This window comes from Alkalicoccus saliphilus, assembly GCF_003044065.1.
Classification (GTDB): Bacteria; Bacillota; Bacilli; order Bacillales; family Salisediminibacteriaceae; genus Alkalicoccus; species Alkalicoccus saliphilus.
On sequence record NZ_PZJJ01000010.1, the window covers coordinates 1 to 56,665 of the forward strand.

A 56,665-nucleotide genomic window follows, 5' to 3' on the forward strand; every position below is an offset into this window, starting at 1 on the left:
GCCGTCTTTCATCAACAAACCATGGAAGGTCGTCTTCCCCGGCAAGAACTATGGGTTTGATAACGAAAAAACGAAAAAGACAGACCCATGGAGAATGAGTGAGAACGTGTCCAGAATTAGGGGGCCTAACCGATAATGATTAATGGGTGCCTTAATGACAAAACATCCGGTTATAATGATTAAACGAGTCCCGCTAATGACAATAACCATCCCTATAATGATTAAACCACCAGCTTTACCACTTCCGGAAACGACAAAAAGAAGGCTGCCCGTCGGAAACGGGTCAGCCTTCTTAAAAAATTCTATTCTTTGTTATTCATAATCTTCACGAGCTGGTTTATTTCTTCTTCCGTCAACGTAACGCCTTTTCCCATCTTCTCATGCTCCGGTGCCCATTCTCTCAGATCGTACTTCGGATCTCTTCCATTCCAGCTGACGAGATTGAGCTCTTTTTTCCATCCTTTTGATGATTCAGATAAGACGCCGAGATGCTCTACGATCTCATATTTAATATCTGCCAATGCTTTCACCTCCACGTAAGTTCATTTGCTTAAGGCAGCACGTTCAGTTCACGCTGACCCATCAGCCCCTCTTAACTGCGCAGCAGAAACCGCTGGATCTTTCCGCTTGGTGTTTTCGGCAGGTCCTCGACAAATTCGATTTCACGAGGATATTCGTGGGCGGACAAATTCCCTTTTACAAACCGGCTCAAGTCTTTAGCTAATTCATCACTTTCCTTAAAGCCCGGCAGCAGCACAACAAACGCTTTAACAATTTCTCCACGCTGTTCGTCCGGCACGCCGACTACCCCGGATTCCGCTACTGCTTCATGGCCCATTAAGGCACTTTCGACTTCAAACGGTCCGATCCGGTAGCCTGAGCTGGAAATAATATCGTCCGAGCGCCCGGAAAAATAAACATATTCGTCCTCGTCCCGGCTCGCGGTGTCTCCGGTAAGGTAATAACGTGACTCTTTTACAAACCGCTCCTGCGTTTTTTCCTCATCGCGGTAGTACCCACGGAACCAGAACAACGGGGAATTTTTTGTATCAATCGCCAACTGTCCTTCCTCCCCCGCCGGCAGTTCCGTTCCGTTTTCATCCAGGACTGCGGCACGGAAGCCCGGCATCGCCTGTCCCATCGATCCTGCTTTCACCCGTCGCTCGAGTTTCGGGTGGTGGTGATTGTTAACGACCATCCCCTGCTCCGTCTGTCCGTAATGATCAAAGACCGGGATACCAAAATTCGTTTCTGCCCACGTGCTGACGTCCGGATTTAACGGCTCGCCGGCGCTTGAAAGCACACGTACGTTCAATTCTTCCTTTAATCCTTCGGGTACTCCCGCTGCCCTGAGCGTGCGGTAGACGGTCGGTGCCGCCGCAAAATTAGTGACTCCGTATTCCTTCAAAATCCGATAAGCTTCTTCCACGCTGAACTTGGCATTAAACATAATAAACGACTGACCGAGAATCATAGGTCCGACCATCCCGTAGTACAGGCCGTACGCCCATCCCGGATCGGCTACATTCCAAAAAACATCGTCCGGCCGCAGATCAAGCCCGAACTGCATATACCCTTTGAACGCCGCCAGCGCCCGTACAGGTACTTCCACCCCTTTAGGGTGGCCCGTCGTCCCTGAAGTGTAGATGATAATAAACAGGTCGTCTCCCGCTACTTCCGTGCTTTCTTTCACAGGTTCCGCCTCTTGCAGTGACTCCCAGAAAGGAGTATCAGAAGAAGGCACTTCCTTATCCGCCGAAGAAGGTGCTGTAATCACACGGAAACTGGACGTATCTATCGTGTTCAGTTTCTCCCTGTTTCCTGCATCCGTAATGATCGTATCCGCTCCGCTGTTTCCAACCCTGTATGAAATGGCCTGCGGTCCAAAAGCAGTGAACAGCGGTACGTGGACCGCTCCAAGACGCCAGATCGCCAGTACCGAAACTAAAAGTTCCGGTCCTTTCGGCAGCAGCACAGCGACACACTGTCCTTTTTCGACTCCCTGTGCCTTAAGCACACCGGCAAATTTCTTTGAGAGCTTTTCAAGCTCCCCATATGTATACGTCTTTTTTTCACCTGCTTCATTTTCGTAAAGCAGTGCTTTTTTATTCGAATCATGGCGGTCGCAGAGCAGATGAGCGACGGAAAGACCTTCCCGGTCATACTCTTCGATCCATTGGTTTACCTGCATTTCCGGATTTTCTATCATAGTATCCACCTTCCAAATCATAAATGAAATATTTTCAATGTACTGACAATTACGATTATAACCTGAAAGAAGCAGGATTTAAACTTTTCATCTAAGGTATCTTCTCCTCAACGCGTTCCGGATTGTTTCAACTTCTATTTTATAACTCTTCCAGCACCTATCCGCTTGAAAGCTTCGAACAGCTGTCGGGGGGGGGGGGATCCCCCCTTTCTGAAGCCCTGATTTCGGCAGGACGGCTGTATATGACCGGTCTTTTCAGGACCGCCTCCTGTTTAAATCAGCTGCTTTCCTGCTCTATCTTCCGGCCGCTGCGAATGATCATCGGTCCAGTTTTATCTTCTTCTATATGCTCCAGGTACGTCTGCAGCTCTTTTGTTGTCACCTGACGCGGTACGTATCCGAGGCGCTCACGGAGGAGGTTTTCCAGCACGAAAATTTTGCGTGTCACTGCCTGATAACAGCTGCCGCTGAATTGTTCTTCCTCTATCATTCCACCTTCCGTGTCGGCTGCATTAATCTTCCGGAACGTCTGCAGGAGATCGTACATTTCTCTGCGCTCTTTACGCGCAATTTTTAATAAACCGAGCAGCTCAAAGGTGGATAATTTCATCAACTCCGGTGTTGTCTTGGAAAGATGAACGTCGAGTACCGTCGTTAAACGCCGTACAGGCAGCCGCTGATGGCCGGTCTGCACTTCCTCCGGGCGCAGTGCCATGACACAAAAAGAACATGAATAGTACTTACCCTGTTTATTTAAAAATGTTCCGCAGTAGGGACATGTCTTCTGCTGTTCCATATTGATGCTCCTTTCTGCCCTGCTTACTTTATAAAATTCGCCTGTTTTCATCTACTTTAACTATAACTCTATTTCCGGAAATAAACAAGAACAAACGTTCGATTTTACTATTCATTATAAACTTTATTATTTTCGCTTCATATGAAAACTTTAAACCACAGAAAAAAACCGCTCCAGGAAAATTCCCGAAGCGGTTTCTTCTTAGAAACAGTTTTTTTCCATCGCAGTGCATACGTGCGAAACAGCAGTTAAAACAACGGTTCGTCTTTTTCCGTAAACTCAAGCCAGAATGGATTGATGAGAATTGCTGCTGTGATAAGGACTCCGGCCACAGCCCAAATGAAGGAAAACGGCAGGGGTGCGGTCTGCACGATGACCGCTGTGATAATTCCCGCCACGGGACCAAACCACAGTCCCTGCCGTTTCCGCTGGGCAGTGATATACTGCTGCACGCCGCATTTTGGACATTTCTTTGCCCCCATGATGAAGAGCAGCTCTTTCCACTGAAAAGAATAATGGCATGTAGAACAGTCAGGCAGCTTCATTGTATTCCCCCTTCGCACACCGGAAACATATTTTATCCTCCCGATCAGTGATTTCGGATTAAAAGCCCCCGGAGCCTCCGCCGCCACCGCCGACGCCGCCCCCTCCTCCGACTCCGCCACTGCTGGAGGAACTGAAGGAGCTTGCGGCTTCCGCAGAGGAAGATTGAAACTGCGTGCTGGCAAGAAGCCCCCCTGTCATGAATACGGGTATATCGCTGCCGTATCCACTGGAAGCAGCCGGGGTACTTTTAAATTCTTTTGGTATGCCGCTACTCATTTTCTTTACCGATTTCAAGTTCAGACCGAGCCCGTATATAAAAGCAACTTTCTGCTCTTCCGGCGGAAGTGTCCGCCAGTCATCCGTCTCATACCGGGCTACTTCGTTTTTATAGTCCCACCAGTCCCGCATAAGCTTCCAGCCTTTTTCCGTTCTCGGTTGATACACTGCTGCGTATCCGGAAACAAAAAGAAACAGCGCAAGCAGAAGGACAAACGGCACGACCATTCCGTGCGCTAAATAATCAATGCCAAGTACTAAAGGAAGTAAAGATGCAGCTCCAAGTCCGATCTTGAAGCCGAGTTTATTAATTTTTAAATCGGCTTCTTTCTTTTCCGCGGTGACCGCTTTCTGCCACTCCGCTTTATTCGTTTCAAACGTTTCATAATTCTTTTTGTCTTTCAAGTAGTCGGACATGTCAGACAGACGAAAGACATTTTCTTTTCCCATTTCATCAAAAAGCATCGAAACGAGAATTTTCTCGTGCGCCAGCAGGCTCTCCCGGCTCTCAAGACGAAAGCTGTTTTCTCCCTCCTGCGTCACTTTTTCCTTTCTCACTAAATCCAGTAAAGAAGCGGTCAGCATTTCCGGCGTAACGGCCGGCTGCACGTAATACATCGTCGCAGGCATGCTCAGCTGAAGCTCCGGTGCTCCGGGAGTAAGATCGTTCGAGTAGGCGCTCTGCTTGAAGTGGCTGTATTTTTTCCGGTCTGCATAGATGACGCTTAAAAATAACAGAGCAAGCACCGGCACAGCTATCGGTGCAGCAGTGGATAAAAAGTCTTCACGGGCCGCAGTGGCTGCCGCAGCTTCCTCCCGCTCTGCTTCTTCCTCCTGTATTTGTTCCGCTGCCGAGCCTTCCGCCGTTCTCGTTACCCCGTCAAATAACTCCGCGTCAAAAGCGGCCCGCACATCGCCGTTTTCTCCGCTTTTAACATGGCCCATATCAAACAGCACGTAATCATCCGTAAGCTCTTCCGAATTTTCCGCTTCGTGGTAGCCGATCGCTTCCATTTCTTCCGATGGTGCCGGCGGGTGCACCCGAATCTCCATCGACTCATAGGCTGTTTCGTTCGAGCTGTCGAAAAACGCCCAGTAAAATTCCCCGAGGTCGTCGTAAAGTTCCACCCCGTCTTCGATCGTATACTGAAGATCCACGGTAAAAGTTTCGTCTTCTCCCTGACGGTGAATCCGGTGAACGAATTCGTCTTCCCTCTCGATTTCCAACGCCTCTCCGTCTTCAAAAGCTTCCAGGTTTTCAATGGAAGCATAATCCGGATAATTCAGCGCCCTTACGACGCCATTAAATTCTCCTTCAAATTCATACGTAAATGATTCTTCCACGTGGACATCCCCGTCCTCCTGCAGAAACGCATCAATTTCTGCTTCCGGGATCGTCAGTTCAAACGCGCCCGCACTTATTGGGGAGGCTAGTAAAAATACAGAAGTAAGTATCGTCGTATTGGTTTTAATCCCCATGGAAATCACCTCTCTTTAAGTACGTATACGCGTTTAAAACAGAAAGAGTTTCTTGATGAAGTGAATTTCTTAATACAGTCGGATGCCGGGAACCATGGATTAAAGAAGTTCCGCAAATTGTTAGCACCACTATCCGCAGGCTCTGTTTAGTTAACCGTCCTAAAAACTGCGCATGAAGAACCGGGATAAGAATTAATAAGAAGCAGGAAAACAGGAGCTGATTAAAAAGGGGTAGATAAGCCCCCCCATCAGTATTACTTTAATACAGCTCCCGCTGCTGCATAGTTTCAAATCAGCCGCAAGTGTACATACATTATTCTTTTCAATCACTCTATAAAAAACCTTCTTTTTTGAGCCAGGCCTCCACTGGTTCCTGTACTTCTTCCGGCGCAAGAGGAATATTTGTTTTCGGCTCCCAATGGGAGGTGACCGCCATGCTGTCCACCACTCTTCCCCCTTTCTTTTCTATCCGTTTGGTGATGGAATCGATCACCTGCTGAGGAATTTTTTCATCTCCTTTGGTAAGAAAAAGCCACACGTTCTTATTTTTAAACGAAGCCTTTTTTAAATAGTTATTTACAGCCGGAGCAGTCCTTCCTGCCCACACCTGCGCTCCAAAAAAGACATTTTCATAGTCCTGCAGTTCGAAATCCATCGGCTTTATCCTGCTTTTCAGGCCTATAACCGCTGCCATGGCTGCACCGGCGAATTTTCCAAACCTGCGTTTTGTTGTTTCTTCAATTTTCTGCATATCAAAATTTGTTCGTCTGTGAATTTCCTCCGCCACGGTCTCTGTGCTGCCCACCCAGGAATAATAAACAATCACACTGTTTTTCACGTTCCTCACTCCTTATCTTTTTTAAGGCAGGGGTCAGCTGTGATAACAAGGAAAAAAAAGAAGCCCCCCCATCCCGGTTCTCTAAGAGTTAAGATTACTTAACGGGCAGTTAGGGCTCTGTCGAAAAAGGCCTCGATTTCTTTATCAAAATGCTTCATATGCTCTTTTTCGAACCGGAAGTTCGTGACGTATTTGATTTTATTCTGCTGTTCTTTCGGAAGAAGATTGTTGATCCACAGTTCGGCGACTGCCGCCGGTTTCTCGGGTGTTAATGCGGAAAGCTCAGCTGTTATTTTATCTTTCTGTCCGTCCGCCCCGCTGCATAACGTTATAAACGAATAATTCGCCGGCTTCTCCCGCTGGATGAATGTTCTCATCGGTGCCGCTATTTTTCCTGCCCAAACAGGAGCAAGCAGGAGAACCGGGCTGTAGCTGTTGACTTCCACATCCAGCGGTGCGAGGCGTGACTTACGCTTCACGAGGAAATCCACAAAGATGGAAATGTTTTTCCGTTTCTTTTTTTCTTTAATTTCATACATCTCACAGCCTAGTCTGTCCTGCAGCTCCTGAGCCAGTTTTTGATTGTTTCCTGAATGAGAATAATACATAATGACCGGTTTCATCGTATTTCCTCCCTCTTAGCAATATTGGGAAACAACGCAGATGCCGGGCTCTCCGAATTGATTTCCAGCACCTTTTAGAAGATAAGAACCGTACATGGCAGAAACTGATTTCATTTATGAAGAACAGTCGGCTGATTACCTTGAATGCCGCGGAAAGCGTTACTGCTTCCTTTATTTCTTCTCCCACTTTTCCGCATAAATGTCATACTGTTTATGCGGCTGTCTGATGTCCGTCCCGTGGCAGAGACTGAGAAGTTCCGGCTGTAGAAGTTTCACGATGCTGCCACTCGCAACGGCGAGCGGCATATTTGCAGTAAAGAGCGGTATAGGACGCCTCAGTTTTCCTTTCCGGGAGGAAGTAAATAAATCCCCTCCGAGCAGTACATCATCTTCCTGATGGTAAAACACCAAGTGACCGGGAGTGTGCCCCGGAGTCAAAAAGGGCTTGAGGCTGCCGATACCGCTTAACTCCCCATCTGCTTTCTCAAGAGACTGCACCAGTCCCGGCCGGACGAGTACAGAAGCTTTCTTTTTGTCCGGGTACGGGGCTTCCCCTTCCATATAAGGAATCTCCAGCGGGTGCGCGTAAACCGGAATGTTTCTGTCCGCGCGCAGCCGCTCAATCGCACCTGTGTGATCCGGGTGCCCATGGGTGAGGACAATCCGCTGCAGCGGACCGAGCTTGAGGCGGTCGATTTCTTTTAAAATCCCTTTCCCCATCTGCTTTATTCCCGTATCGACAAGTGTGAGCCCGTCCTCTTCTTTTACTGCCCAGAGGCTGATAGGAAGGCCGATCCAAATAGACAATTTGTAGATATTTGGAGAAATGTGCCTGACCTGCATGGTGCTCTCCTCCTTCGGTTTTTCTTGGGACCTGAGAAAAAAGACGTTATTTCATATACCGGTGCTCCCGCAGGCTGTTTAAATTATCAATTTCCTGGAGCAGCCGTTTGCCGATGTTCGTCTGTTTTACTTTTTTCCGCTCCAGCTCTTCATTGACGAGCCTTTTCACAGATAATACGTCCGTTTCTTTCGTCAATACGTCTTCTTTGGAGTTAAACAGCTGGTGGGCTACGAGCTGCATGCCGTACGAGTTGTACAGAAGCGTGTAGCCGGCGATCCCTGTCGTCGACTGGTACGCCTTGGAAAAGCCGCCGTCGATCACGATCATCTTCCCGTTCGCCTTGATCGGATCTTCCCCGTCGATTTCTTTTACCGGCGTATGGCCGTTGATGATGCGTCCTTCATCGGGGTTCAGATCAAACTCCTCGAGCATCTTCCGGCACATGTCTTCATTTTCCCGCATGAAATAATAAGGGTTTTTTCTTTCTTTATGTGTTTCTTTTTCTGCAATAAAATACCGTTCAAACGTCGTCATTTCCCTTTTTCCGAAAAGAGAGGAATTTTCACCCGTCCATAAGTACCAGATCATGTCGGTCGCAAAGTCGTCGGTTTCCTCCGGGCGGGCAAATGCGTGCCGCACGTACCGTTCGAACACGTCGAGGAGTTCCCGCCCGGCGTACGTCTTATCCTCAATTTCCATCGCTTTCATGCTTCCGTCCTCGTCGAGAGGAATACAGCCGTGGATAAGCAGGTTTCCGTTGTATTTTAAATACAGGCCGCCTTTTTTCATGAGGAAGTTCATATGTCTCGTCAGCTTCTCGGAATGCTGAATCGAGAAAAGCAGTTTGTCGATTACCTGCTTTTCTTCTTCCAAAAGCTCCGCCGGTTTTTCCGGGTCGACGGTGGCAAAACACGTGTCTTTTAAGGCATATGTTTTTCCGTGCAGCGTTACTTCGCTGTTTTCGTAATCAACTTTTTCCAAAAGCAGCCGATTTTCCATGTGTAAACACGGGCGCCTTTTAATGATCGGGCTTTCCAGCTTAAACTGGATAATGGAAATCGCCTGATGAATTTTTGTGATCTGCATCTGTTCCTGCTCGGTTAGTATTTCATCGGAAATGCGCTTCGGGCGGAACGACGGATTGTCCCCGTAGTATTTCTCCGCAAGATTCAGAAGCGGCCGCAGGTTGATTCCGTAAGCATCCTCTATAATATCGAGGTTGTTGTACCGTGCGCAGATCCGGATAATGTTTGCGAGACACACTTTTGAACCGGCGTATGCCCCTAGCCAGAGCACATCGTGGTTTCCCCACTGAATATCGACCGAATGATGGTTGATGAGCGTATCCATGATTTTATGCGGATCCGGCCCCCGGTCGTAAATATCCCCGACGACGTGCAGATGATCGACGACGAGCCGCTGCGTCGTATAGGCGAGGCCTACAATCAGTTTGTCCGCCTGTCCGAGGGAAATGATGCGGTCGAGCATTTTTTCATAGTAGTCTTTTTTGTCTTCAAGCTCGTCTTTTTTATATAATAATTCTTCGATTATATAAGTAAACTGTTCCGGGAGTGCTTTCCGGACTTTTGAGCGCGTGTATTTGGAAGACGCATAGGCAACAAGCTTCAACATCCGTCCGATCGTTTCCAGGTACCACTCCCTGAGCTCCTCTTTGCTCGTGAAATGGCTTTTTACGAGTTTCATTTTTTCTTCCGGGTAGTAAATGAGTGTCGCAAATTCGTTGATCTCCCACTCATTCATTTCTGCCTCAAACAGGTCTTTCACTTTCATTTTCACATTCCCGGATCCGTTCCGCAGTACGTGCTGAAACGCATGATACTCGCCGTGGAGGTCACTGACGAAATGTTCGGTGCCTTTCGGCAGATCGAGTATTGCTTCCAGATTAATGATCTCTGTCGCCACTTTTTCTTCGCTTCCGTACTTCTGCGCCAGTAAATCCAAATATTTAATATCGACCATCAAAAAACCCCCTTCATTTTTTCACCACAGTCCCACTAACCAAAAGCCCTGCTTCATGTACAAGAAGGCGCTTTCTTTATACTTCCAGTTTAAAGCAGATGGGCGCCGGTAGCCAGCATAATAAGAAGATTTTTACAGAAACTAAGCGTCTCTCCTCCTCATATATAATTTTTTATTACAACAATAGTCACTATAAAGAATGATTTCTATTGTAATTATTAGAATATTATGTAATATTCAATATATTGAATATTACATATTTTGGAAAATGAGAGGTTATGAGATGAAGAAATGGTTTGTTGGCATTAGTAGTGTGGCTCTTGTAAGCTTTGGCGGCATGGCTTCCGTGCATGCGGATCACGAGGAAGGCACAGTAAACTGCAGCGCGTTTGAAACGGGAGGAGAAGTCTGGGACTTCTGGACAGAGCATGGTTATCATGCAGATAATGACCCTGAAGGACTGGACGGAGACAGCGACGGCATTCCGTGCGAGTCGTTAACTCTGCCTGATTATGAAGCTGAATTTGTAGACTGGCAAGAGAACGAACGCTGGGAAGAAAATGGGGACCCTGTTGAGGGAGAACCTGAGACTGAACCATCAGAAGAACCTTCTGAAACAGAAGAAACGACAGAAGATCCTGCTGAATCCAGCGAAGAAGAAATTGTAGAGGAAGAAGAGGCTGAAGAAGGAGAGGCGCTTCCAGCAACAGCTAATACGTATCCGACGCTGATGCTGATCGGTGCTTTGGCTGCAGGCGCTGGAGCAGTAATGTTCTCCCGTAAGAAAACAGCAAAAGCTTAAATCAGTCGTGCTACTTTCTATACTGCAGACACTCTCTATTTCAAGGGGAGTGCCTGCAGTTTTTTTCGTTTATATCAGTGTAACAGTTTCTGCTACACCTCTCTTCTTAATAGTAACTTATTACTCTAACGAAGATTGAAGCGTCGTTACGATAATTTCCGGACGATTAAAAACCCGGACAGGAATAACGCTGTTTCCTAACCCCCTGTTCACTACCATCGTTGTATCATCCTGCGTATATTTCCCTGCTGTATACTCCGGAAAAATTCCTTGATCCGGGGCAGCAACCGCCCCGAGAAAAGGCAGTCTTACCTGTCCCCCGTGCGCATGACCAGTGAATACAAGCTGAATTTCATAATCTGTATATATACTGAAAACTTCCGGTCTGTGTGATAAAAGTATACGGAATTCTTCATCGTCAATGTCCTCTGCAGCGAGCTGAATATACTCCTCCAGTACCGCTGTACTGTCGCTGTTAATGGACTGTGCAGGATCATCAATTCCTATCAGCTGCAGCGATTCTTCATTATTCGAAATTTCCACGGATTCGTTTCTCAATACGTGGACTCCACTATCCATCAGCTCTGTTTCGAGCGTTTCGTAGTTTCCGGACCACCATTCATGGTTTCCTGTGACAAAATATGTCGGTGCCTGTTCCGCCAGCTCCCGCATCAGAATAATGCTGTTGGTCATATCTTCTGTATCCTGATCAATTAAATCTCCTGTAAAAACAATCATATTCGGCTCCGCCTGCTCCACTCCTGTAAGAAGCCTATGCTGATTATCACCAAATGATTTGTTATGTAAATCTGTTAAATGAACAATTTGAAAATCATCAAAAGAGGAAGGCAGGTCCGGAGAGCTGTAGGATATTTCGGTTGTTACGAGGGCATTGTTTTGATAATAAATAAAAAATGCCCCTCCTGTGCAGGCAAAAAACAATAGTGATATTACTAAAAGAGTTTTTCTTTTCACGATTTCCTTCCTCCTTCCATTTTAAGTCTGCTTCTTTTACTATACCTCTCATCAGGCTCAAACCTAACATCTTTTATCTACCTTTTATTGCGCACAGATTGAATTACTCACAGCAATTGTCAAGCTGACTTCTGTAAGACTTTAAGAGGTTGCGCCCGCCCGTTTTCTTTCTGATGCAGGCAGCTTCTGCCATGGCTGAAGTATATTCAAAGAAAAACAAACTTCACCATCCGGGGGACGCCGTCCATAAAAAATTCGCTGCACTCCCTTCACGAAAGAATGCAACGAACAAAAAGTAACCTAGCACGGGTCGTCTCTTTTTTTCTGCTGATCGGTGTATAACAGTAAGCAATTGGACGCTTTCAGAAGATGAGCCACTTCTTTTTCACTGGCTGTATTCCTATGCCCCATTAGGCATGTACCTTATGATATGCCTTCCACTGATGAATAGATTTTTTTCTTCACGGCTTCTGCATTCGTAAACACTATATACGTTTCCGCTTTCGTTTTTATAACTATCCTGTCAGCCGTTCCATAAGGAAATCCAATGCGGAGAGCATCTTTTACTTCTCCCCCGTATGTATTGTCTTCAGCCACCTCTGTAATGTCAGATAGAGGGATTTCAATTGTGGACAGCTGCCATTTGATAATCAGCTTACCCTTCGACTTTGTTACATTCACTTCAAACAATGCATCTCCACTGCTTCTTTCTTTTTTAAAATTTCCGGATGATCATCTCATTTCGGATGCTCTATTGATTAGTATGGCTGCTCTTCATACTCGTGTTCCGGCTCCGGTTTCGTTACTTCCCGATATAGGACCGTATACCCTGCCACATAAAATAACGTGACGAACAGCCCGATGAAATTCACGACTAATCCGCCAACAACGCTGTTGCCTAAAAGAGCACCGATTATAAACTGAAACAAGAAAGTCACACCGGCACCAATTAAAAACAGCAGAATGAAAAACCCAAAGACATAGCCTGTTTTTCCCCGTGTAAGCTCCCAGCTTTCGCCGAATCCGAGTCCCTGTCTAGTATCTGCTAATACGATGTGTCCGAGAAACAAGCTGATTTTAGATAAGAAGAGTCCCATAAAACCAAAATAAAAAACAGCGAACACAACTTCAGCCATCCAGCCGGTATAAAGAGGCATGATCAGTAGAAACACTAGAAAAACGAGAAACACCGCTGTGAGGATCACGGTGAAAAGAAATAGAGCCCCTAAAGAAACCCCGTACTTCTGCATGGCCTGCGTTCGTGCTTCTTTTACTTCGAGCTTATTACCATCCCGCCATCCGGAAATAAACAAAATAAGAGAAGCGTAAACAAAAGGATAAACGAGCAGGGATAAGGCTTCGATCACACTTCCCAATACGCCTGCCGGTTCACCGACTAGGTTATCCTCCCCTTGTAACACCACATTCAGCTGCGCAGCCCAGTTTAACTGTGCTGTTTCTTCAACAAACAGACTTCTTCCCTGCATATATGCAGCAGCTGCCTGTAATAACAGAAACGGCCCGAGAACAAACAATAAAATGATAAAAGACTTTTTCACGTTTGCCCGGGAAGCTTGAAATGTTTCTCCGATTAACTGCGGTACCTTCTTTCTCGTGGCGAGTGCCAAAAAATCCACCCTTTCTCTGAACGAATCGTAAAATCTTTTCCTTACTAAAGTACACTTCCGTCTATGGAAAGTTTCATCATCCCATCTATAGAAAATAAAGTATATTAGGAAACTCTAAGAGGGGGGAGCACAAGTGAGAGAATAAGGCTTCACTTCGAATTGTCGATTTCAGTATTAGTTTGCTCTTTCTCTATTTAATCCCATTAAGAAAATCTACTATCTATGTTGAACTTTATAATTAGGTTTCGCTTCTGTAACCAGCCGCTTTCGTTTCCATGATTTCACACCAAAGATGCCCCAGGCTGCCCAGATGCCCGGCTCCCAAACTCTCCCAGATACTATTTACATGATAAGGAAGTTAACGCCACATTAACACATGCATATAGCTTACCGTCCACGCTTTTTATGATTGCGCGGTACATCTAATAGAAAAAACATTTAATCTTTGAGAAACTATCATGTAAACTTGAATAATTAAACTTTTTTCCCATTAAGTCACTAAGAAGGGATTATTTCAGACTATGCTTCGTTCTTATTTAATAATTACTTTAGCCATGCTTTTCTTTTCAGGTAATTTTATAGCTGGTAAAGCTTTTGAAGGTACTATTTCTCCCGTTACATTAGCTTTTTTTCGAGCCTTTATGGGTGCACTTATATTAATCCCTCTCTCCTGGAAAACAATTGTACAAAATATCCCTCTATGGAAACGGGAGTGGCGCCCTCTTTTTGGGTTGGCAGTTACAGGAATTATTCTTTTTAATATATCGTTGTATTGGGCTGTGGCACTTACTAGTACGATAAACGCGGCTATTGTAGATGCGCTGACGCCCGCAGTCGCTGGTGTAATGGGGTTTATTCTTTTAAAGGAACGGCTGCACCCTATACAAAACGCGGGAATCATTCTTTCATTTTCAGGAATATTATGGATTATCTCAGAAGGTTCTATAGAAGTACTCGTGAATCTGGATTTTAATGTTGGAGATATTATTATGTTTGCGGGGATAATCTGCTGGGCACTATATTCAATTATTATTAAACAGCATAGTTATAAGTTTCCACCTGTCGCCGGACTGGCTGTTACTATGATTCTTGGAGCGGTGATCATGTTTCCATTTGCTTTACTTGAGGGCAGTATACTCGGTTTTCCAGCGTTAAATAACTGGGCGGTAATAGGCGGCCTTTTTTACATCGGAATTTTCCCTTCCGCCATTGCACTGCTCCTCTGGTATAGAGGGGTGGGTGAAATCGGTCCCTCTAAAGCTTCCGTGTTTTTTAATTTAGTTCCAGTGTTCACTACAGCTTTGGCAGTTACCTTACTTGGAGAAGAATTTACTTATCATCAGCTGTTCGGAGGAATAGTAGTTCTCCTGGGTGTGTATATTTCCACGAAAAGACCAATAAAAAATCATCCTTCCATGCATAAAGAGGACTTACAATAGTTCATGTAAATGACTGAAACAAAAAAAGCAGGGAGTGTCTCTTTCGCGGCAAAAACGAAGCGGAAACCTGCCCGTCGAAGAAGGAGATTGGAAGATTCTGCAGGACGGAGGTGCCAGCCGGCGATCTCCTCCACGGCAGGTGGAAGCGGAGTTTTCCGCCTGTACCAACACTAGAATGTTTTAACAGAGCTAATTAATTAGTTACAGGGCTGTCCCGTCGATATCACCGACGGGACAGCCCCCTTTTTTCGTTTAGTGCTATTTATCTTCCGCCTCTGTACGTACGGATCAGCACATTACAATGCTGCTATACACTTCCTATGACAAAGCGTTCCACGGCGTTAAACCGACAGTTCAACTACAATGGTCTCTTGATAATACGACGGTTAAAATTAACGTGATTACTGTTCGTATTACGAGAAGAAAATTAAAAATTCTTTGCGAACTGGCAATGAAAAAGCCGCACCCATTTCAGGTACGGCTTTGGCTTAATTAATTTTCTTCTCTTTTTCATTCATCGGACGCGGCTCAATTGACTCGTGATCGAGACCGTTACCGAGTGATCCATAGACAAGTTCGGCCTCGGGATCAATTAACTCTACCCCGTTATAATACACCCGGGGTGTGTTCCATAATGCTTTTAAGGCATTTGACATCGGCATTTCATGATAACGTTCCGGCCAGTTATTTTTAATGTGCTTTTTCACTAAAGGATAATACTTGGAACTCATACTCGGAAAAATATGATGCTCTGTATGATAAGAAAAATTGAAATGGAGGACGTCCACCCATTTCGGCACCGTCACGGATAAACTGTTCGCGAGCGGATCATTGACCGGCACGTGCGGGTTCAGCCGGTGGTTCGTCGAAATATACCCCATTACAATGGCGTTGGCAATTAAAAGTGGAATTAAAAAGAGAAATACCCAGCTCGTAAAGCCGACAAAGAAAAGGAGCCCTGTCCACGCAGCCCATGGAAGTAAAAACTGGACCCAGACACTCAGCTGTTTTTTCGGCTTAAATTCTTTCACATAAACGAAGAACATGCGCGTCGAATGCAGCGTAAACGTGACGCTTAAAGAGAGAAATTCCAGAAACGCCCGCATGGAAAGGGGCAGCCGGTAAATGACCTTCAACGCCGGATTTTTATCCAGCTTTTCTGTCGATAGCCAGGCATCCGGATCCTTTTCTTCGTTTTGCGTATGTACATGGTGTGTCATGTTGTGCCATTTGCGCCACAGCTTCGGCCCGGTAAGAAGAGGAAAAAAGAACACCGCTCCGAGCAGATCCCGCAGCCATGCTTTTCTCACGACTGTTCCGTGCAGGATTTCGTGACCTAAAAATCCCATCGCTGCAAAGCTCGCACCGATCGCAAATGCGATGACGATGTTTGCAAGCAGAGGCAGATCATATAAGCCAATCGCAAACATTCCTGTCAGGGAGACGAGTAAATAAGCGAGTCCTCCCAATAAACGCGCCGGCACCGGTTTAAATGCCTTCTTAGGCAGATGCGGTTTAATTTTGGACGCATACCATCCAAACGAATGAAATTCTTTCTCCATACTTATCCCTCCAATTAATGATCAGAGACTGCGGTTTTTACTAACCGGGTCCAACCATAACAAATGGTCCTTTATATTGTACACTCCTGAAAGTATCCTATCTTCCGAGGGGCAAAGTCAATGGTTCTATTTGGAAATGCACAAACTGAAAGGCGGCCGCTGGCTTAATGCCTCAGCATGATATAGTATGCCCGTATGACAAAGGATAATCATTCTATATGACGGAAGTTAATTTCACTCAAAAAATAAAGTAATAAACAAATAATTTAAGGGCTCTCCCATCAGTCGATATCACCGACGGGACAGCCCCCTTTATTCGTATAGTTCTATTTATCTTCCTTCTCTGTACGCACGATCAGCACATCACAGGCGGCGTGCCGGGTAATATACTGCGATACACTTCCCATGACAAAGCGTTCCACGGCGTTTAATCCAGTAGCCCCGGCGACAATTAAATCAACATTATGCTTTGCCGCCACATCTTCAGCAATTTTCACTCTTGGGGAACCGTAGTCGAGAATCTCCGCGACGTCCTTGACCCCTTCCTTTTCAGCAAGCACTTTATACTCCTTCAACATGCTTTTGGCATACTCCTCAACTTCAGGAAAATCAGTCTGGCTATAGCGTCCCACAGCAGCCGTTTTACGGGTATCGACGATGCGGACCAGAAGCAGCTTTGCCTCGTGGACTTTTGATAACAGAACGGCTTTTTGAAACGCGTGTTTGGCTTCGTTCGATCCGTCTACCGCGACAAGGATTGTGTTATAACGAACGGTCATATCAATCTCCTCCTCGTAAGTGCAGATTACGTTACAGACAGCAGTTTTAGATACTTTATACTACCGATTATCTCATGTTTTTCCATTTGAAACCATATAGATGTCCCCATGAGATTTCCCGTCGAATAAAGAGAAGTAAATACGTTCCATGATAACAAGTAACTTCCTTTACAAAGACGGTACTATTTATGTTTTAAACCTGGATCACAGCTGTTACAAAAAGGAAGAAAACAGCCGCTTTCGTTTCCATAGGGAAGCTTTCGAGGTGGGATTCAGCTGATCTATTACTCCCCGCCGGTCGGGAAAGATCTTCATTTCATCCGTATCTGCCCGGGAGCCTCCCCATGTCCACTGCAGCTGCTTGAAAAGTATTACTTTTATATCCTGCACGGTCTTGTTCTTATTTCCTATTAAAAAATCACAGCGCTTTCCAGCGGCATTCGTTCCAGCTGTGCAGATAAAAAGTTCAATTTATAATCATGAAAAAGCTCTCCCGCCGACAGTATCGACAGGAGAGCTCCCTTTTTCGCTTATGGTTATTTATCTTTCGTTTCTGTACGTACAATCAGCACATCACAGGCGGCATGGCGGGTAATATGCTGTGATACACTTCCTATGAGAAATTGTTCCACAGCGTTTAAACCGGCAGCTCCAGTTACAATTAAATCTACGTGATACTTTTTGGCCACATCTTTTGCAATTTTCACTTTCGGGGAACCGTAGTCGAGAATCTCCTTAACGTCCGTGACGCCTTCCTTTTCAGCCAGCTCTTTATACTCATGCAGCATACCGCGGGCTTTCTCGTCAACTTCGGGAAAAACAGCCTGGCTGCCGGGCCCGGCAGCAGCAGTTGTAAGAGTCTCGATGATGTGAGCTAAGAGCAGCTTTGCACCGTGATCTTTTGCCAAGACGATGGCTTTTCGAAACGCTCGTTTCGATTCGTCCGATCCGTCCACCGCCACAAGGATCGTATTATAACGAACTGTCATACGAATCTCCTCCTCGAAAGTGCAGATTACGTTCCAAACAGTAGTCTAAAATACCTTATACTACCCTTTACCTCATGTTTTACCACTTGAAACCACATAGCCCCCCTAAAAATTTACAACGGGAAAAGGGAGACATATATAACCCGTGATAATAAGCCGCTTTCTTCATGAAGATGGAAATATTTGTGCTTCAGACGAGGAGTACACCTGGTATAAAAGGGGAAGAAAAAACATGGCTTAGTCCAGTTATAAAGCCCATTCAGCAATTTATATCAATTGGAAAATCACTTCTCCACAGGATGATTTCTTCCAACAGCTTAAACAATGAGAAAGTGGTCTCTCTTCTATCCGCAGTAACTCCCAAAAATTTTTTAACCATTATACGATGTATGAAAGCTTCCGAAACTTCCAAAAACGGGTATAGAAAACAATTCCGCCGAAGATGAATCCCCAATAAATACGCAGCGTTAACTCAAAGAAGTTCAAGAAACGAGGTGATAACCGAAGGACTGCCGGATGCTTGTATCTGCTTTTAACCGGGTATAAACGGTATGAGATGGCTTACATTCCCATTCTCCAAGAAGAAAACCTTGCCTTGAAAGCGAAAACCTTACTATTTAAAAGAGTCACTGATTTATAACGTCTTTGTTTAAAATGCCTAAAAGATTACCTTATAAGTAAGAGAAGTCATTTAGAAGATCATCGCTCGGTTTGGTAGACGATTGCAGAGCGGAGGCATCTATTCTACGAATAAATTCAGGGTATTGTTGAAATGCAGAATTGGCTCGAATTATTACATACACAATATCTTGAAAGAAAAGGGGGAATAATTATGCTGCAGGAAGCATATCCATATCTTATCCTGCTTTTTATAGGCTACTTAGTTTATACACTTGATAAGAAAAAAGAAACATTTCCTGCTCCTCCGATGCTTGTACTTATTGGTCTTGCTTTATCCGTGATACCGATTTTTTCTCAGTTGACTATTTCTGAAGAATTTATTTATCATGTGATGCTGCCTGCATTACTATTTGTCAGTGCCTATCAGTTTCCCGTATCTATGCTGAACCGATATAAAAGCATGATCATTTCTCTCAGTACAATTGGCATTATAGTTGCCATACTGCTTACCGGCCTGACTATATACGCCGCTGCAGGTTTTTTTGTTTCTTTAAGTTTTGCGGCGGCATTATTAATCGCAGTTATTCTTACCCCTACGGATCCTGTCTCTGTCGTAAACATTCTTTCTGCTGATTTAAATGATGAACTGGTCACCTCCGTTGTGGAGGGCGAATCTATGATCAACGACGGAACAAGTATTGTTGCTTTTACGCTTATTCTCAGCTGGTATACGCATCAGCAGCCGCCAGGGTTTGTGGAAGCAGGTACGGAACTGCTCTACGTTTCTCTTGGCGGGATAGCCATCGGCCTGGCCGGCGGATGGCTTTTCAGTCAGGCGGTGCATTTCACCCATGAACAAAGCTATCAAATTATGCTGAGTATCATTCTAGCCTATGCTGTTTTCTTTCTTGCTGAAGCTGTGCATGTTTCAGGAGTACTTGCAGTCGTCACGGCAGGCCTTGTCCTCTCCCGCACGTTTTATCAAAGCAAAAAAGAAACACATTTTCGGGAAGCACTTGACGATTTTTGGGAAATACTGGAGTTATCCATATTATCCCTTCTTTTTCTTATGATCGGTATTCTTGCTGCTCCGACTTTACTTCACAGCTATTGGCTCCTCGTCGTCATCTTGTTTCTGTTTATGCTCCTGTTTCGGTGGATAACTGTAGAAGGTGTGCTGCTGCTCACCCCTTCCAGACACCCTTCTTCTCGTAAAGAGCGTTTTTTAATAAGTATTTCCGGCGTGAAAGGAGCCATTTCCGTTTATTTAATATTAAAGGTACAGGAAACAGGCGGATCCGGGAGTGAAATAATTACAGCGATCAGCTTCAGTATCATTATACTTTCTCTATTGCTGCAAAGTTTTGCCATTCATCCACTGGCTAAATATATTGTCAAAAAATGATTATTTTCAGGGTAATAAAGCAGCCCGCTTTTCAGCTGCCTCCGCTTCAAGCTGCAGTCCTGCTGCAGCTTGAAGCACTCCGGTTAACAGATCGGTTTACCACCCTGCTTGAATACATCCCTCTTCAATTTACAGACTATATTAAATTTTCCGTAATATACTAATAAGACCTACCTGGTAAATTGAAGAAGCACCACGCCGGCAAGAATAAGCAGAATAGAAAGGTTCTTTTTCATGTCTGCCCTTTCATTAAAGAGTAAGATTCCTATTATTGTTGTAGCAGCGATCGATACCCCGGCCCACGTGGCATAAGCAACACTAATATCTATATACTGCAGGCTCATCGTAAGAAGATAAAAACAAATCGAAAACAAAGCAAACGCGAGCACGCTGGCGATTTTCTTTTCAAATCCTCTGGACAGCTTGACCGCAACGTTGCCAAGAATGGCAAAAACAAGGCTGACAACTAAATATAACGTACCCATTTATACAGCCTCCTTCCACTTTCTTGTTTCTTTGTGCTTCTTTCTTTTAGGCAGGTTTAATCCAATGACACCAATTACAACGCAGGCGATACCGAAAAATTTTGTCATGGAAAAGGATTCCTGCAGAAACATTATTCCTGACACTGCCACTAATACGGTACCTCCTCCGGACCACAGTGCATTCACTATGCCGAGCTCCGTTCGTTTTGTTAAAATGATATACAGTGCAAGAGAAAGGAAGTAGAGTACGATAAATGTAATACTGGCTCCAGTATTCGAAAAGCCGTCTGACAATTTCATAAAAGAAGCTCCGATTACTTCCAGAATAATAGAGCCGCTTAAGAGCAGATAGTATTTCCACATGAATAAATCTCCTTTTCCAAATTATAGGACGTGATAAAACAATGAATATGCAGATGCTGGAAAATTTTTTAATCGTTGCAAAAGAAAAAAGTTTTTCAAAAGCCGCTGAAACACTTTTCGTGTCGCAGCCGGCACTGAGTAAGCAAATAAAAAAACTTGAAGAAAGCCTGGGCTTTTCTCTGTTTCTTCGTTCCTCCAGTGGAATAAAGCTTACGAAGAAAGGCGAAGATTTCTATCAGGATGTGGAACCAATTTACCGGACGCTGCAATCGATGCTCGTTAAACATACGCAGCACTCCTCCATCCGGCTTGGCAGTGATCCCGTTCTGGCTACTTACTATTACCCTGACTACATTCATCAGACAAGTACAGAAACACTTCAATTAACAACCATCAGGGACGACAGCCTCGATTTACTGCCTCTTTTGGAAACGGGAGAAATAGATGCCGCGGTCGTACAGGATTATCCGGAGCATCCGTGGCTGTTTTCCACCCATTTGTTCACCGATATCTTTTATGCGGCGGTACCCGTAGATCATCCACTCGCACAGTGGACCAGCATTCCTATTACAGAATGTTTCCGTTACACCAACCTGCTTCCACCGGCACATACACCGATGAATAAAAATATTCGTAAACTGATAAAAACACACGGCGTAGCGGCACCGGAATTTATAGAGGTCTCCTACCATGCGCTTGCGGGGTTTATTTCTCAAGGCTACGGCATTTCTTATTTACCTTCGTTAATGGTGGAGAAGATTGACTATAAAGGTGTAGTATTCATTCCTTTGGAAGATACCCCGTTAAAGAGAGAAATGTACTTATATACGCAGCAGGAAAGCGTCCTGCTGAAACTGAAGCGTGTGCTCTCTAAATATTAGTATGAATACAGATTCTCTTAATGGCTAATACACCTTCGTTATGGAGTGATAACTTCAGGTTATACCCAGATTAAAACGGTGTGATAATTCAAATCTAAGTCAACTGCTTCGACTGCCGGCTCCCCTCCCTCCCTCCTGCCTTTCACGCCTTGGGATGTAAGGATTCTTACACCACGGTCTGCTGTGGGCTGGCGTCATTCTCTGGAAGCAGCTTTCTGCAGGGTTTCTTTCAGGATGAATCGACGGAGGACCTGCCACAGCGGGAGAGCTGTGGGAATAGCAATAATGACAAATCCACCGGGGGACAGACTCTCCCTATCAGCTGACGCTTTGCCTCCATCACTTGATATCCGATCAAAAAAAGAGAGCTCTCCGAGGAGAGAACTCTCTTTCACAGCTGCGTTTTACCCCAGCCTCATTTGTGCTTTATAAATTGTTTAGTTACTCCGCTCATCTGTAAATAAATCCGGCTTTTCATGGATAGAAATTTTATTCGGTAAGGTTTTAACCGGTTTACTAACAGCAAGTTTAGGACTGAACGGAGGAAGGGACAAAAAAAAAGGGAAGATATGCTTAAAGCAGATCTCCTCTCCCCTGGCAGGCAGCTTCTTATAACTTTTGGAAAATGCTAAGTAAGAAGTGATAAGTAACACAATCAAAGGGCTGACCCATCAAAAACATCGACGGGCCGGTCCTCTCTTTTCGTCAATTCCTAGTTATCTTTTGTCTCCGTACGTACGATCAGCACATCACAGGCGGCATGGCGGGTAATCTGTTCCGATACACTCCCTATAAGAAAGTGTTCCACGGCGTTTAACCCGGTGGCCCCGGCCACAATTAAATCCACGTGATGCTGTTTGGCCACATCTTTCGCAATTTTTACTTTTGGGGAACCGTGGTCGAGAATCTCCTTGACGTCCTTGACACCTTCTTTTTTAGCCAGCTCTTTATACTCATGCAGCATAGCGATGGCAGACTTCTCGTTATCCTGCAGAATCGTCTGGTTAAAGTGTCCCATAGTAACCGTCGTACGGGTCTCGATAATGTGAACTAAGAGCAGCCTTGCATTGTGATCTTTTGCCAACAAGATGGCTTTTCTGAACGCACGTTTCGATACGTCCGATCCGTCCACCGCAGCAAGAATCGTGTTATAACGAACTGTCATACGAATCTCCTCCTCGTAAGTGCAGATTATGTTCCAAACAGCAGTTACAGATACTTTATACTGTCAATTATCTCATGTTTTACCTTTGAAAACTATATAGATATATTCTAATAATTTACAATTTCAAAAAGAGGAGAATGATTATCCGTGATAACGAACAATTTTCTTTACGAAATCCTGCCGGCACAGTCGCTCGTCTTTATTCGCCTCGGTCCATCTCATGTTCACTGCAGCTGCTTGAGAAGTATTACTTTTTATCCTGCACGGTCTGTATTCTAATTTCCTATTAAAAAACCACAGCACTTTCTAACGGTATTCGTTCCAGCTGGTTGGATAATAAGTTCAATTTGTATTATAAACAAATCATGAAAGGACTCTCCCGCCGTTAATATCGACGGGAGAGCTCTCTTTTCCGTATATTTCTATTTATCTTCCGTCTCTGTACGTACGATCAGCACATCACAGGCCGCGTACCGGGTAATATGCTGTGCTACACTTCCTATGAGAAATTGTTCCACGGCGTTTGCACCGGCAGCTCCAGCTACAATTAAATCCACGTTATGCTTTTTAGCCACATCTTTTGCAATTTTCACTTTCGGGGAACCGTAGTCGAGAATCTCCGTGACTTCCTTGACCCCTTCCTTTTCAGCAAGCTCTTTATACTCATTCAGCATTTCCCTGGCATACGTGTCAGATTCGGGAAAAATCCTCTGGTAACCGTGCCCTGCAGCAATAGTTGTAAGGGACTCGATGATGTGAACTAAAAGCAGCTTTGCACCGTGGTCTTTTGCCAGTACGATGGCTTTTCGCAACGCTCGTTTCGATTCCTCCGATCCGTCCACCGCAGCAAGAATCGTATTATAACGAACTGTCATACTAATCTCCTCCTTGTAAGTGCAGATTGAGTGATAAACAGCAGTTTCAGATACCTTACACTATCGATTATCTCATGTTTTACCTTTGGAAACCATATAAATTAAGCCTAATAATTTACAATTTTAAAAAAAGCAGACAACTTACATCCGTGATAACGAACAATTTTCTGCCAGAAATCCTGCCGGTACTTACGTTTTTATGATCATTTAAGAACGTATGCCCGTAAAAACAGGAGCTTCTTTCTTCCTAATGAAGAACCCGCATCGCTTTTAACGTCCTGCGCGCCAGCTGCTTAGATAATTAGTTCAGTTTATAATCATGAAAGGGCTCTCCCACCGGTAATATCGATGGGAGAGCTTCATTGTTATTTATTCTCTGTCTCCGTACGCACGACCAGCACATCACAGGCGGCATGGCGGGTAATGTGCTCCGATACACTGCCCAGGAGAAAGTGTGCCACGGCGTTTAAACCGGTGGCCCCGGTTACAATTAAATCCACATTATGCTCTTTGGCTACATCTTTTGCAATTTTCACTTTGGGGGAGCCGTACTCGAGAATTTCCTTAACGTCCTTGACACCTTCTTTTTCAGCAAGCTCCTTATACTCGTTCAACATAGTAATAGCAAGATTCTCCACTTCAGGAAAAACAATCTCGCTGTAGTGTCCCCTGGCAGCAGTCGTTCTTGTTTCAATGACGTGAACTAAGAGCAGCTTTGCCTCGTGGTCTTTTGCCAATACGACGGCTTTTCGAAACGCTCGTTTCGATTCGTTCGATCCGTCCACTGCAACAAGAATCGTGCTATAACGAACTGTCATACGAATCTCCTCCTCGGAAGTGCAGATTACGTGTCAAACAGCAGTTTCAGATACGTTGTATCATCAATTATCTCATGTTTCTCGTATTGTAACCATACAAATTTTTCCTATCATAATTTAAAATGGTGGGCCTGCCCTATGAAAAATACAAAGCATAGAAACTGCACCTTTCTGCTCAATTCATGAATCTCACCAATAAAAAAAGAAAGAAGAAACCCGAACTTTCTCTGGCTGCTTCTTTCTAGACATTTCTTATTGGTTTCTCAATGGCTGAAGCGCATTTGTCCAAGCATTAACTTGATCCAGCATCGTATTAACCGCCTTTTCATGGACCTTTGCTGGTTTAAACTCTTTCCCCTTAACAAAATCCGTGAATAATGACATGGAAGGATGTGCCCGTACGGTTGCGACCTGAAGCTCTGCCATGATAATGCGAAGCGATTCCGCTGCGCGAACCCCGCCTGCAGTCCCATAGCTGACAATGCCAGCCGCTTTGTTGTTCCATTCGTAGTATAAATAGTCGATGGCGTTCTTCAGCGCAGACGTCACACCGCGGTTATATTCCGGACAAATGAAGACATAACCATCGAGTTCTGCCACCTTTTCACTCCACGGAATGGCTTCCTTCGTCTGATAATCCTGACCGTAAGCCGCTGAAACAGGTTCTGCGTACAGTGGCAGATTGTAATCTGCCAGATCCACGATTTCATATGCCGCGTCTCCTCGCTGGTCCGCAATGGCTTTTACCCATTGTGCCACCTGCAGACTGTTGCGTCCAGGCCGTGTGCTCCCCGTAATGATACCAATTTTTGTCATGAATATGATGCCTCCTTCTTTGCGAGTTTTTAACAATCTCAGCCTCTCACATCCAGCTGCAGCTTCATAATAAGAGAAGTGCCACTTAACTTTAACCAGGCATAAAGACAGGAATAGAAGGTTAATTCACGAAGAAATGGTGGAAAGATCAGTTTCAAGTTTTACTTTTTCCGCTTTACAAGACGAGTCTCAGCTTTAACTTTTACTTCCTCTGCTTTTATTCGGCCAGTCATCAAACATTCCATCTTGTTCATATTTGGAAAAACAGCGTCAGGAATTCCCCCCTGCTGCCCTGCTCCCTATCGAACCACTTATGTTTTAAATTCCAAAAGTAGAGCCGGAACCATTATCAGAAGAGCTGTAAGAATGGAATTCCACTCATTTTCATTACCATTAACACCCATAATTATCTGCTCTTTTATGTATAGTATATAACATATAGTCCCATTTTGTTACAGTTATTATCATACAGGCGTGATCATTATCCAATATAATACAATTAATATTTTGCTCTTCCTGTATATACTCGAAAAAAGGAGAGCATCCATGAAACAAAAATGCTGAATTTTTAGTAAGAGAAGAGCCACCATTCTTCCTTTCTCCACGGCAGGCGAAAAAATAAAAACTTTAAACCCTTCCTCCCCGCCTCCTGTACGCAAATTATTCACCTGAATGAATCATCAGCAGACGTGTAAAATAACTGTAATTTCTTTTTACCCTGGATAAATTTCACTGGCGCCCCTGCAGATAATTTATTTCAGTCGTTGAAATCTCCCTTGTATTAACAGCACCTGAACGAAAGGAGCAGTTAGTTATGAAAAAAAAGCTGTGGATCGCTGCCGCTGTTTTCGGCATATTATATTTTGGCGTTATTGTCTATCATCAGCTGAAACCTCTTCCGGAAAATGTAAGTTACGTTGGGGAGCCCCGGATGGTAGCAGAAGAAGAAATATCTTTTCTTTATGACCTTACTTATAAAAATGAAGAGGACGAAGAAGTGTATGAACAGGAAATTTTCGAAGAAATATTTGCTTTGATCGACGAAGCGGAGCACTTTTTAATCATAGATATGTTTTTAGTCAATGACTTTTCGACAGAAGATGGGAGTTTTCCGGAGCTGAGCCGGGAATTTACCGACCGCATTGAAGCAAGGCTGGAAGAAAATCCGGAGCTGAAAGTCGTATTTATTACCGACCCGATCAATACGACGTATTTTTCTCACGAATCAGAGCATATTGCTCCGCTGGAAGCAGCAGGAGCAGAAGTCATTTATACAGATTTAACCCGATTAAGAGATTCCAATTATCTTTATACCGGATTCTGGCGGATCGGCCTGCAGTGGTTTGGTCAGAGCGGCAGCGGCTGGCTCCCGAATGTGTTTGGAGAAGATGCCCCTGACGCCACACTTCGCTCTTACTTAAAGCTTGCGAATACAAAAGCAAACCACCGCAAAACCGTAGTGAGTGAAAATGCCGGCATTATTACGTCTGCCAATCCGCATGACGCAAGTGCTTATCATTCCAACATTGGCATCAAGGTGCAGGGAGAAACGCTTCGGGATATAGTGGAATCCGAAAAAGCAGTAGCCGCCTTTTCCGATGGCGATCTCAGCCGTTTTCCGACCGAAGAAGAGCTGGATGAGTGGATCGTAACGGGCGAAGAAGAAGACAGACCGGTGCAGACACAAATGATTACCGAAGGAAAAACGAAGCAGGCACTGCTTAAAGTTATTAATGCTTCAGAAGAAGGCGATACGATCTGGTGCGGCCTGTTTTACTTGTCCGACCGAGATATTATTGAAAACCTGTTACATTCTGCTTCCCGCGGTGTCACGGTGAATATTGTTTTAGACCCCAATCAGGACGCCTTCGGCCAGGACAAAATTGGTATACCCAACCTGCCGGTAGCGAGTGAACTGACAAGGCGCGGAGGAGAAAATATGAACGTCCGCTGGTATGATACGCAGGACGAACAGTATCACTCTAAAATTTTGTATGCAGACCGCGGAGAAGTAAGAAATGTCATTGCAGGCGCTGCAAACTTTACGAAACGGAATCTCGATGATTTTAATCTGGAAAGCAATATCAGCGTTACCGCTCCGGCGGATACGGACATTATGACGGACGTGGATGATTATTTTCACCGCATATGGAATAACGAGGATGCCGTTTTCACAGTCGCCTACGAGGGATATGCCCCCTCCCATCCTGCGTTTAAATACTTTCTTTACACACTGCAGAAAATCACCAGGTTCAGTACGTATTAGAGAGGCTGTGTTTTTATATAGTATAGTGAGGTCAGCTGCTTTAAAACAGGGATTTTCGAACATTGTGTATGATTTCCACTCCAGACGGATGCTTTCCGCAGGGCTCGTCTTCAACTAATTCTTCCAGGGCTGATCCCTGGAAGAATGGATTTTCAGACTTCGCTTTACCCCGCCGGAGTCACCGTCTGTCGTTTCAATCATTTGATTTTATATATGAATAGTTACATTATAAACGGACAACACGTTCGTAAAATAACTTAACAGTATATTATGAAATTGGTTCAAATGATTGATTATCCCGGTCATGAGAGTATACCGGTTTTTATAGATAAAAAAGAGAGAAGACTGATTCCGTCAGCCTTCTCTCTTATTAATGGTTCTGATAAGTTGGATTATGTTAACTCATTCGTTATTAAAATGCCAGAACGGGTATAAATCATATTTTTAATTGACTATTTTATACCGTGAAGGATGACTCAAGGAGTAACCTACTCCTTATTAAATGGACTTTTTCAACCGCCATCTATACAAGTGACAGAGGAGCTGCCAATCAAATCATTTAATTCTATAAGAAGAGAAGGCAGATCATCAGGTTCAATCAATATTTCTAATGGCTTATCACTTAAGGGGATAAGGTTTCTTTTGAAAATAAGTCGTGTCTCTTCCCAAACTTCAACAATGGCCCTTGGTGACATGTTTCCCTGGATGACCATATCCAGAAAACCTCCCTTTTTATTATAAAAATACGATAGCTCTTAAGCAAAGAATTTACCTTGTACATATTCGGTGTTGACATTCTCTTGGTATTTTCCCGTTTGTATCGTTTTTATCTAAGGATGCGATATTACCAAGTAGGCAAAGGATTCAGCGTTGAATATTCGTAATGAGGCGGCTGGTGAAGACCTTCCACCGGCTGAGCACTTCGATTAATCCAAGCCGTGGTAAACCCAAAAGCTTTAGCTCCGCTGATATCCCAGCCATTGCTGGACAAGAAGACAATGTCGCTCCTGGGCTCTTCTATTGTATCTAAAATAAGGTGGTAGGCTGCGGGTGTTGGCTTATATTGTTTCACCGTATCAACACTCAGAATATGATCTATATAATTGGTGATCTGTGCCTTTTTCAGTAACGGATGCAGCATCAGAGGGTCACCGTTACTAAAGATAATTAAAGTATGACCCTTTTCTTTCAAATGGCTCAGGACCTCCAGACTTTCGGGAAATAGTGAAAGCGACTGATAAGCCTCCAATAGCCGGTCTTCTTCTTTAAGCGATAAGGGACGACCATGTAAATCCGCCGCAAAGCGTAGGGCATCTCTTGTCACCTCAGAAAAAGGAGCGTATTTACCCATGGCTTGTCGTAAAAATGTGTATTGAATCTGCTTTTGCCGCCATGTTTCGCTGATAGATTCTCCTTTTCCTGGAAAATACGTTTCACATGCTTTTCCAATAGAATGAACATCAAATAGCGTGCCATACACATCAAAAACAAATGTTTTGTTCGTAGTCATTGACTTCCTCCTTCATAAATATCGCCGGTATCCTCTTTTAAACTTTATTATTAACTTCGTGTGTGTTCGTTTTGAAACGCTTCCTTACAAGCTCCGTATGATCATTATTCGTTTAAAACGAAGTATAGAATTTTAAGGGTAGTCGTGCTATATATTCATTTGGCTATATAAAGTCATAGGAGCCTTCTTTTTATTTGGAATCCATTTCTTCGATCATCATTTTTTTTCGGCGGTATTCCCGTTCTGTAATTTCTCCATTGGCATACCTTTCGTCAAGGATTTGCTTACCGGAACCGGTTATGTTGGTCGTATCCTGTTTATTGCTTCTTTGCGTTTTCTTACCAACCTTTGTTACTACATAAATTGTTAAAATGATTACTCCGACCACAAATACAATCCAAAGAATCATTCCAAGCATCATAGAACCATTCATCATACCACTCATCGCATGCATCCTTCTTTCACCCATCAGACTTTTTATTATTGAACGGCGTACAGCATACAAAACTGGTTGTTCTCATCCTCGCAAATCATGTCGGTTGTGAGTCCTGCTTTTTTTAGTAAGTTAACACCCTGATCCACGGAAAATTTATAAGAATTTTCGGTATGAATCGTTTCGTTCTTTCTAAACGTAAAGGTATCATTATCGAGGGAGACCTGCTGAACCGTGTTACTTACTAAGTGCATTTCGATTCTTCCTGCTTCTTCATTATAGAAGGCTACGTGTTCAAACTTGGAAAGATCGAAATTCATAGCCAATTCCTTGTTCATCCTTCTTAGTACATTCTTATTGAAAGATTCCGTGATCCCTTCGGAATCGTTGTAAGCAGCTTCCAATACCTGCTTGTCTTTCTTCAAATCTATTCCTAATAAAAACCCATCCCCTTCCCTCATATGAGAAGCTGCTTTTTGAAGAAAATCCTCTTGTTCCTTTAGAGAAAAATTCCCTAAAGTAGAACCGAAAAAAGTGAAGACACGCTTGGCGTTCTGAAAGTGATCAAGAAAAGACATGGAAACCCCGTAGTCTGCTCGTACGCCTTTGATGGAAAGATCAGGAAAAGAGATTCTCATTTCTTTTAGTGTCTGCTCCAGGGCTGCCGTAGAAATATCGACTGGTACATAAGCCGTGATGTTTGATAAAGCACCGAAAAGCAGCTGGACTTTTTCTTCATTTCCACAGCCGAAATCAATAATCGTGCAGTGCTCCCCCATTTTTAATGCTAAATCTTGACGATGTCGGCTCAGGATTTGTTTTTCTGCTGTTGTAAGGTAATACTCGGGTAGTTTCGTAATCTCATTAAATAGGTGGCTTCCCTTTTTATCATAGAATAACTTTGGCGGCAGAACCTTTTGCGTCTGAGATAGACCAAAACTCACTTCCTCTTTCATCGATGTAAGGGACGGATGAAAGTCGATGATTTCATACGTTGCTTGTCTCATATTTGACCTCCATTTTTAGCCAGACGAAAGCCTGTGCACTGCCAGCGTTTATCTGCCGGGAAAAAATTCCGATACGTAGGTCGTATATGCCCCGAAGGTGTATAAGCCGAACCTCCCCGCAGAACCATCTGGTTACTCATGAATTTCATGTTATATTCCCCGAGTGCGCCATCGGGACGGGCACTTTGAGGATAGGAAGTATAAGGGCTTGCTGTCCATTCCCAAACATGTCCTGTCGCAAGAGGTAGATTCGTTACTTTACCTTCCAGTGTTTCTTCAAGCGTTGTCCCTTCCTTCATGTCTTTCCCAAGTGCAATTTCCCACTCTGCTTCCGATGGCAGTCTCGCGGAAGCCCACCTGGCGTATGCATCTGCTTCATAAAAGCTTACATGCTGTACTGGTCTGTTCATAGGTATCCTTTTTCTTCCCCCTAACGTATAAAGGGTACCTTCTACCTCATTCCAGTAAAGGGGGGCTTCCCATTGTTGTTCCTGGACGATCTTCCATCCATCGGAAAGCCAGTATTCCGGCTTTTTATACCCGCCATCTTCAATAAATGTTAAGAATTCTTTGTTTGTGACAGGTCTATTGGCTAGTTGAAAGTCGTAGAGATACTGGTAGTGACTGGGCCGTTCATTATCAAAGGAAAAATGATGGTTGTTCGTTCCAATCGATACCAATCCTTCCCCATAAGTGAGCCACTGAAACTTTTCAATTGGCCCCTTCCCATGCTCTATTGCTTCTTTTTTAAAAATCGGTTCCTGAGGATTAATGGATAAATTGTATTTAATATCGGTGAGAAGCAGCTCCTGATGCTGCTGTTCATGCTGGATACCCAGCTCCATTAAATGCTGCAGTTCATCTGTTATTACTGCACTTTCCAGAAGATCTTTCATTCTTTCGTTTATTATTGCGCGGTAGTTATAGATGTCGTCTACGGTCGGCCGGGAAATTAATCCTCTCTGATCACGTGGAAACGGTTTACTTAACGTTTCGTAGTAGGAATTAAATAGTTTCCTGGCATCTTTTAAGTAAAATTCATAATTTGCAATCCATTTCGATAAAATAAACTCTTCGAAAAACCATGTCGTATGCGCAAGATGCCACTTTGCAGGACTCACCTCTTCTACTGCCTGCAACACGTAGTCCTCCCGTTCGAGCGGAGCTGTGATTTTTTCAGAAAGTTCCCTCATCACTGCAAATCTTTCCTGAAGATCCCCGGAAGCTAAAAGTTTCATATTTCCTCCTTTATAAACTTTTTAATTTCTGCTGCAAACTCTTCCGGCGCCTCCTGAGGTAACCAGTGAGAAGCGTGATCTATTCTTACGAGTTGTCCCTTCGGCAGATCTTTTTCCAGCTCTTCTCCCGTTTCTACAGGCTGCCAAGGATCTTTGGTTCCCCATAATAGAAGAACATCATGCTGAATATTCGGAAGTTTATGCGTAAAAGAAGTAGTTTCATTTGTATTCAATGCAGAAGCATTTCGAACGAGACTCACTTTGCCTTCTTCATGTAAGTAAGGCTCCATAATCCCCTTTAAAAAGGTGCTCGTCAGCTGCTCCTGATGCGAAAACATGTCTTTATATCCGTTTGAAAGAAAGTCTTCTATTTCCTGAGAAGTTTTATTTTTACCCGATGGATGCCCCATCATCAGCATGTCTTCAATCGGCCAGGAGTCGTAAGCCACGGTATTGGAGAGAACGAGTTTATTTATTCGTTCCTGCTCATTGAGTGCAAGGAGTAACCCGACTCCGCCTCCGATGTCATGAGCAACAAGATGTATCTGCTCCAATTCAAGTTTTTCCATCAATCTCACGACCAATTTTGCCTGGACATGCAGGGAGCGGTCGAAGCGGTCACGCTGATCGGAAAAGCCGTAGCCAAGCAGATCCGGTGAAATCACCCGGTATTCTTTCTCTAACTCTGGAATAACCGCTTGATATAAATAGGACCATGTAGGAATTCCGTGCAGCAGCATGATAACAGGACCCGATCCCACATCTGTATAATTCACTTTTACCGGTTCATCTACAATTCCATCCAATGTTACTGATTGCTGGCGCTGCTTGAATTCTTCCGCTGTCATTGTCTTATTAGTCATTTTGTTTCCTCCTCTTAAGATAATCTTCTTTATTTCTACCGTTATAGAAAAAGGAGAAGCAGTTACTCAAGAGAGCGCTTCCCCTTTTTTAATGATTAAAGCTTATGGAACATTAACCCATTAGGAAAATACCGTAATTCTTCCTGCCATAATGCAGGTAGCTACCCTTCTAAAGAACACATAAATGAACTCGTGTTCTTTTAGGAATTGTTAACTATTTATGCGTTTAGGAAGAAGCAATTTTTTCTATCGCTTCTTCTGTAGTCCACATAGCATTCGCAATCATTCGAAAATTAATCATTGCCGCTGCATACGCATCCATGTCCGGCAGTTTGGCTGCTGCCGTAGCATCGGTGACTACAGCTACTTCAAAGCCCTGCTCTAAAAATTCTCTCATATGTGATTCCAGACAGAGATTTGCTGACATACCTGCAAGAATGACCCGCTGAATGCCGTGTTTTCTAAGCTGTAATATTAAATCGTTGTTCTCTGGTCCGTAAATCTTATGAGGACTTGCGATCACCGTTTCTCCATCTTCTATATAAGGTTTCAGCACATTTAAAAAATCTGCACCCGATTCCCGAAACTCCTCCATTGTCAGAGGACCTTTCCGGTCGTACATTCCGCCGCTGTGCATCATTTCTTCCAACGGTGCAGCAAATTTCCAATCGTGATCATAAGGATAATAATAATGGGGGGAAATAAAGCACTTCATTTTTTGCGCTTTTGCAGCTTTTAACAGTTTCTCCAAATTTTCAATCGTATTATTTTCTTTCACACTTTCTTCTACAAGCTTCCAGGCAACCCCGTCTTCCCGTAAGAAGTCATTTTGTGGATCTGTAAGCACCACAGCGGTGTTTGAAAGGTTGACATCCATTTTGCCTTCTGGTAGAGCCATGATAAAACCTCCTTTTTCTATTATCTTTCACTTTACCCTTTTTATTCCTTATATAACTGTAAGTCAGCTTACATTCCCATGATTGCGGTATTATTATCTTTTCCAAAGAATCAATCCCGTTTCCACCGATATGGTAACGAATAGATCTTTTCCTGGCTGGACGTTTCTGCCGCATGTAACATCTCCAGTACTATTTTTTGCTGTAAATCCTTTCTGCCCGGTTCACCGAAAGTACTCCCCAGCGGAAATTTAATATGCAGCGCTCTTGGGGCATGGACAAGGGTGGTCAGATCCGGGAAATGTGTCATGGAGACCGTGACGATTCCAGACTTTTCTACTTCTTTTTGTATCAATCCGACCGATTGATGACAGATATATCAGCCGGGGGAAAGTAATAATACATCTACTTCCTCTTCTTTCAGCTGCTTTAAAATAATCGGAACACTTTCTTTTAATAATTTTCTCGTGCGGGGGATATATCCCATCATGCCGATAAACGTAGGCGCCAGTGTCCCAATTGCGCCTTTTCTTGAAAGCTCCTGCAGTGCTTCAATAGGAAATACGGTATTTACATCTTCTTGCGCATTTTTCGTATTATAGTGAGTATGAGAAACAGTCAAATCGGCATGTTGGGACGAAGAAGGGATGAATCGTACGCTCCAGTCGCCTGCTTTCACGTTGAATTTTTTTTCTTCTTTTAAATGTATGCCTGCGGTAGTTAAAAAGGCTACTTTCCATTCAGAACGGGGTTTTTGAATGGCAGCCAGCGGAGAAACGATTTCTGTTCCGTGTTTTTCGATGGCTTTTTTAGCAAAATATTGCGAAAGTCGATCTTTGATTTTAGTAATCATTTTCATTCTCTCCCTTTAGTTATTTGATGTATTTAACCAAATATATACGGATTGGTAATCCAAAGAACCGTAGGCAGACTTTTTGGCAATTCGTGCATCCATTGATGAACAGCTCTTCCTGTATGGATCGGATCGAGTCTGATAGATGTTGCTTGATAAAAAGAGTTTATTGTCTTTTCTACTTCCTCCCCTGATCCAGCGGGATGCAGAATTTCCACGTTACTTGTTTTTTTCCACTTCCACTCCATACGATGCTTTCCCAGCGGATCTCCTGTATAGACGGCAGTAAATTGATGTTCTCCAGAGACAGTATTCGCCCCCTCGACCAGACCTTGCAGCATTTCCCCTGAAGCCACTGGTAAAAGGTGATGAACCAGCCCGGACGTTTTCCTGCTGATCTGACGTTCACACTCATGGAAGGCTTCTATGAAAGGATTCGGGTCCTCATTCGTGGATCCGCCTATTCCAAGAAAATAGGTGGTTAAGTCGTTTCGCCTCCGGTATTTCTCCCGTTTTATAAGCTGAAACAAAAAAGCATCTGTTTTAACAAAAATTCCTTCTTTATTCATATAGTGACGCCTGTTCTTCTCTTGATACTTCGTCACAGGGGCCCTTCGCTCCAGAAATATCCATTCTTTTATATGGGGATAACTACTCTGCATTTTCGAAAGAACCAGAAAGGTATGAGAACCTGGATCAGAAAGCGCAACGATTCTTTCAGCATCGGGTCTTCTATCGAGAAAAGCTCGAAACCTCCGTACTTTATTACCTCCTGCTGGTTTTTGAAGATCTTCTCGCATAGCATAAATGGTGGAGTGCGTCCCCAAATCAAGAGAGACTAACGGACTGCTCTTCATAATACTTTTCCCAGTCTGTGGGTGACGTGGCGTGCCCCCATTAGAAATCGCTGGGCAGGTCCGTAGGAAGGTTCCACAATTCCGCCTACAAAATAGAGGCCCGGAAGACTCGATTCAAAGTTGTAATTAATCGCAGGTATACCGTCGTTTGTATCGACATTTTTCCTGATTTCTTCTCCTAAAAAAGAAAGGTTCTCCAGATCATAACGATACCCTGTGGCTGCGAGTATCAAATCAAACTTTGTCTGCAGGGTCCGGGAGTATGCCTGTGTTGATTCGCTCGAAAGATCTAATGCTTCTGCTTCACTGCATAAAAGGGTTACGTTGTCTTTAGAAAGCACCTTCATCATATCCGGCGTAATGGTTGTTTCAACAAACTTTCTGCCCAGACTTTTTTTGAACACTTTAGGTAAGAAATAAAAATAAGGAGATAACAATAAAGCAGCTTTAAAAAGCGGTTTCGGTAAATTGATTGGCTCCGAGTAGAAAATAGGAGATTTCCTCATCACCCATGTTACCCGGTTTGTTTTTGAAAAATGTTCGGCTGCTTCGGCTGCTGATTGGCCGCCTCCAATGAGCAGTATATCTTTGGCTTCCACTGATAAGTGGTCTCCAACATCCCAACTGTGAATAACAGGTACATTATTTTTTAAATTGTCCGGTACTACTTTATGATTTTCAATACCTGTTGCCACGATGACGGAATGGCTCTCTAACAATTCACCCGACTCTGTCCGGCAGACGAACGAACGAGTGGTTTTTTGCACATCGACCACTTTTTCTTTCTTAATTGGAAAGGGGAGTTTTTCCAGCACATCCCGCAGGTAATCTCTATACAATTCAGAGGGCAGACGATCTTTTAAAATTTTCTTTGCCTGCTTTGGTTCATGCCTGTAAATAAATTTTGTTAAATCAAATGCTTTGTCTTTAGAATATATCTCGCTGCTGTGCCTGTCTGAGCGTATAGCCATCTTCGGCATCGTATGTTTCATCCATAAATCGAAAGGCTGGCCGATTATTTCAAATGAAATATCTTTTCGCCACAATTCATAGGCGAGACTTATTCCGTAAGGGCCTGCTCCGATAATAATCACTTTTTTCTTCAACTGTGTTCGCCTCCCTATTTGTAAACGGCAACGTTCCTAATTTCTTTCCATGAATTCCATAACTTATAAAAACAACGATCCCAATACTGCCTATTACAACTGCCATTCCTATGTTTTGAAAATAATACGAGAAAAAAGAAGGGATAAAAGTGTTCTCGCGGGGAGATAGAGCATAAAAATTAGCATCGATATAAGGCCCTGCAATTCCTAATATCCCCCCGCAAACGATGGCTATTAAAGCAAAACGATACGTGATCCAGTTACGCGCATGGTGAATATAAATGTCATAGCGGAAATATTCAAATACTATACGGGACATTCCGTGATAAATGAAAAAGAAAACCACGAGGACCCCATGAGGGAGACCGGTCGTCGAAAGTAAAACAACGATCGTTAAAGCTGCGACCGCATTCATGCCCGCTTTGTATAATTGAGCCGGGTGTACCGGCTTTCCTTTCAGATGCGGATGAATTCTGAGTATTTTGGAATCTTGATTCTGGTAGTCGAACCCTATAGGAAGATGTGTTTCTTTTCCAAAACAGCATCCGTAGTTGAAACAACCGATACGTCCAAAGACTTGTCCGGCTAACGTACCTAAAGCAAGTCCATCCCATATGATGCTGGTTGGTATACTGGTGATAAGGGCAAATATGATCGACCATAGAAACGCACCTGCAATGCCTCCCTGAAGATAAAAACACGTTTCCTTAAGGTATTTTAAAGGGTTTTCCCAGAACTTTCTTCCTAAAGAAATCAAGTGCATGGCCCGGGCGCCCAGCCACACAAAAACTAGAGAAAGGGGCAGAAGCCATAGTTCTAGCAAGCCTGGTGGATACCCATTCCAATGTATGTAGAATAGGAAAACAGATAGAATGGTCATCGCATTTAACGAGGCAAATACGCCAAAACCTACAACATGAAAATGTTGACCTTTATAAAGAACAGGATGATTTTGGAGCCAACTAAGAGGCTTTTGGAGCAAAGACATTCTTCTTCCCCTCCCTTTTACTTACAATCTATATTAAGTAAGATGCTCTCTTTATTATGTAAGCTGGGTTACATTATGTTGACTGCATCACGATATATATTATAAAAAGGGGTATATCGTTTTATTCATTTCTTTAAAAAGGTAATGCTTTATGAAATAAATAGGTATCTGGACCTCCGCTTCCTTTATGAACACAAAATGAAGGTAGATGAAATTTGTAGAGAACGGTTACTTAAATTAATAACTTTAAAAATTGATTTAATTATTATTTGATTCAAAGGAAAATTTAAATGACCACCAAGCAAAATTGCACCTGTTTTTACTATCAATATAGATTGGAAACAAAGTACATGGTATATTTCAGCGTGCGTAATGGAAAGGAGAATAAAATAAGTAATGAGGAGGGAAACATATGATGAAAGACTACGACTTGATTGTGATCGGCAGTGGAACTGCAGGTTCTGTAACAGCGATGAAATGTAACAAAGCAGGGTGGAAAGTAGCGATGGTTGACGAGCTTCCTTTTGGCGGTACTTGTGCATTAAGAGGCTGTGATCCCAAGAAAGTGCTGGTCGGAATCACAGAGTATATAGATGGTGTCCAACGCCTACAGAACGCTGGAGTAAAAGGAGCCGTTCAAATACACTGGAATGAGTTAATGCAGTTTAAAAAAACATTTACTGACAATGTTCCCGATAGGAGAAATAAAAATTTACAGAAGCAAGGGATCGATACGTATCATGGTCACGCTTCCTTTATTGAGCAGAACAAGCTTCAAGTAAATCAGGAAACGTTAAAAGGAACGTATATTTTAATCGCTGTCGGAGCAAGTCCGGTAAAGCTGCCTATTAAAGGAAGCGAGTATTTTACTTACAGTGACGAATTCTTGGAATTGGAAGAGTTACCAAAGAACCTCCTTTTTATCGGAGGCGGATACATTTCTTTTGAGTTTGCTCATCTTGCCAGAAGATCCGGTGCAAATGTCCAAATCCTTCATCGAGGGGCACGTCCTTTAAAAGAATTTGATAAAGATTTAGTGAACAAATTAGTTGACTATTCAAGAGGAATTGGGATCGATTTACATCTTCAAACAGAAGTGAAAGAAATTCAAAAAACAACGACAGGATACAGGGTGATCGGAAACCAAGGAAAGGAAACTAAAGAATTTAAAGCCGACCTTATTATTCATGGCGCTGGCAGGAAGCCAAATACCGATGGGTTAAACCTAGAAAACGCGGGGATCAAAGCAGGGATAGATGGAATAGAAGTCAATGAGTATCTACAAAGCATCAGCAACCCTCATGTTTATGCCGCTGGTGATGTGACAGCTACCAAAGGGAAACCTCTTACTCCTGTGGCAGGAATGGAATCCCACATCGTTGCGTCTAATCTCTTGAAAGGAAATTCCCGCCCCATTACGGAACAGGTAATGCCCACTACCGTGTTCACGCTTCCTAAATTAGCATCTGTCGGGCTATCAGAAGAAGAAGCCTCTCTCCAAAATATTGACTACAAACTCAACCACATTGATGTGACTAACTGGTTTACGTATAAGCGAACCAATCAACCTGTCGCTTTCGCAAAAATTTTGGTAGATCAAACAAATGACATTGTGATTGGAGCGCATTTGCTCAGTCACGAAGCTGATGAGTTAATTAATCATTTTGCGACAGCCATTCAATTTCGTTTGCCAGCCAAAGAGGTCAAAAAGATGCTGTACGCGTACCCAACCACTGCCTCAGATATCACCTATCTCTTATAGGATCCATAATCTATGTATTGAAAGCCACCTCTTATTTGTTCCTTTAATCTAAAAACCACCGGAGAACAACTTATCCTCCAGTGGTTTTTTCTATTGAAATCTGCTATTCTTCTGTTTTGTTATTGATGCTACGGAGTTCCTTACTTAGCTTCCAGGAAGAAAGCAGCCATCCGGCCCGCAGACCAGTCCCTGGCTTCTATGAAGATCTTCCTGCTTTTTTTCTTTTTGAAGCTGCTCCTGCTGCCAGTCAAAATCAATTTCAGAAACGAATTTTTCCGGGAAACGGATCTGCCAGCGCTGTTTCCGTATCGTAAAATTATCCGGGTCCAATAGAATAGCATCGTCCAGCTCTTTCAACGCTTCCGTGTCTCTCTTTTGTCTGGCGTACTCCATCCCTAGTTTGTATTTTGTCTGGGCCAGCTGAAGTTCAAGACCTGTTTCCTGGCTGCCATTATGACTTTTATCAAAAGTCACCGTTTCTACTTCCCCGCTGATCAACTGTTCCACCGCTTTGACATCCGCAGGGTCTGCCACATCGAATCCTTCTTTGAGCAGTCGAATCGTACCTTCTTCATCCATAAATATTCCATTAGGGATTTTTTTGAACTGAAACAAATTTACTAGTTGATTGTTTTCATCTATTACCGTAGGAAAAGTCGTTTCTTTTACGAAAGGCTTTACGGTCCCGGGACCCTGGCCATCGACCGCTACGGATAAAATTTCGAAATTCTCCCCTTTTTTTCTATCATATAGCTGCTGCCACCCTGGCAGCTGTCCTCTGCATCGTCACCAGGAAGCCCACATAAAAATTAACGTCTTTTTACCGCGAAAATCATGCAGAGAGACGGTATTTCCTTCTAAATCAGTTAAGGTGATATTTTCAATTTTGTCGAGCAACATTCGTATTCCTCCTCGTATATTATATTTATAAATTCTAAAGAGCTCATCAATTTCACGTTCCTTCAGGCATTTTGCCAGTGCGTTTTTAAAGAAAGAGACGTTTTAAGGTTTTCCCTGCATTTCCCGCATTTATCTTCTTTACTCTCCTGTATTCCCTTCTGCAGGAATCGGGTTTTCTTTCAGCATACGGGCAAAGTGAACGAGGTTGTGGGCCATCATTTTGGTATTTTTGATCGTGAAGGCGTTGTCCTGCCCGGTTTCCAGGTAAGACGGCCCCGGCCCTGCTTCTCCTACCCAGTAGGCGTCCACATTCGGCGGAACGGTGAAGCCGATATGGGAAAGCCCGTACAGAATCGATTTTGCTGATTCTTTCGCTCCGTCTTCATTCCCCGTTACGACGGCCCCTCCCACCTTATTGTAATAAATCGCCTGTCCCTCGCTGTTCTTTTCTCCGCTGGAGGCATATAACCGTTCCATCGCAAGCGTTGAGACACTGCTTTTTTCTCCGATCCAAATGGGCGTGGCGACGATTAAAATATCAGCCGCCAGCACCTTTTTCATGATTTGCGGCCACTCATCCCCCTCCCCCATGTCCGGTGCCATACCGGGAAGGATACGGTAGTCCGCTAAACGAATTTCTTCTGTTTCCACCCCCAGGTGAGTAAACCATTCCGTTGCTTTGTGAAGCAGGCCCGATGTGTGGGAAGGCTCGCTGCTGTTCTTTAGGGATCCGTTCAAATACAGCGCTTTTACCATGTCCTTCATCTCGCTTTCTGTATTATTTTTTATATGACTCCATTTTATAATAGAAGGTTATTCTGTAAAAAACAAACAACGACCATGACATCCGTGTCAGACAGACTCCTTATCCTTCAGGAGCCGCCGTCTTTCCCAGCGGTCCTCTTTGTATACGAACCTTTATATTATTATTTGCAGAAGGTTTATTAAGATACGTTGCAACATAGAGATTCATATAAGTAGACAAAGCTCCCACAGAACTTTTTTCTGTGAGAGCTGGTTTTTTATTACGCACGGGTCCACGTTGCCGTAATAGGAATATTAGCGGCTTCAAATGTCGTATAGACCGGACATCTCGCGTCCGTTTTCTGTTTTAGCTCCTGGATTCGTTCCTCTGATTCTGACGTGCTCACACTTGCTTGAATCTGCACATCATAAAAGTACGGCGTGACGCCTTCCTGCCCCATCAGACCGCGAGGGTCCAGTTCGCCGGACACTTCGAAATCGATGCCCTGGAGATCAAATTCCATTTCCTTTGCGACCATATTGGCGATCACATTTTCACAGCCAGCAAGCGAAGCAAGCATATTGGAAAGCGGATCCTGACCTTTATCCGCGCCTCCCATTTCTGCCGGCTCGTCAATAATTATCGTGTGGTTTTTAGCCTGCAGTTCAGCAGTCATATTTTTTGCTTTTCCTGATACTTCAAATCTCATTTTTTCGCTCATGATTTGGCCTCCTATATAGTAGATTACTTCTTTATTATAAGTGTTTACCGACATTTGTTATGTAACATGGCTTACATTAAAAACAGCTCAGTTCAAGCAAAATGAACAAAGTCAGTGGGATAAGGTCTCTCCTAGAGAATCAGATAGGTTGAATAGGAGAAAACAGGCGATTATACTAGGCTAGGCGTTAACTTAAGTTCTTCTGTTAAACGTGTACAGCACGATAGAATCATTGTATAACTGCAGATAATAGATTTTCCTGCACAAAAGAAAGAAATAACATTGCTCCTATGTTTCCAAAAGGATGTAACCTTCTTCAAATTTCGACCACTTTTCGAAAAGGATGATGAGACATGAATCAAAAAGTATTATTTACACCTTCCCAAATTAAAAATAAAACATTGGCTAACCGATTCGTCGTTGCACCAATGACACGAATCAGTGCTGAAAGGGATGGCCAGGCCAACGAAACGATGCAGCACTATTACGAACGCTACGCCAAATGCGGCTACAGCGCGGTCATTTCTGAAGGAATTTATTTGGATGAAAGCTACAGCCAAGGATATAATAATCAGCCGGGACTTGCGAATGATGCCCATACTGAAGCTTGGAAACCTGTTGTAAGAGCCGTTCAAGACAACGGATCCCTGATGATTGCTCAATTGATGCACGCGGGCGGCCAGAGTCAGGGAAACATTTATACCGGGGAAACAATCGCCCCATCCTCTGCCGCTCCTAAAGGAGAACAGCTCAGTTTTTACGGAGGTTCAGGCCCTTTCCAAACTCCTAAAGCTGCTGAGATGGAAGATTTACAGCAGATAAAAGCAGCCTTCGTTCAAAGCGCGCTTCGGGCAAAAGAAGCAGGTTTTGACGGCGTTGAACTTCACGGAGCCAATGGCTACCTGCTGGATCAATTTTTGACCGATTATTTGAATGACAGAAAAGATGCTTATGGTGGTTCCATCGAAAACCGGCTGCGCCTCATACTCGAAATCATTGAAGAGGTACGAGAAGTCGTAGGGGAAAGCTATATCATCGGCATTCGAATGTCCCAAATAAAGGTGACAGATTCAGAGCACAAATGGGCGGGTGGAGAGAAAGACGCGAAAATTATTTTTTCTGCGCTTGGTAATACTTCACTTAATTATGTTCACGTTACGGACGGGGACGGTTCTGCTCCAGCATTTGGAGAGAACAGCCGCACGCTTGCCGATGCAGCAAAAACTTATGGAAAACTGCAGGTAATTGCAAACGGCGGGCTTGGTACTCCGGAAAAAGCTGCAGCAGTCATTGAAAATAACGAGGCAGACTTTGTCTCCCTCGGCACCAGTGCTCTTGCCAATCCGGACCTTCCTAACAGAGTTGAAAAAGAAAAACACCTACAGGAATTTGATTTTGAAAACACTCTTCTTCCTCAAGCGGAAATCAAGGAACATGAACTGAATCAGACGATAGTAAAATAACAAAAGAAAAGGCTGTTCATATTTCCAAGAGCAGCCTTTTCTTATGACATTCAAGCTTTTATAAAAAGCTTTCTTTCAAGTAATGAATACTTACTTTTACCCTTTTTCAAGCTCTGATGTAAGACATATCCTGCTCACGATGAATCCATCGGAATTCCCTCTCCCCCTGCCTGATTATTGCTACTATTTCCATACCGCCAGGACCCATTCATGTAATATTATACCTTATATCAAAATCACCTATTATTTCTGCAATCACATGAAACTTTGTCTTGGATTGGCAGCAGAATAGTGTAAGCGACCTTACAGAAACATATTAGTATTTCCTCTATACTAGAGATACTAATAAGCAAAGGAGCGTGAGGAAAGTGAAACTCCCAGGAGCAAAGGCCATTTCTTATGGAATTTTTGGTGGAATTATTGGCGGTATTCTTTTTGGTATGATGATGCAGATGCAGGGAATGATCGGCATGGTCGCTGCAATGATCGGTAGTGAAAGTGTCGTTGTCGGATGGTTCGTTCATATGGTCATCAGCGTTGTATTCGGTATCTCGTTCGTTTTTCTGACTTCTTTCATTCGTAACCTGTGGGCCGCCGCTGTTGTTTTCGGAATCGGGATTTGGATTGTCGGACCCTTGCTGATTATGCCTTTGATGCTCGGAATGGGCACCATGCTAGGACAGGCCTTTGCTCCCGCCCAGTTGATGAGTCTTGTCACTCACCTGCTTTTCGCTTTTATCGTCGCTATCGTTGTTAACATTTTGCAAAGAAGAGAGAGTGTTAACGAGGAGAAAACTTTCAGTTTAAAAACAAGTTGACAGTTTTTATACAGGAGAAGTTATATCTCGAGATTGATGGAACAGGTACAAATTTTGTAGAGAGTGTTATCTGCCGAAAATACGAAATAGCTGCATCAGACAGATGAATGCTTGGCCCCCTTTTTTAAATAAGGAGGCAAAAAAAAACGGGGCTGTCTCAAAAGCCCTTTCTGAAACAAAAAAAAGCGGTGCCGGATGTGTCAGGTACCGCTTTTTTTGGAATAAAAAGAGAAAAAGACAAAAAAACAGCGGAAAGCCGAGCGGCCTCCGGCCACTTTCAGGAGGTTGTGGGCTGCGGCAAGCAGCCCGACCTCCAGGGTGACCTTCTCGAGGCCGCGGAGGTGAAAGCGGCGGAACGACCGATTGCCCTTGATCTGCCCGAACACGCTTTCGACCTCGACTTTTCGTTTCGCGTAGGTCGCTGCGCCTTCAGGAGACCAAAGGAAGGCTCTGGCTTTGGCTTTTTCTTCTTCGTAGGTCGGGTTCCAGAACACCTGCCGGTTTCCTTCCGCTTTCGTACAGAAGGCTTTGATCGGACAATCCGAACAGTCCTCGCTTTCGTAGCGTTTAAAATCCCGGCGGTAGCCGGCGGCATCGGTCCGGCTGGTGTAGCCCCGGAACGTGACCCGCCGGTTGTTCGGACAAAGGAACCAGTCGTTCGTTTCGTCGTAGTCCCAGTTCTGGATCTTGTCGATCCGTTTCGTAAACGAGGGTTTCGTTTCGGCAGCCAGGGTGTTGTAAGGAATCAAAAACGGGTGCTCTGCCTGGAGGGGCGCCTCTTCCAGGAGATACGTATAGTTTGGTTCACTGCCATAGCCGGCATCCGCCGCGAGCTGCTTGGGAAACGGCAGGGACCGGGAGCGGAGAAGCTCCAGGTGCGGGATCAGGCAGCGGGTATCGGTTGGGCGCTGATGCACCGAATAGCCGAGCACAAACTGGTTTTCCGTACCCATCTGCACGTTGTAGCCCGGTTTCAGCTGGCCGTTTTCCATATGATCTTCCTTCAGGCGCATAAACGTGGCATCGGGATCGGTTTTGGAAAAACTGTTCCGGTGGCCGAAGGTGGCGAGCTGGCTTTCATACCGTTCCAGCCGCGGCAGGTAGTCGCGGCTGAGGGTCCGGTGGATTTTTCGTACGTGCTGAAAGACCGCCCGCTTTTCTTTTCGGACCAGCCGGTCCGGTTCCACTTTCCACTCTGCTTCCGCCTGGTGCATCTCGTGTTCCACGGCCTCGGCGGCTTCCCGGACTTTCTGCGGGGACACGCGCTCCGGGGTTTCCCCGGCCTCGGAGGCATCGGCTTCGATGGTGGCTTCAATGTGGGCAAGGAGGCCGGTCAGCTTCTCCTGGAGCCGGGCTTCGTGCTTTTCGACTGATTTACGCCAGACGAACGTATACCGGTTGGCGTTCGCTTCGATTTTGGTCCCGTCGAGAAAATAGGTGTCCATCGAGATATACTGTTCGTCCAGCAGCAGTTCGACGAGGCGGGTGAACAGCGGCGTAAGGATGTCCTGCATCCGTTCCGAACGGAACCGGTTGATCGTGCGGAAATCCGGTTCCTGCCGGGCGGCCAGCCACATCATCGGGAGATTCTCCCGGAGAGAGCGGGCGATCTGCCGGCAGGAATACCATTTCTGTGTGTAGGCGTAGAGGACGATTTTCGTCATCATTTTCGGTTGGTAGGCCGGGCGTCCGCCGCCTTCGTACGGGGCGAAGAAGAGGTCGTTGTCCACCGCCTCCACAAAGGTGTGGATCACCCGGGCCACGTGATCGTCCGGGATCAAATCGCTGAAATCCATAGGCAGGACCAGCTGTCCCATGGTATACTCTTGGAAAGTAGCCGTTTGGCTGCTCATAAAAAATCGCCTCCTGGTGGTGTTGGTTTTGTCGCTTACACACACAGGTTCGGCGATTTTTTTCTTTTTCCTTCTATAAATTTCTTCTATACATAAAAAAGGGCTGTCCCGTCGATAATATATCGACTTATGGGACAGCCCCGTCTTTTCGTGCGGTTTTTCGTTTTTATTATACCTTGACTGGAGGAGGTGTTGATACCATTAAACTTCCTGCTTCATATAATTCAAGATATCCAACTCTCTGTAGATTCCTTTCTCACTTTTCAACACCGGTGCATAAACTTCTCCGATCAATTCTTTTAACTCTTTCTGTGCTTCAGGCGTATGCAGAATATTTCGTTCCTTAAATGAAATTGTCTGCTGGGTTAAATGTTGTCTGGCCTGTTCACAGACCGAACAGCCGTCTATTGTATATAAAGTAATCATTTTCTGCTCCTTTATGTTATTATTAGCTTGATAAAATCAGGGGGGATGATCCCATGGATAAATTGACAATGCTTTCACACATCAGCCTGTTTGATGAACTTTCCAAAGAGGAACTGATGACGATCGATAAGATGAGTGAAATGAGACCCGTGAAAAAAGGGACCGTCATCGTCTCTCCGGACCATCCTATGGAAGCCCTCTTTTTATTGAAGCAGGGCCAGGTCCGCTTGTACCAGATGAACGAAGAGGGAAAGCAGTTCACAATGGATATTCTAGTTGACGGGAATATTTTCGGTGAAACGGGCTCCGTCACCTTAACGGATGATCAAATTTATGCGGAAGCCATGACCGATACGTACTTATGCCTCCTCAGCCATAACGATTTTGAAAACTTTATAGAGGCGAACCCAAAAATCGCTCTCAAATTAATCGACATTCTTTCTTCCCGATTGAAGGATTTTTACAGTTTCAGCGAAAAAATTGCCTTAAGGGACGTAAAGCACCGCCTCCTTTATTTATTGTTGATGCTGAGTGAAAAAACCGGGCACCGAAAAAACAACTGGCAGTCGATTGAAATGAAACTCACGCACCAGGATATCGCTCATATGATTGGAGCGACCCGGGAAACGACAAGTACCGTCCTCAGTCAGCTGAAAAAAGAAGGCTTCCTGAAAAAAGTCCGATACTTTTCCGTCGATGCTGATAAGACAAAAGAGTATCTCGGACTCCCTTGATACAAGGAAGCCGTTTTTAAAGAGATATTTTACAACAGCTAGCAAAAACAAAGCGATTAAAATTTTTCCAAAGCACATTTTATTCTTTTTGCAACTTTATCAAGCCTTCATTTTATACTACACTTTTTCAACTCAAGAGCCTGTAATGTTCCTTACAATACGATTGATTCCAGCGATTAATTTTATCTACTAATAAAAAACGTAAAAGGGGGCGGTCACGAAAGCCCTTTTTTCTTTTCACCTAAAAAAGCGATGTCGGAAACATCCGGCATCGCTTTTCTCATTACACAGAAGGGCTTTTCAAACAGTTGAGTGTAAGCTGGTTTATTTTAAATGTTGCTCGATATATTTTGTTGTTTTCCGGAGGGCCTTCGCATCCGGTCTACCAAACGGTCCCGACTGCTTCTGCATAAAAAGGATTCTTCCTTTCTCATCGAGCAGAAAGACTGCAGGTTCCACATGCTTTCCTTCATCTTCATTGGGGCTTCTTTCATCGTCATGATAATACACGCCATAATCTTCCAGAATCTTGTACTCTTCATCGGCAAGCATTGGAAGAGGAAACTGGTTTTCCTTCTGCCAAGCTTTAAAATTTTCCAAACTGTCCGAAGAGACAGTGGTAAAATAAATATTATTTTTCGTGAAATAGCTTTCGTTCTCTTTAATATCCTCCATATCTTTTTTGCACAATGGTCACCAGGAACCTCGGAAATAAATGATGTACCTCCATCCGCCGCGTTCCTGCATATCTTCCTGAAGACGATAGGTTTTCCCACTGACGGAGGGGAGGGTACAGTCGGGCGCCTGTTCTCTCAATCTGAATTCCTTCATCTTTTCTCATCTCATTTTCAAATATTGTAGGTTAACTAGCAACTTGCCGGAATTATTCCCTCTCTGAAATTTCTAAAACGAAAAGAATCTGTTATTTTTCAGTTACGAGAGCTCTTTTTCACTACGGATAGGAAGAATAGGTAAGCAGTTTTTTGCTCACCAGCCGAAGATCAAGAACTATGGAATGGAGGTATTGTATCCCTTCTTTTGGTTCTAGATTTAATTTCTTTTATCTTAAATATATAAGTTGAATATATGAATCCGATTTATAGGCGCACACAAAGACGATCGATGATCTCTTCCTGCCTGTGGCTGATATCGCGGATGAATTCTCGTACTTTTAACGTAATCTTTTGGACATTCGGAAAGAAGACGTTATGAATCACCGATTCTTTTAACCATTTCCATAAACCTTCCATGAGATTTAGCTGGGGGCTGTAGGCTGGCAGGAAGACGAGTTCCAGGCGACTCCGATTCGCCTGGAGAAACGGATGCAGGAGTTTGGCATGATGAATGCGGGCATTATCCAGGATCATCACGATCTTCCCGGCAGGGTAATACGCCAGTACTTTGTGCAGAAATGCCAGAAACACGCCGGCATCATATCGTTCTTCCTCGGTGCAGAGGATATCTCCCGTTTCGTAATTCAATATACCAAGCAATTTGACGCCTTTGTGTTTGCCGAACGTCGGAATGATTCGCTGCCTGCCTTTTAGGAACCAGGTCCGTTGGATGGCTTGATAATCGCGGATCATCGATTCATCTTCAAAAAGCAGGTGAGCTATTTCTTCATTCAATAATTTTTTTTTAGCTTCGGGAAGGTGTCTTCTCGGAACGTTCGCTGTTTTTCCGGATCTGCTTTTTCCAGGGTGTAGGTCGGCCGGGTATAACTCAACCCCAAGTGATGAAGCACCGTAGACATGCCGCGCAGCGAATACGAAATGCCCCATTCGTTCTGTACAAAGGCGACGGCCAGCGCGAGCGTCCAGTTATACCGGGCCGGAAACCCAACATCTGCGGGAACCTTGGTAGAAATCGTTTCGACCAGCACCGCTTTTTGGGTCGGCGACAATTTCGGTGGTTTTCCGGAGGAATGCCCGATAGCGAGCCCAGAGAGCCCGTTCTTTTGATAGGTCGCAATGTAAATGCCCACCGTTTCTGCATGGCGATCGAGAATCTGTGCAATCTCATACCGTTTATAGCCGCTTAAAAACAAATAAACGGCCTGGTACCGTTCAAACATCCGGCGGTCTTTCGCCTGTCGCATCGCTTCCTGGACTTCCTCGAGTTCACGTTGCCTATCCATGATGCCTCCACCTTCCACGGGTTTTTTCTTTCCTATTCCCGTTTTGGAAGTTTCGGAAGCTTTTGCTCAACTTATATAGCTTCTAATAATATTGGATTATGTTAATAATAATCAATTTAAACATAAAAAATATAGAAGTTTATCCAATAAGGAATAAGGAAACAGAATCTATGTAACAACATATAAAGGAGGCGTTTTGAATGGCTCATGAAAATCATACCGATCTTTTACATGCTCTGCACGACTGTATGACTGAATGTAACCATTGTTTTGATGCATGCTTACAAGAAGACGACGTTAAAATGATGGCTGAGTGTATTCGTTTAGATAGAGAGTGCGCGGATATTTGCGGCTATCTCGAACAAGCTATTTCTAGAAATAGTCCCTTTATAAAAGAATTAGCAGCCGTTTGTGCGACCATTTGTGAAGCTTGTGGAAATGAGTGTAAAAAACATGATCACGATCATTGTCAAAAGTGTGCCGAGGCATGTTTCAAATGTGCAGAAGCTTGTAAAGATGTAGCTTAGTTTAAGAAATAAAGAACGTAATTCATGAGTGGTACTTGTCAAATAGGTGTTTGTAATTTTTGCTGATAATAACGAGGAGTTAACTCCTATATAATTGATCATTCAAACTTTTGAAAGATAAAATGTTACGATGTAAATAGGAAGAACCCATTCTGTAGAGAGTAATTATACTCATGAAGAATGGGTTTTTAATGTTTGATAAACTACTATCAGAAGCATTTCTAGCTTTTATGTGTTACGACTCTCTTAAATAAAGAAGAGTATGTAAAAATGATTCGACAATATTCGACCGATTCTAATTGGAAATGTTATATTTCTTGTTTTTGGCAACATTCTCATACGATCATTTGGCCGCTACTTTATTTTCCTGAGTCTAGAGCATCGCCTATGGTAAATCCTACGAAAGTATCTCTTTCTCTTTCTTCGATTAGCTTTGAAAAGATGACTAAAAATAAAGATTCTCGTAGCCATTTTGAACGCGAATCAATTTATTTAACATATTTTTTCAGCCATTGTAGGCCTCTTGGATAACAGGTCGAAATAGTCTTCAAGTTGTTCCGTCACGGACGAATGCCCGATATAAGATACAATAGCAGTAAATGATCAAGCACCCGTCCATCGACAATATAACATTGAAATGGAAGGAAGGTATGCATTCTTTTGGTTCTCTATTTAATTTTTCATATCTTAAATAACTTCTACTAAGTTGGATTATGTTAAGTAAGCAATGAAAAGTAACAAATAATTACAGTTGAGTCTTTGACCGAAGACTTTTAATGAAGCAGGTATAACTTCAATTTTTTAAAGGGAAAAATTAGAATTAGCACCATGGCGCCAGACATGCCCGGCACACTAGTCTGTAGAATTCTTCTTTAGAACCTCCTCGTTTGATCAGAAAGAAACCCGAAACTAAAATATCATAAGGTTAATGATCATAAATCCTCCTACTCCAACCAAAAGCACGGAGATAAATAATTTCATAAGATCTGGTTGAATTTTTTGTTGCAACAGGGGACCCACTTGACCTCCGATCAACACACCTGGAGCTGTAAATATCACAATTTGACTAATCAACTCTAAGGATTCAAAATCTGTAGATTGGACGTAGAAAAGAACACGAACAATCGATGCTGTTAATGCCGTTATTGCTACTAGAAAAATAGCTGTTGCTACCGCAACCCGTGTAGGTAGCCTGCACTTGACAATCAATTGATACTCTTGCAATTCTGCAAGTCCCACAGAGATCATTCCATAAAACATACCACCAATGAGAGAAAAAAATCGAGCTAGTTTTGGCGCGCATATCGTATAAAGGTATATATTTCCTTGGCGGTCGGTTAGCTTTGATTCAAAGTCTTCTGCGATTATTTTGTTGCCAAATAGAACTCTTTTTTTATCTTTGCGATATGATAAATAAATTTGCCAGCCTACAAATAGAATTCCTATAGCAAAAGTTATTTCCAACCATAAATCTGGGACGAACCCAGAAATAAGAGCACCCAGGATCCCAGCCGGAATTGCAAAATATAATAGGTTTTTCGCAAGTGCATAATCAACCAGTCGTGCTCTAATATATCCGTACATCCCTGACCCAAAGCCAAATACTTCCGTTATTATTGCCGCTCCTATAGCTGTAAAAGGGTGTATCCCTAGTATAATTATAAATATGGGAGAAAAAAAGACAGAGCCTCCGATACCACTAGCAGTTGCAATCGCCGCTATGAGGATCGATACAGGAAACATAAACCAATACTCAAAAAATTCCACAATGTATTTCACACCCTTTCCTATCTAACATAAAACTTAATCACCTACTTTTGAACTACGAAAGTAGGTGGTTATGTCAAGATCATTCAAGTACTGTCTATCAAATGAAAGTTGAACAAGTTCTAAGAGACCCAAGGCGGGAATTAAAGTAGCGCCTTTTATTTTCAACTTTATTCAATATCGGAGCCTTGATCATCAATTACTTCTTTTTCGTTGGTTTAATTCCACCTTGTTTTATCGTATAAAATAGTTAATAAATCTTCATTGCAATTGCATCAGATGATCCCCCATCAATCTTTATTAAATTCCACTGGTGTTTATACTAATATAGCTTCATTTTTTACGCATGTTCTGCTGGGAGATGATGTTTTTCGTGATTCCAGCTAATACACCGAAGACAATAATCGCACTGAACAGCCAGAAAATAAACATATAGGAATTCGTCGAATGCGCCCCGATGTAAGAAAAGAGAAACGTACCGGGCGTCTGTCCTATTGCTGTGCCGACCATATAAGGAAAAATTTTAATTTTCGTAAGTCCTGCTGCATAGCTCGCTGCGCCGTAAGAAACTACCGGCACCACTCTGCTGAGAATCACGGCATACATTCCGTACTTTTGAAAAAACGTATCTGCCCAGTCAAGAGGTCTCCGCGGCACCAGCTTTACTACCAACGGCCTTCCGAAATAGTGCGCCAGATAGTAACAGACAGCTGCCCCTATTAAAGCACTCCCCCAGGAAAGAAGACCCCCAAGTAATACACCGTAAGAAAGCCCGTTTGTAAAAGTGATAATAAACGTAGGAATTGGAGCTACAATGACTGCGAGTATCATTAAAAATGTAGAAATCAAAGGACCAAATACGCCGTAGGACTGAATAAACAGCTGCAGCTGTTCCGTTTCGCCTTCTGAAATAATAGAGACCGCACGTTGAACAAATCCTCGAAAAGGCGGAAAAAAGAAATATAAAATGACGATCAAAATAATGCCAGCTAACATCATCCATCTTTTTTGCTGCTTACTCATACTGATCATACTCCCGCTCTCTGCTCCAATCGCAGACTATTTTTCATTCTTGCTCATACGTTGTTTCCACAAATGGTTATTTATATCTATTTTTGTTTTCTTTTTAAAGAGAAAGTAGAGAATCGCCGCTATTATGACGGGCACTGCCGTCAGGTAGAAGAGAACAAGAGTTTCCCAGCCAGTTCGCAAACATGGTTAAACAGGACAGCCCAATAACGACCAAAGCTGCTGCAATGATCCATTCTATCTTTTTCATCCTTCTTCCCCTGATCCCTTTCCCGGCCCTTCTAATACAGGCAATCTCACTTTAAAGCAGGTTCCGTTTTCTGCTTTACTGTAAACTTCGATCGTTCTCCCATAGAGCTCTGCTAATTGTTTCACGATAGCAAGACCCAATCCAGTGCCTCCGTGTTCCTGCGATCTCGATTTTTCTACGCGATAGAAGCATTCAAATATATAGGGAAGCTCTTCTTCAGATATTCCTGGTCCCGTGTTATTTACTGTAATAATAATTTCTTTTTGTTCTCTGCTGTTTATACGCATATAAATAGTTCCCTGCGTTGTATAACAAATCGCATTGTCTAAGAGATTGCTCATAATCTGTTCCAGCCTCAGACCATCCCCATAAAACAATGGAAGATTTTCTTCAATTACCAATTGAAAATCCAAACCTTTTTTTCGCTTTTAACTCTATCTGCGGGTGAATATTCTCCACGACTTCCTGCAGGTCTATCCATTTCTTATGCAGACTGAACTTTCCTTCTTCCATTTTCTAGAGCTCAAACAAATCATGAATGAGAAGGGTGAGACGTCCTGACTCCTGTTGAATAATCTTTAAGTACTGCTGCTTCTCTTCCTCACTTTGAAATAATTTCTCTCCTAAAATTTTTGCGTATCCTTCTAAATACGTGATCGGCGTTCTTAATTCGTGGGAGACATTTGCGAAAAACTCGCTTCTCGAATCCCAGTACATTTTTAAATTTACAGTCAGATCATTAATGGCCTGCGCCAGGGAGCCAGCTTCATCGCCTGTGATCACCGGCACCCGCGCTTCTAAATTTCCCCGTGCAATGTTGTGTGTCGCTTGTTCCATCTGCACCAGCGGCTTGGAGAGCTTCCGCGACAAAATTAAAGTACAACCCAGCGCCAGGCAGAAAGTCCCCACGCTGGACAATATTAACATCTGCCGAACCTGCTGTAAGGACTCGTACATGTGATCCACTGAGGATAACACATATACCCCGCCATAAAACGCTTCCTCTCTGTAAATCGGCTGCCCTGAGATGAGAAAACGATTTTCTGGTGCCGGCACACTCAATCGCATCGCCCCTAGATAAAGCATCTCTTTCCTCTTCCGAAATAAAGGAACCCACTGGGAATTCGGACACCCCTGAATTACTAATAACAGCACCTTCCGTATCCACAATATAAAGTTTTTCTCCGGAAAATTCCGTAATTGTTTCAGTGATCTCTTCCAGTATATCTGTTTCAGCATCGGCGAATGCGCCAGCGTATCTGGAAGATTGCTGATGAATATCTTCTTGTTCTGCACTTATAGTTTGGCTGGAACGCAGTCAATTCTTGGTTGATGATAATGGTGGGATGAAAGTAGCGATTTCACTTTCTTATTAAGTTTCATAGAAAATACACATCTCTATGCGAGAATAAAGGAAGCACAGTTGCAAGAACTTCTTGGAAAGGGAATACTGTTTTAAGACTTGAAGACTCGAAAGTTATTATTCTTCAGTCTCCACAAAATAATTGATGGAAGGAAGCGACAAACAATGAAAAAGGTTCTGTTAGGCTCATTCGCTCTCAGCTTCATCTTAATTGGCTGCAGCGACAATGAAAATACCGGAGGCTCCCCGATGGATAATGGCAACATGGGCCGCATGGGCGGCGACAACCAAGAAGACGGCAATAATGAGAGAGGTATGGGCGGTATGGGCGGTATGGGCGGCATGATGAACCACGGAAATATCCCCCTCCTCGCAGCCTCTGAAGGAATCAATGAGCTGTCGATTCCTCCTGTATTAGAAAGGCAGCAAGGCCAGGATTTTGATTATGAAGTTACCGCCCAGCAAGGATCGACTGAATTTTTCAAGGGCATTTCGACCGACACCTATGGCTATAACGGCGATTTACTTGGCCCTACACTTAAGCTTGAAAAAGGCGAAAGTGTGGATGTCAAAATCACAAATGATTTGGATGAACCGACCACCTTTCATTGGCACGGCCTGGAAGTTCCCGGTGAAATCGACGGAGGTCCACACGGTGAAATCCAGCCCGGCGACAGCCAGATCATTACATTGGAAGTTGATCAGCCAGCCGCCACGCTTTGGTATCATCCACATGTCCACGGCTCGACCGCTGAACAAGTTTTCGAAGGACTGTCCGGGATGTTGCTCATTGGAGAGGAGTCCGGCTCTGATTCGGAACTTCCCGATGAATATGGCGTTGATGACATCCCGCTCATTTTCCAGGATCGCCTGTTTGATGAAAACAAACAATTGAATTACGACAGACTGATGAACCAGGACGGAACATTAGGCGATATTTCTATCGTCAACGGCACTATAAACCCAAAATTGACCGTCACCAAATCCGTCATGCGCTTTCGTTTGTTGAATGGAGCCAATGCGCGAAATTACACGTTCCAGTTGAGCAATGGCGCGAACTTCACGCAAATCGCTTCTGATGGCGGATTGCTGGATGAACCAGTTGAAACCGACACCCTGACTTTAGCCGCTTCGGAGCGTGCAGAAATTCTCATCGATTTTTCAACGATGACTGAAGAAGAATCTCTTGCCATCATCAATGACGAAGGGACTGCATTGCTCCCGTTTGATCTGGCTCTTGAAGATTCTCCGGCGGACACCGCCAACATGTGGACATCCGACGAGCCCTTCCTGACCGAACAGGAAACTGCAATGCCAGTATCGAAGGAAATTGAGTTGTTTGGCATGGCGGATATGGTGACGATCAATGGAAAGAAATTCGACATGGAACGCATCGACTTCCGCCAGGAACAAGGCGTTACGGAAGTGTGGGAAGTTTACAACAGACCCGATATGATGGGCGGCATGATTCATCCCTTCCATATTCACGGCACCCAATTCAAAATCATTTCCCGTGATGGTGAAGAAGTGGAACCGAATGAACAGGGCTTAAAAGACAGCGTATTGGTTGAACCCGGCGAACGGGTAAAACTCCTTGTCACTTTCCCGGAAAAAGGGGTATTCGTTTTCCACTGCCACATTTTGGAACATGAAGATAATGGCATGATGGGGCAAATTGAAGTTTATTAACGTCTTAACAGGCAGATAGTGCCATTTCGCTATCTGCCTGTTTCTATGTAATGTATATTTTCTCATCATTCTTTTTAAAAGATTCAAATCGTATTACTTCACTTAACGTTTATTTAATGAATTTAGCTAAATGTTCAGCCAAAAGAATCAGATCTGACCCAAATCCATTTTCGTTGTTGTACCAAGAAACAATTTTCACGAGCTGTTTATCCCCATTTCCAACGATATCCGTTAAGGTCGCATCATAAATACCTCCTGTTGAAGTGCCAATAACATCTGAGGAAACCAGCAGTTTTCCGAGTATTCAAATGAGGAAGTTGCAGCTTTTTTCATGGTTGCATCCCCTTCTTCAATTGTTACTTTCCTTGCTAAATTGGCGTAAAACTCTAGAATTGCCTCACTTGCATGGGTATTCGCAACGATGTTCCATCAACAACGCCTTTTAATTCTGGTAAAATTTTTCCGACGGCTTCCGCTGTCCCCGTAGAAGTATGAATTGCATTTCTCGTTGCTGCCCATCCACGTCTCATATCCACCTTCGGACTATCATGTAATAAAGAGTTTCTGCAAGGATACTTTACAATTGAAAAAGGAGAGTCGATGCGATCAAATCGCACCAACACTCCTTTTCTATTTATGCAGCTTCCGATAACATTAGATTATGTTAACCTTTATGATAGGTTTGTTTTTAAAACTGAATAGAAAACTTTTTGATAATTACTTTAGTAATTTAGAATCTATTAAACTAGCTACGTTTTGTAGAGTTTAAATATGATTCTAATTAAAATATTGGCTAGGTAACGAGAATATGATACTTTGAAGGTGAGATAGAAAATTTTTCTAATTAAGGAATTAATACATTTACAAATTTAGTTAGGAAGGAGTTAACATTTATGCCATTAAAGCCTTTAACTTTCATAGCGATGCCTTTCGGCAAGAAAAAGGATAATCGCGTTACTATCGATTTTAATGATATTTACAACAATGCTATAGTTCCAGCAATTAAGAATAATCCTAGAGAACTTGATTACATTAGAGCTGACGAAGAAACCAGAGGTGGATTCATACATGGCCCTATGTATGAACGACTATTATTATCCGATATTGTAATTGCGGATTTAACTTTAGCGAATCCAAACGTTTTTTACGAATTAGGCATTAGACATACTGCACGTCCAAAATCTACTATCCTAATTTTTTCAAAAGAAACTTCTCTCCCCTTTGATATAAGTCCATTGAGAGCTATACCATATACTCTAAAAAAAGGGCA

At 43.5% G+C, this 56,665-nt stretch carries 62 protein-coding genes (1 of these 62 cut by a window edge); 15 read left to right on the forward strand and 47 right to left on the reverse strand.

Translation table 11 applies throughout. The annotated features are described in order from the left end of the window. Positions 1-302 precede the first annotated feature (302 nt). The 9 genes from C6Y45_RS07595 to C6Y45_RS07635 all read right to left on the reverse strand — a co-directional run bounded on the left by C6Y45_RS07595 (position 303) and on the right by C6Y45_RS07635 (position 9,591). Positions 303-521, reverse strand: coding sequence for a YdbC family protein (locus C6Y45_RS07595; protein ID WP_107584638.1), 219 nt, complete (start codon positions 519-521; stop codon positions 303-305). Positions 522-592: 71 nt separating this feature from the next. Then, on the reverse strand, positions 593-2,209 hold the full coding sequence (locus C6Y45_RS07600) for an AMP-binding protein (RefSeq protein ID WP_218017800.1): 1,617 nt from the start codon (positions 2,207-2,209) through the stop codon (positions 593-595). A 277-nt stretch (positions 2,210-2,486) separates the two neighbouring features. Next, positions 2,487-3,005 carry a hypothetical protein gene (locus C6Y45_RS07605; RefSeq protein ID WP_107584639.1) on the reverse strand — a complete coding sequence of 173 codons (519 nt, stop codon included), beginning with the start codon at positions 3,003-3,005 and terminating at the stop codon, positions 2,487-2,489. A gap of 248 nt (positions 3,006-3,253) precedes the next feature. After that, positions 3,254-3,550, reverse strand: a complete 297-nt coding sequence (locus C6Y45_RS07610; protein WP_107584640.1) for a TIGR04104 family putative zinc finger protein — start codon at positions 3,548-3,550, stop codon at positions 3,254-3,256. A 58-nt stretch (positions 3,551-3,608) separates the two neighbouring features. Beyond that, complete coding sequence (locus C6Y45_RS17445) at positions 3,609-5,306, reverse strand: DUF2207 domain-containing protein (RefSeq protein ID WP_160058207.1); 1,698 nt, start codon at positions 5,304-5,306, stop codon at positions 3,609-3,611. A 331-nt stretch (positions 5,307-5,637) separates the two neighbouring features. Further along, positions 5,638-6,144, reverse strand: a complete 507-nt coding sequence (locus tag C6Y45_RS07620; RefSeq protein ID WP_160058209.1) for a flavodoxin family protein — start codon at positions 6,142-6,144, stop codon at positions 5,638-5,640. 98 nt (positions 6,145-6,242) lie between these two features. Continuing rightward, complete coding sequence (locus C6Y45_RS07625; protein WP_107584642.1) at positions 6,243-6,767, reverse strand: flavodoxin family protein; 525 nt, start codon at positions 6,765-6,767, stop codon at positions 6,243-6,245. A 171-nt stretch (positions 6,768-6,938) separates the two neighbouring features. Then, positions 6,939-7,610: an MBL fold metallo-hydrolase gene (locus tag C6Y45_RS07630; protein WP_107584643.1), complete on the reverse strand. Its 672-nt coding sequence runs from the start codon at positions 7,608-7,610 to the stop codon at positions 6,939-6,941. A 46-nt stretch (positions 7,611-7,656) separates the two neighbouring features. Next, on the reverse strand, positions 7,657-9,591 hold the full coding sequence (locus C6Y45_RS07635; protein ID WP_107584644.1) for a fructose-1,6-bisphosphatase: 1,935 nt from the start codon (positions 9,589-9,591) through the stop codon (positions 7,657-7,659). 283 nt (positions 9,592-9,874) lie between these two features. Here C6Y45_RS07635 and C6Y45_RS07640 point away from each other — a divergent pair, with 283 nt between their 5' ends. Next, the gene (locus C6Y45_RS07640; RefSeq protein WP_107584645.1) at positions 9,875-10,393 is read left to right on the forward strand and encodes an excalibur calcium-binding domain-containing protein; all 519 of its coding nucleotides are present in this window, start codon (positions 9,875-9,877) and stop codon (positions 10,391-10,393) included. 120 nt (positions 10,394-10,513) lie between these two features. Here C6Y45_RS07640 and C6Y45_RS07645 read toward each other — a convergent pair whose 3' ends face one another. After that, on the reverse strand, positions 10,514-11,368 hold the full coding sequence (locus tag C6Y45_RS07645; RefSeq protein ID WP_425427862.1) for a metallophosphoesterase: 855 nt from the start codon (positions 11,366-11,368) through the stop codon (positions 10,514-10,516). Positions 11,369-11,541: 173 nt separating this feature from the next. Here C6Y45_RS07645 and C6Y45_RS18085 point away from each other — a divergent pair, with 173 nt between their 5' ends. Continuing rightward, positions 11,542-11,667 (forward strand): hypothetical protein, encoded by a 126-nt coding sequence (locus tag C6Y45_RS18085; protein ID WP_281260598.1) that lies wholly within the window; start codon positions 11,542-11,544, stop codon positions 11,665-11,667. Positions 11,668-11,791: 124 nt separating this feature from the next. Here the strand turns inward: C6Y45_RS18085 and C6Y45_RS07650 are convergent, their stop codons facing one another. Continuing rightward, positions 11,792-12,058 (reverse strand): SunI/YnzG family protein, encoded by a 267-nt coding sequence (locus C6Y45_RS07650; protein WP_107584646.1) that lies wholly within the window; start codon positions 12,056-12,058, stop codon positions 11,792-11,794. A 68-nt stretch (positions 12,059-12,126) separates the two neighbouring features. Further along, positions 12,127-12,996: a hypothetical protein gene (locus C6Y45_RS07655; RefSeq protein ID WP_107584647.1), complete on the reverse strand. Its 870-nt coding sequence runs from the start codon at positions 12,994-12,996 to the stop codon at positions 12,127-12,129. A gap of 521 nt (positions 12,997-13,517) precedes the next feature. Here C6Y45_RS07655 and C6Y45_RS07660 point away from each other — a divergent pair. Then, the gene (locus C6Y45_RS07660) at positions 13,518-14,435 is read left to right on the forward strand and encodes a DMT family transporter (protein WP_107584648.1); all 918 of its coding nucleotides are present in this window, start codon (positions 13,518-13,520) and stop codon (positions 14,433-14,435) included. Between the two features lie 301 nt (positions 14,436-14,736). Beyond that, entirely contained in the window at positions 14,737-14,931 is a 195-nt protein-coding gene (locus C6Y45_RS17450; protein WP_160058211.1) for a hypothetical protein, read from the forward strand. On the opposite strand, the gene desB is transcribed toward C6Y45_RS17450, so the two are convergent. The 4 genes from desB to C6Y45_RS07675 all read right to left on the reverse strand — a co-directional run bounded on the left by desB (position 14,924) and on the right by C6Y45_RS07675 (position 17,765). Next, positions 14,924-15,997, reverse strand: coding sequence for a Delta(10) desaturase DesB (gene desB / locus C6Y45_RS07665; RefSeq protein WP_107584649.1), 1,074 nt, complete (start codon positions 15,995-15,997; stop codon positions 14,924-14,926). The genes C6Y45_RS17450 and desB overlap by 8 nt on opposite strands. A gap of 326 nt (positions 15,998-16,323) precedes the next feature. Continuing rightward, positions 16,324-16,776, reverse strand: coding sequence for a universal stress protein (locus C6Y45_RS07670; protein WP_107584650.1), 453 nt, complete (start codon positions 16,774-16,776; stop codon positions 16,324-16,326). 213 nt (positions 16,777-16,989) lie between these two features. After that, positions 16,990-17,166: a hypothetical protein gene (locus C6Y45_RS17455; RefSeq protein WP_160058213.1), complete on the reverse strand. Its 177-nt coding sequence runs from the start codon at positions 17,164-17,166 to the stop codon at positions 16,990-16,992. Between the two features lie 146 nt (positions 17,167-17,312). Beyond that, complete coding sequence (locus C6Y45_RS07675; RefSeq protein WP_107584651.1) at positions 17,313-17,765, reverse strand: universal stress protein; 453 nt, start codon at positions 17,763-17,765, stop codon at positions 17,313-17,315. 167 nt (positions 17,766-17,932) lie between these two features. Here C6Y45_RS07675 and C6Y45_RS17460 point away from each other — a divergent pair, with 167 nt between their 5' ends. Further along, the gene (locus tag C6Y45_RS17460; protein ID WP_160058215.1) at positions 17,933-18,211 is read left to right on the forward strand and encodes a hypothetical protein; all 279 of its coding nucleotides are present in this window, start codon (positions 17,933-17,935) and stop codon (positions 18,209-18,211) included. A 386-nt stretch (positions 18,212-18,597) separates the two neighbouring features. Further along, the gene (locus tag C6Y45_RS07680) at positions 18,598-19,791 is read left to right on the forward strand and encodes a cation:proton antiporter (protein WP_160058217.1); all 1,194 of its coding nucleotides are present in this window, start codon (positions 18,598-18,600) and stop codon (positions 19,789-19,791) included. Between the two features lie 170 nt (positions 19,792-19,961). On the opposite strand, the gene C6Y45_RS07685 is transcribed toward C6Y45_RS07680, so the two are convergent. Together C6Y45_RS07685 and C6Y45_RS07690 are read right to left on the reverse strand one after the other, a co-directional pair. After that, entirely contained in the window at positions 19,962-20,276 is a 315-nt protein-coding gene (locus C6Y45_RS07685; RefSeq protein ID WP_107584653.1) for a DMT family transporter, read from the reverse strand. Further along, positions 20,277-20,639, reverse strand: a complete 363-nt coding sequence (locus C6Y45_RS07690; protein WP_107584654.1) for a DMT family transporter — start codon at positions 20,637-20,639, stop codon at positions 20,277-20,279. Positions 20,640-20,680: 41 nt separating this feature from the next. On the opposite strand from C6Y45_RS07690, the gene C6Y45_RS07695 reads away from it, so the two are divergent. Beyond that, complete coding sequence (locus tag C6Y45_RS07695) at positions 20,681-21,520, forward strand: LysR family transcriptional regulator (protein ID WP_107584655.1); 840 nt, start codon at positions 20,681-20,683, stop codon at positions 21,518-21,520. 712 nt (positions 21,521-22,232) lie between these two features. On the opposite strand, the gene C6Y45_RS07705 is transcribed toward C6Y45_RS07695, so the two are convergent. The 4 genes from C6Y45_RS07705 to C6Y45_RS07720 all read right to left on the reverse strand — a co-directional run bounded on the left by C6Y45_RS07705 (position 22,233) and on the right by C6Y45_RS07720 (position 25,194). Beyond that, positions 22,233-22,685 (reverse strand): universal stress protein, encoded by a 453-nt coding sequence (locus C6Y45_RS07705; protein WP_107584657.1) that lies wholly within the window; start codon positions 22,683-22,685, stop codon positions 22,233-22,235. 422 nt (positions 22,686-23,107) lie between these two features. Then, positions 23,108-23,560 (reverse strand): universal stress protein, encoded by a 453-nt coding sequence (locus C6Y45_RS07710; RefSeq protein ID WP_107584658.1) that lies wholly within the window; start codon positions 23,558-23,560, stop codon positions 23,108-23,110. Between the two features lie 365 nt (positions 23,561-23,925). Beyond that, complete coding sequence (locus tag C6Y45_RS07715) at positions 23,926-24,378, reverse strand: universal stress protein (RefSeq protein WP_107584659.1); 453 nt, start codon at positions 24,376-24,378, stop codon at positions 23,926-23,928. Between the two features lie 252 nt (positions 24,379-24,630). Next, a complete protein-coding gene (locus tag C6Y45_RS07720; RefSeq protein WP_107584660.1) occupies positions 24,631-25,194 on the reverse strand; it encodes an NADPH-dependent FMN reductase in 564 nt (187 codons plus the stop codon). 814 nt (positions 25,195-26,008) lie between these two features. On the opposite strand from C6Y45_RS07720, the gene C6Y45_RS07730 reads away from it, so the two are divergent. Then, positions 26,009-27,460 (forward strand): phospholipase D family protein, encoded by a 1,452-nt coding sequence (locus C6Y45_RS07730; protein WP_107584662.1) that lies wholly within the window; start codon positions 26,009-26,011, stop codon positions 27,458-27,460. 512 nt (positions 27,461-27,972) lie between these two features. Here C6Y45_RS07730 and C6Y45_RS07735 read toward each other — a convergent pair. From C6Y45_RS07735 to C6Y45_RS07790, 11 genes are all read right to left on the reverse strand, one after another. Beyond that, the gene (locus C6Y45_RS07735) at positions 27,973-28,173 is read right to left on the reverse strand and encodes a hypothetical protein (RefSeq protein ID WP_107584663.1); all 201 of its coding nucleotides are present in this window, start codon (positions 28,171-28,173) and stop codon (positions 27,973-27,975) included. Positions 28,174-28,304: 131 nt separating this feature from the next. Next, on the reverse strand, positions 28,305-28,970 hold the full coding sequence (locus C6Y45_RS07740) for a haloacid dehalogenase type II (RefSeq protein WP_107584664.1): 666 nt from the start codon (positions 28,968-28,970) through the stop codon (positions 28,305-28,307). 190 nt (positions 28,971-29,160) lie between these two features. Then, positions 29,161-29,415: an SHOCT domain-containing protein gene (locus C6Y45_RS07745; RefSeq protein ID WP_160058219.1), complete on the reverse strand. Its 255-nt coding sequence runs from the start codon at positions 29,413-29,415 to the stop codon at positions 29,161-29,163. 35 nt (positions 29,416-29,450) lie between these two features. Continuing rightward, on the reverse strand, positions 29,451-30,359 hold the full coding sequence (egtD, locus tag C6Y45_RS07750; protein ID WP_160058221.1) for an L-histidine N(alpha)-methyltransferase: 909 nt from the start codon (positions 30,357-30,359) through the stop codon (positions 29,451-29,453). Positions 30,360-30,406: 47 nt separating this feature from the next. Beyond that, complete coding sequence (gene egtB / locus C6Y45_RS07755) at positions 30,407-31,648, reverse strand: ergothioneine biosynthesis protein EgtB (protein ID WP_107584667.1); 1,242 nt, start codon at positions 31,646-31,648, stop codon at positions 30,407-30,409. Further along, positions 31,645-32,511, reverse strand: coding sequence for an alpha/beta fold hydrolase (locus tag C6Y45_RS07760; protein WP_107584668.1), 867 nt, complete (start codon positions 32,509-32,511; stop codon positions 31,645-31,647). Before C6Y45_RS07760 ends, egtB begins: the two co-directional genes overlap by 4 nt. Positions 32,512-32,737: 226 nt before the next feature. After that, on the reverse strand, positions 32,738-33,409 hold the full coding sequence (locus C6Y45_RS07765) for an isochorismatase family protein (protein WP_107584669.1): 672 nt from the start codon (positions 33,407-33,409) through the stop codon (positions 32,738-32,740). 377 nt (positions 33,410-33,786) lie between these two features. Beyond that, positions 33,787-34,260, reverse strand: a complete 474-nt coding sequence (locus tag C6Y45_RS07775; RefSeq protein ID WP_160058225.1) for a glycine/sarcosine/betaine reductase selenoprotein B family protein — start codon at positions 34,258-34,260, stop codon at positions 33,787-33,789. 32 nt (positions 34,261-34,292) lie between these two features. Further along, on the reverse strand, positions 34,293-34,829 hold the full coding sequence (locus tag C6Y45_RS07780; RefSeq protein WP_107584672.1) for a hypothetical protein: 537 nt from the start codon (positions 34,827-34,829) through the stop codon (positions 34,293-34,295). Positions 34,830-35,113: 284 nt separating this feature from the next. Continuing rightward, positions 35,114-36,223 carry an NAD(P)-binding domain-containing protein gene (locus C6Y45_RS07785; protein ID WP_160058227.1) on the reverse strand — a complete coding sequence of 370 codons (1,110 nt, stop codon included), beginning with the start codon at positions 36,221-36,223 and terminating at the stop codon, positions 35,114-35,116. After that, positions 36,165-37,211, reverse strand: coding sequence for a prolipoprotein diacylglyceryl transferase (locus tag C6Y45_RS07790; protein WP_107584674.1), 1,047 nt, complete (start codon positions 37,209-37,211; stop codon positions 36,165-36,167). Before C6Y45_RS07790 ends, C6Y45_RS07785 begins: the two co-directional genes overlap by 59 nt. A gap of 412 nt (positions 37,212-37,623) precedes the next feature. Between C6Y45_RS07790 and C6Y45_RS07795 the strand changes: the two genes are divergently transcribed. Further along, positions 37,624-38,973, forward strand: a complete 1,350-nt coding sequence (locus C6Y45_RS07795; RefSeq protein ID WP_107584675.1) for a dihydrolipoyl dehydrogenase family protein — start codon at positions 37,624-37,626, stop codon at positions 38,971-38,973. 144 nt (positions 38,974-39,117) lie between these two features. Here the strand turns inward: C6Y45_RS07795 and C6Y45_RS07800 are convergent, their stop codons facing one another. The 4 genes from C6Y45_RS07800 to C6Y45_RS07815 form a co-directional block, all read right to left on the reverse strand. Then, positions 39,118-39,588 (reverse strand): tetratricopeptide repeat protein, encoded by a 471-nt coding sequence (locus tag C6Y45_RS07800; RefSeq protein WP_245922611.1) that lies wholly within the window; start codon positions 39,586-39,588, stop codon positions 39,118-39,120. A 171-nt stretch (positions 39,589-39,759) separates the two neighbouring features. Then, positions 39,760-39,873, reverse strand: a complete 114-nt coding sequence (locus C6Y45_RS18185) for a peroxiredoxin family protein (protein WP_107584677.1) — start codon at positions 39,871-39,873, stop codon at positions 39,760-39,762. A gap of 138 nt (positions 39,874-40,011) precedes the next feature. Beyond that, on the reverse strand, positions 40,012-40,629 hold the full coding sequence (locus C6Y45_RS07810) for a flavodoxin family protein (RefSeq protein ID WP_245922612.1): 618 nt from the start codon (positions 40,627-40,629) through the stop codon (positions 40,012-40,014). 269 nt (positions 40,630-40,898) lie between these two features. After that, positions 40,899-41,339 carry an OsmC family protein gene (locus C6Y45_RS07815; protein ID WP_107584679.1) on the reverse strand — a complete coding sequence of 147 codons (441 nt, stop codon included), beginning with the start codon at positions 41,337-41,339 and terminating at the stop codon, positions 40,899-40,901. Positions 41,340-41,692: 353 nt separating this feature from the next. On the opposite strand from C6Y45_RS07815, the gene C6Y45_RS07820 reads away from it, so the two are divergent. Together C6Y45_RS07820 and C6Y45_RS07825 are read left to right on the forward strand one after the other, a co-directional pair. Then, the gene (locus tag C6Y45_RS07820; RefSeq protein WP_107584680.1) at positions 41,693-42,802 is read left to right on the forward strand and encodes an NADH:flavin oxidoreductase; all 1,110 of its coding nucleotides are present in this window, start codon (positions 41,693-41,695) and stop codon (positions 42,800-42,802) included. A 368-nt stretch (positions 42,803-43,170) separates the two neighbouring features. Continuing rightward, positions 43,171-43,620, forward strand: coding sequence for a hypothetical protein (locus C6Y45_RS07825; protein ID WP_174703875.1), 450 nt, complete (start codon positions 43,171-43,173; stop codon positions 43,618-43,620). A gap of 200 nt (positions 43,621-43,820) precedes the next feature. Here the strand turns inward: C6Y45_RS07825 and C6Y45_RS07830 are convergent, their stop codons facing one another. After that, positions 43,821-45,473: an IS1182 family transposase gene (locus C6Y45_RS07830; protein WP_245922613.1), complete on the reverse strand. Its 1,653-nt coding sequence runs from the start codon at positions 45,471-45,473 to the stop codon at positions 43,821-43,823. Positions 45,474-45,674: 201 nt separating this feature from the next. After that, the gene (locus C6Y45_RS07835; RefSeq protein WP_107584681.1) at positions 45,675-45,899 is read right to left on the reverse strand and encodes a glutaredoxin family protein; all 225 of its coding nucleotides are present in this window, start codon (positions 45,897-45,899) and stop codon (positions 45,675-45,677) included. 53 nt (positions 45,900-45,952) lie between these two features. On the opposite strand from C6Y45_RS07835, the gene C6Y45_RS07840 reads away from it, so the two are divergent. Further along, a complete protein-coding gene (locus tag C6Y45_RS07840; protein ID WP_107584682.1) occupies positions 45,953-46,633 on the forward strand; it encodes a Crp/Fnr family transcriptional regulator in 681 nt (226 codons plus the stop codon). Positions 46,634-46,957: 324 nt separating this feature from the next. Here C6Y45_RS07840 and C6Y45_RS07845 read toward each other — a convergent pair whose 3' ends face one another. Then, a complete protein-coding gene (locus C6Y45_RS07845; RefSeq protein ID WP_107584683.1) occupies positions 46,958-47,323 on the reverse strand; it encodes a redoxin domain-containing protein in 366 nt (121 codons plus the stop codon). Between the two features lie 407 nt (positions 47,324-47,730). Further along, a protein-coding gene (locus C6Y45_RS07850; protein WP_281260599.1) for an IS630 family transposase occupies positions 47,731-48,770 on the reverse strand; the annotation gives its coding sequence in 2 pieces (ribosomal slippage) (positions 47,731-48,270 and positions 48,273-48,770; 1,038 coding nt in all). A 200-nt stretch (positions 48,771-48,970) separates the two neighbouring features. On the opposite strand from C6Y45_RS07850, the gene C6Y45_RS07855 reads away from it, so the two are divergent. Then, on the forward strand, positions 48,971-49,297 hold the full coding sequence (locus C6Y45_RS07855) for a four-helix bundle copper-binding protein (RefSeq protein WP_107584684.1): 327 nt from the start codon (positions 48,971-48,973) through the stop codon (positions 49,295-49,297). Between the two features lie 909 nt (positions 49,298-50,206). Here C6Y45_RS07855 and C6Y45_RS07860 read toward each other — a convergent pair. From C6Y45_RS07860 to C6Y45_RS07875, 5 genes are all read right to left on the reverse strand, one after another. Then, positions 50,207-51,076, reverse strand: coding sequence for a sulfite exporter TauE/SafE family protein (locus C6Y45_RS07860; RefSeq protein WP_107584685.1), 870 nt, complete (start codon positions 51,074-51,076; stop codon positions 50,207-50,209). A 321-nt stretch (positions 51,077-51,397) separates the two neighbouring features. Beyond that, on the reverse strand, positions 51,398-52,087 hold the full coding sequence (locus C6Y45_RS07865; RefSeq protein ID WP_160058231.1) for a TVP38/TMEM64 family protein: 690 nt from the start codon (positions 52,085-52,087) through the stop codon (positions 51,398-51,400). A 252-nt stretch (positions 52,088-52,339) separates the two neighbouring features. Next, a complete protein-coding gene (locus C6Y45_RS07870) occupies positions 52,340-52,744 on the reverse strand; it encodes a sensor histidine kinase (RefSeq protein WP_107584687.1) in 405 nt (134 codons plus the stop codon). Continuing rightward, positions 52,734-52,856 (reverse strand): hypothetical protein, encoded by a 123-nt coding sequence (locus C6Y45_RS18095; RefSeq protein WP_281260600.1) that lies wholly within the window; start codon positions 52,854-52,856, stop codon positions 52,734-52,736. Before C6Y45_RS18095 ends, C6Y45_RS07870 begins: the two co-directional genes overlap by 11 nt. Positions 52,857-52,859: 3 nt before the next feature. Further along, positions 52,860-53,399, reverse strand: coding sequence for a histidine kinase dimerization/phospho-acceptor domain-containing protein (locus tag C6Y45_RS07875; RefSeq protein ID WP_245922616.1), 540 nt, complete (start codon positions 53,397-53,399; stop codon positions 52,860-52,862). A gap of 472 nt (positions 53,400-53,871) precedes the next feature. On the opposite strand from C6Y45_RS07875, the gene C6Y45_RS07880 reads away from it, so the two are divergent. After that, complete coding sequence (locus tag C6Y45_RS07880) at positions 53,872-55,395, forward strand: multicopper oxidase family protein (RefSeq protein ID WP_107584689.1); 1,524 nt, start codon at positions 53,872-53,874, stop codon at positions 55,393-55,395. Between the two features lie 386 nt (positions 55,396-55,781). On the opposite strand, the gene C6Y45_RS18190 is transcribed toward C6Y45_RS07880, so the two are convergent. Next, positions 55,782-56,018 (reverse strand): hypothetical protein, encoded by a 237-nt coding sequence (locus C6Y45_RS18190; protein ID WP_425427863.1) that lies wholly within the window; start codon positions 56,016-56,018, stop codon positions 55,782-55,784. Positions 56,019-56,288: 270 nt separating this feature from the next. On the opposite strand from C6Y45_RS18190, the gene C6Y45_RS07890 reads away from it, so the two are divergent. Next, positions 56,289-56,665: the 5' end (the start) of a TRAFs-binding domain-containing protein gene (locus tag C6Y45_RS07890; RefSeq protein ID WP_107584691.1), read on the forward strand. It continues 985 nt past the right edge of the window; the window shows 377 of its 1,362 coding nt (coding positions 1-377); its start codon is at positions 56,289-56,291; its stop codon lies beyond the right edge, outside the window.

Bases quoted from the DNA above. Each gene is read 5' to 3' on its own strand.
- C6Y45_RS07600 (WP_218017800.1), bottom strand. From the start codon at position 2,209: ATGATAGAAAATCCGGAAATGCAGGTAAACCAATGGATCGAAGAGTAT.
- C6Y45_RS07605 (WP_107584639.1), bottom strand. From the start codon at position 3,005: ATGGAACAGCAGAAGACATGTCCCTACTGCGGAACATTTTTAAATAAA.
- C6Y45_RS07610 (WP_107584640.1), bottom strand. From the start codon at position 3,550: ATGAAGCTGCCTGACTGTTCTACATGCCATTATTCTTTTCAGTGGAAA.
- C6Y45_RS17445 (WP_160058207.1), bottom strand. From the start codon at position 5,306: ATGGGGATTAAAACCAATACGACGATACTTACTTCTGTATTTTTACTA.
- C6Y45_RS07625 (WP_107584642.1), bottom strand. From the start codon at position 6,767: ATGAAACCGGTCATTATGTATTATTCTCATTCAGGAAACAATCAAAAA.
- C6Y45_RS07630 (WP_107584643.1), bottom strand. From the start codon at position 7,610: ATGCAGGTCAGGCACATTTCTCCAAATATCTACAAATTGTCTATTTGG.
- C6Y45_RS07635 (WP_107584644.1), bottom strand. From the start codon at position 9,591: ATGGTCGATATTAAATATTTGGATTTACTGGCGCAGAAGTACGGAAGC.
- C6Y45_RS07640 (WP_107584645.1), top strand. From the start codon at position 9,875: ATGAAGAAATGGTTTGTTGGCATTAGTAGTGTGGCTCTTGTAAGCTTT.
- C6Y45_RS18085 (WP_281260598.1), top strand. From the start codon at position 11,542: ATGCAGGCAGCTTCTGCCATGGCTGAAGTATATTCAAAGAAAAACAAA.
- C6Y45_RS07660 (WP_107584648.1), top strand. From the start codon at position 13,518: ATGCTTCGTTCTTATTTAATAATTACTTTAGCCATGCTTTTCTTTTCA.
- C6Y45_RS17450 (WP_160058211.1), top strand. From the start codon at position 14,737: ATGCTGCTATACACTTCCTATGACAAAGCGTTCCACGGCGTTAAACCG.
- desB (WP_107584649.1), bottom strand. From the start codon at position 15,997: ATGGAGAAAGAATTTCATTCGTTTGGATGGTATGCGTCCAAAATTAAA.
- C6Y45_RS07670 (WP_107584650.1), bottom strand. From the start codon at position 16,776: ATGACCGTTCGTTATAACACAATCCTTGTCGCGGTAGACGGATCGAAC.
- C6Y45_RS07675 (WP_107584651.1), bottom strand. From the start codon at position 17,765: ATGACAGTTCGTTATAATACGATCCTTGTGGCGGTGGACGGATCGGAC.
- C6Y45_RS17460 (WP_160058215.1), top strand. From the start codon at position 17,933: ATGAAGATGGAAATATTTGTGCTTCAGACGAGGAGTACACCTGGTATA.
- C6Y45_RS07680 (WP_160058217.1), top strand. From the start codon at position 18,598: ATGCTGCAGGAAGCATATCCATATCTTATCCTGCTTTTTATAGGCTAC.
- C6Y45_RS07685 (WP_107584653.1), bottom strand. From the start codon at position 20,276: ATGGGTACGTTATATTTAGTTGTCAGCCTTGTTTTTGCCATTCTTGGC.
- C6Y45_RS07690 (WP_107584654.1), bottom strand. From the start codon at position 20,639: ATGTGGAAATACTATCTGCTCTTAAGCGGCTCTATTATTCTGGAAGTA.
- C6Y45_RS07695 (WP_107584655.1), top strand. From the start codon at position 20,681: ATGAATATGCAGATGCTGGAAAATTTTTTAATCGTTGCAAAAGAAAAA.
- C6Y45_RS07705 (WP_107584657.1), bottom strand. From the start codon at position 22,685: ATGACAGTTCGTTATAACACGATTCTTGCTGCGGTGGACGGATCGGAC.
- C6Y45_RS07710 (WP_107584658.1), bottom strand. From the start codon at position 23,560: ATGACAGTTCGTTATAATACGATTCTTGCTGCGGTGGACGGATCGGAG.
- C6Y45_RS07715 (WP_107584659.1), bottom strand. From the start codon at position 24,378: ATGACAGTTCGTTATAGCACGATTCTTGTTGCAGTGGACGGATCGAAC.
- C6Y45_RS07720 (WP_107584660.1), bottom strand. From the start codon at position 25,194: ATGACAAAAATTGGTATCATTACGGGGAGCACACGGCCTGGACGCAAC.
- C6Y45_RS07730 (WP_107584662.1), top strand. From the start codon at position 26,009: ATGAAAAAAAAGCTGTGGATCGCTGCCGCTGTTTTCGGCATATTATAT.
- C6Y45_RS07735 (WP_107584663.1), bottom strand. From the start codon at position 28,173: ATGGTCATCCAGGGAAACATGTCACCAAGGGCCATTGTTGAAGTTTGG.
- C6Y45_RS07740 (WP_107584664.1), bottom strand. From the start codon at position 28,970: ATGACTACGAACAAAACATTTGTTTTTGATGTGTATGGCACGCTATTT.
- C6Y45_RS07745 (WP_160058219.1), bottom strand. From the start codon at position 29,415: ATGAGTGGTATGATGAATGGTTCTATGATGCTTGGAATGATTCTTTGG.
- egtD (WP_160058221.1), bottom strand. From the start codon at position 30,359: ATGAAAGAGGAAGTGAGTTTTGGTCTATCTCAGACGCAAAAGGTTCTG.
- egtB (WP_107584667.1), bottom strand. From the start codon at position 31,648: ATGAAACTTTTAGCTTCCGGGGATCTTCAGGAAAGATTTGCAGTGATG.
- C6Y45_RS07760 (WP_107584668.1), bottom strand. From the start codon at position 32,511: ATGACTAATAAGACAATGACAGCGGAAGAATTCAAGCAGCGCCAGCAA.
- C6Y45_RS07765 (WP_107584669.1), bottom strand. From the start codon at position 33,409: ATGGCTCTACCAGAAGGCAAAATGGATGTCAACCTTTCAAACACCGCT.
- C6Y45_RS07775 (WP_160058225.1), bottom strand. From the start codon at position 34,260: ATGATTACTAAAATCAAAGATCGACTTTCGCAATATTTTGCTAAAAAA.
- C6Y45_RS07780 (WP_107584672.1), bottom strand. From the start codon at position 34,829: ATGAATAAAGAAGGAATTTTTGTTAAAACAGATGCTTTTTTGTTTCAG.
- C6Y45_RS07790 (WP_107584674.1), bottom strand. From the start codon at position 37,211: ATGTCTTTGCTCCAAAAGCCTCTTAGTTGGCTCCAAAATCATCCTGTT.
- C6Y45_RS07795 (WP_107584675.1), top strand. From the start codon at position 37,624: ATGATGAAAGACTACGACTTGATTGTGATCGGCAGTGGAACTGCAGGT.
- C6Y45_RS18185 (WP_107584677.1), bottom strand. From the start codon at position 39,873: ATGTTGCTCGACAAAATTGAAAATATCACCTTAACTGATTTAGAAGGA.
- C6Y45_RS07810 (WP_245922612.1), bottom strand. From the start codon at position 40,629: ATGGTAAAAGCGCTGTATTTGAACGGATCCCTAAAGAACAGCAGCGAG.
- C6Y45_RS07815 (WP_107584679.1), bottom strand. From the start codon at position 41,339: ATGAGCGAAAAAATGAGATTTGAAGTATCAGGAAAAGCAAAAAATATG.
- C6Y45_RS07820 (WP_107584680.1), top strand. From the start codon at position 41,693: ATGAATCAAAAAGTATTATTTACACCTTCCCAAATTAAAAATAAAACA.
- C6Y45_RS07830 (WP_245922613.1), bottom strand. From the start codon at position 45,473: ATGAGCAGCCAAACGGCTACTTTCCAAGAGTATACCATGGGACAGCTG.
- C6Y45_RS07835 (WP_107584681.1), bottom strand. From the start codon at position 45,899: ATGATTACTTTATATACAATAGACGGCTGTTCGGTCTGTGAACAGGCC.
- C6Y45_RS07840 (WP_107584682.1), top strand. From the start codon at position 45,953: ATGGATAAATTGACAATGCTTTCACACATCAGCCTGTTTGATGAACTT.
- C6Y45_RS07855 (WP_107584684.1), top strand. From the start codon at position 48,971: ATGGCTCATGAAAATCATACCGATCTTTTACATGCTCTGCACGACTGT.
- C6Y45_RS07865 (WP_160058231.1), bottom strand. From the start codon at position 52,087: ATGAGTAAGCAGCAAAAAAGATGGATGATGTTAGCTGGCATTATTTTG.
- C6Y45_RS18095 (WP_281260600.1), bottom strand. From the start codon at position 52,856: ATGGAAGAAGGAAAGTTCAGTCTGCATAAGAAATGGATAGACCTGCAG.
- C6Y45_RS07880 (WP_107584689.1), top strand. From the start codon at position 53,872: ATGAAAAAGGTTCTGTTAGGCTCATTCGCTCTCAGCTTCATCTTAATT.